Genomic DNA, 57,232 nt, shown 5'->3' on the forward strand with positions numbered 1-57,232 from the left:
GGTCGTCGCGGACCCCGCGGGTGTCCTTGAGCCGGGTCAGGATGTCCTCGAACAGCGCGCTGTCGACGCCCATGACGGTGCTGCCGAACATCTGGACGAGACGGCGGTAGGAGTCCCAGGCGAAGCGTTCGTTTCCGGAGGACTTCGCCAGGCCGAGGACGGAGTCGTCGTTGAGGCCGATGTCCAGGACCGTCTCCATCATGCCGGGCATCGAGAAGCGGGCCCCGGAGCGGACGGACAGCAGCAGCGGGTCGTCCGGCTGCCCCAGCCGCCGGCCCGCGGCCTGCTCCAGCAAGGCCAGGTGGCCGGAGATCTCGCGAGCCAGGCCGGCCGGCTCGGACCCGGTGGCGAGGAAGGCACGGCAGGCTTCGGTCGTGACGGTGAACCCGGGTGGGACCGGCAGGCCCATCCTGGTCATCTCGGCCAGGTTGGCGCCCTTGCCGCCGAGCAGGTCGGCCAGGTCACGGCCGCCCTCGGTGAACGCGTACACGTAACGGACCATGGATGTGCCCTTCCTTCCGACACTACCGACGATCGAACCGATTACCGGCTCCGTCGGTGCGGTGGGATACCAGGGTCGACCGCGGCCCGGCGCGGCGGCAGGTGCTGGACGTCCTCGCGGCCGGGGCCGATCGGCCCCGTACAGGCCGCCACCGGCACCGGCCACCCGGGCGATCAGGGCCGACCGGCCCTGGCCCTTCGGCCCGGGATCGCGCAAGACTTCGATAGGCGGGCACCGGTACCACCTCCCTGTGGGGGGAGTCCCGTGCGGGATTCAGACCATCCCGGAATCAGCGACGCAGGCTCAGCCGGCGCAGCACAAGGAGCATGCGATGGCGGACGGCCAGAAGCCCGGCCCCGACAACCCGATCCGCGTCTTCCTGCTCGACGACCACGAGGTGGTCCGGCGCGGTGTGCACGACCTCCTGAACGACGAACCGGACATCACCGTCGTCGGCGAGGCCGCCAATGCCGAGCAGGCCCTGGTGCGGGTGCCCGCACTGCGCCCGCAGGTCGCGGTGCTCGACGTCCGGCTGCCGGACGGCGACGGCGTGACCGTGTGCCGGGAACTGCGCTCGCGCATGCCGGAGCTGGCCTGTCTGATGCTGACCTCGTTCGACGACGAGGAGGCCCTGCTCGACTCGATCATGGCCGGCGCGTCCGGCTACGTGCTGAAGCAGATCCGGGGCTCGGACCTGGTCTCGGCCGTGCGCACGGTGGCCGCCGGCCAGTCCCTGCTCGACCCCAGCGCCACCGCCAGACTGATGGCCCGGCTGCGCCAGGGAGAGGAGCCGGAACCCGTGCCCGACGCCCTGCCGGGCCTGACCGACCGCGAGCGGGAGATCCTCGCCCTGATCGGCGAGGGCCTCACCAACCGCCAGATCGGCCAGCGGCTCTACCTCGCCGAGAAGACGGTGAAGAACCACATCTCACGGCTGCTGGCAAAGCTCGGCGTCGAGCGCCGCATCCAGGCCGCGGTCATCGCCACCCAGGCCCAGGACCGGCTCAGGCAGGAAGGCCGCTGAAGCCGCTCGGGCGAGCCGCCGGGCCGAACGTCCCCCGGCTCACCCCCGTAGGGCCCAAGCCCGGTCCCGTCCCCGGCCGGAAGGCTGGTGGCGACACCGGAGCACCGGCCGCGAGGGGGAGGAGGACGCCATGGCATCACCACTCGATGAGACGACGGTGACCAGGCTGGTGGCCGCGGCCACCGCGGCCCCGTCCATGCACAACGCGCAGCCGTGGCACTTCCGCTGTCTCACCGGCGAGCGGGTCCTCCAGCTCCATGCCGACCTGGAGCGGGCCATGCCCCGCTCGGATCCCGGCAACCGGGCCTTGCACATCGGCTGCGGCGCGGCGCTGTTCAACCTGCGCGTCGCGTCCGTGCACGCGGACCTCGTCCCGGAGACGCGACTGCTGCCCGAGCACGACGATCCGCAGTTGCTCGCCGCTGTGCATCTGGCCGACCTCGCCGGGCGCCCGCATGACGCGGACCTGGCGCGGCTGTATCCGGTGATCCGGCAGCGGCACACCAGCCGTCACCCCTTCGCCGAGAAGGACGTCCCCGAGGACGTCCGGGCCACGTTGCGGGACGCTGCCACCCGGGAGGGAGCCGAGCTGCTGTTCCCCGGCCCCTGGCACGCCGACACCGTGCTCGACCTGGTGCGCGACGCGGAAAGCCGCGACGTCATGGACCCCGGCGCCAACGAGGACCTGCTGCGCTGGACCAGGCTCGGGCCGGAGGCGGACACCGCCGTCGACGGCGTCCCCGAGTACGCCTTCGGGCCGCGCAAACGGGACGGCAAGGCTCCCGTACGGGATTTCACCGGGCGCCGACGGGTGGCCGACCGCGGCACCACCACCTTCGAGCACACCTCCCACCTGGCACTGCTCAGCACCCCCGGCGACGGTCCCGCCGACTGGCTGCGCGCCGGCCAGGCCCTGGAACGCGTCCTGCTGGAGGCCACCCTGGCCGACCTGGCCACCTCACTGACCTCCCACGCCCTGGAGGACCGCGAGCTGCGCCTGCTGGCCCGCGACCCGGGATCGGGCACCGGTCAGGTGCAGATGGTGCTGCGCCTCGGCTACGGCCCGCGCGGCCCGGCCACGCCCCGCCGCCCGGTGGCGGACGTTCTCGACGTCGTGTGAGCGCGAAGGTGCCGCGCGGGGTCACAGGCGGATGATGACGAGGGCGATGTCGTCAGGGGCGCCCCCGGCGACATGGAGACGGGTCAGCAGCGCGTCGGCCAGTTGGCTGGGCGCCAGGATGTGGTCCTCCGCCAGGGCTGTGGTCAGGCGTGCCAGGCCGGTGTCGATGTCTTCGCCACGGCGTTCGATGAGACCGTCGGTGTAGAGCACGAGGGTGTCTCCCGGGGTGTACGTGAGTCCGGCCTGAGGGCGGGGGACATGGTGCTCGCGGGCGCCGAGTGGCGGATCGGTGGCCTGGTCCAGCAGGTCGCAGGTCGCGTCCTGATGAAGCAGGACGGGCGGTGGGTGGCCGGCGTTGCTGTAGATGATCAGCCTGCTGCGGGTGTCGATGAGTACCTTGACCGCGGTCGCGGCCATCGCGCCGTCCACGGACCGGGCGTACAGGCCGAGGACCTCCAGCGCCTGGGCGGGACTGGGAGTGGCGCGGATGACGGCACTCAGGGCGCTGCGGAGCATGCCCATGATCGCCGCGGCGTGCAGGCCGTGGCCGACGACGTCTCCGACCGCCGCGGCGTAGCGGTCGGGCGGCAGGTCGACGACGTCGTACCAGTCGCCGCACACGTTCAGTGAGGTGGTCGCCGGCAGATAGCGCACGGCGATGTTGTCGTGCTGGTCCAGGTCGGGTGCGGAGAGCATGGCCTCCTGCAGCGTGACGGCGACCTGCCGTTCCCGGGCATGGGCCTGGAGCAGTTCCTGGTTCAGGCGGTGCAGCTCGCGGGTCCGCGCGTACAGCTCGGCGGCCATGCCCTTCTCCCGCTCGGTGAACTGCTCGCCGTGCTGGACCGCCCGGCGTGAGCGGACGAAGGCGGTGACGTCCTCGGCCCGCTGGACGATCCACTGCACCGCGCCGTCCGGCCCGGCGAGCGGGGTGTGGATCTTGGACCACCACCGCTCCTCGAAGCCGCCGGGCCGGCCGGGAGCCGGGATGTCATAGCGCTGCAGCACCAGGGTGTCCGGTTTCCCGGAGTCGAGGACCCGGCGCAACGACGCCTCGAGCGTCCGTTGCGCGTCGTCGGGCCCGGCGCGGTTCACCGGGAGGGCGTCGAAGAAGTACTCGCCGACCAGCTGGTTCCTGGTCCGGCCGGTGGTCTGCAGGTAGGCCGGGTTGACGTAGCGGATCACGAGATGCGTGTCCAGCACCAGGTACGGGCTTGGTGTGGCGTCGAAGAACGCCGTGAAATCGAGGTCCGTTGTCATCACGCGCTCTCCGTACTCCCCGAGCGCGACTGCCGAGACTTCCAATCTACGGGCCGTCCAGTGCCCGGGGCGACGGGACCCGCGCCGGGGGGCGTCACACGCCGGGTGGGCCGTGCCGCGTGTTCATCTGAGCTCGCGTCCGGTGACCATCTCCGACTCGATCCGCACGAACGCCGCGTCCCGCAGGGGCATCCAGGACGTGGGTCCGTTCTGCGAGAGCCGCTCGTGCTCCGCGGGATCCGTCACGACGGTGGCCCGACCGGTGACGACCACGCTCCAGCCGGACCGGGCCGTCGCGTCGAACTCGTCCGCCTCGAAGGCGACCACGACGCCGTCGATGGCCCGTACGAGATCCGAGCCCGGCGAGGTGCGCAGCAGGATCGAGGCGTCGGTGTCCAGAGAGAAGTTGACGGGGAGGACCGCGGGCAGCGCGTGCCGGGTGTAGACCACACGGCCGACCGGCACCTTGGCGAGCAGGCGCACGCACTCTTCCCGGTCGAGTGCGCGAAAGGCCTCGTTCTGCGACATCAGTCCATGGTCCCCGCGGTCCCGGCGAGCCGGTAGGGCCGACCGGCCCTACCCCGGTGCATCGCGGCACACATCCGCCCGGGGTATGCCAGAAGAAGCGCGCACAAGGTCTGCACCCGCGAGGTTCAGGCGGCCATCATGGCCAGCATCGCCGACATCGTGCTGCCCATGCCGATGTGGGCCAGCAGTGCGGCACCGGGTGAGGTGCCCGGCGCGCGTCGGCGGCGTCGGCCGCTCGCGGCCGCGGGGGAGCGGTGCTTTTCGCTCCTCGGTCGGGTCCTGTCCCACGCGGAGACGGCCAGCGACGCGATGAACACCACGATCGCGTCGGGCAGGGCCAGAAGGTGGTGCGTCCAGCGGGACCGGCCACTACGGCGGCTTGCTGTCCTGGCCGGCCGGTCGGCGCCGCGGAAGCCGGTCCACAGGGACGCGGCGATCGAGAGTACGAAGTACACGGCGAGTCCCGCCAGGACCAGACGCCAGACCGAGGCGGAACCGGAGGACGCCGCCTGGGCGCCGGCCGAGGCCATGTCGTGACCGGCCATTCCGTGCGCGCCCGTCGCCTCTGAAACGCCTCCAGTGCTCGCCGCTCCATGTCCGTGTCCGTGCCCGTGTCCGGACGTGCCCAGGGCGAGAACCGGACCGGAGGCGCTGCCGGGCATGGCAAGCGTCATGATCACCATGGCCGCGCTGCCGATGATGTGGTGTCCCCAATGGCGGCCGTGGCGCCAGCCGTGTCGCAGCGTGTGGTGTACGGACAGCACGATTCCACCGAGACCGACGGCGGCGAACGCCGTCACCCACACGACGCCGTGGTCCCCGAAGGACGCCGAGGTGGCGGGAAGGAACATGGCGGCCATGCCTCCGGCCATGACCAGGTCGCCTCCCGCGGCGAACCGGACTTCTCTGCTGTCGGCCGCCGCGAGCCGGGCCAGGCTCACCATGGCGACGAGCACGGAGACCGCCACGAGCGACCAGGTCAGAGCCGGACTTCCCATTGCTGCCCTCCGTATCGGGCCGACTTCTACTGATGCCCTTAGTACGCGACGGAGGCCGCAAGTGTTCAGCCTTACCCCCTCGGGGTATGCCGACCCGGCATCCCCGGGCGATCACCTGCGCCGTTCAGCCCCGCGCGGTCGTGGCCGCCCGCCACCACGGAGAACCTGGACGAAGCAAAGGTGCCCGCTGCCCACGGGCCGAAGCCGCTTCGGAACCGCACTCCCAGGGAGGATCCCGTGACCGACGCCATGCCCCACCTCGACGACGCCGGCGAGAACGACGACGTCGTGGCACTGCTGATGCAGCAGCACAACCACATCCGTGGTCTCTTCGCCGAGGTCGAGAATGCCGCCACCGCCGACGACCGGGCGGAGGCATTCCGCAGGCTCGTCCGCCTGCTGGCCGTCCACGAGACCGCCGAGGAGGAAGTGGTCCACCCCTCGGCCCGCCGTCTCCTGCGGGACGGTGAGCAGGTGGTCGACGACCGTCTGGAGGAGGAGAGGGCCGCGAAGGAGAAGCTGAGCCGACTCGATGACATGAACCCCGACGACCCCGGGTTCATGCCCGCTCTGCGGGAACTGCGCGCGGACGTGCTTCAGCACGCGGTTTCGGAGGAACAGTACGAGTTCCCCGGACTACGCGAGAAGGCCGGAGCGCGGCAGCTTGCCCTGATGGCCGCGGCTGTCCGTGCCGCCGAGGCCATGGCGCCCACCCGCCCGCATCCGGGAGTGGAGACGGTGGCGGAGAACGTCGCCGTCGGCCCCGTGGCAGCCGTGATCGACCGGACTCGTGACGCCGTCCGCAAGGCGATGGGCAACGGCAGCTGATCAGGTCGGAACGGAGTGGCCCACACCCCCCGCGCCGACCCAGCGGGCCCACCGGCTGGCGTGAGCCAATCCCACCGACCGGCGCCGATTGGGGTTTCCGCGCGGACGGCGCTCGACACCGGCCATCGTGCTGTCGGTCATCGGAGCACTGATCGTGCTTTCGTGCACGCGGTGACTGCCGAGGGCGGGCCCGCCCTCGAATACCGCATAGCGGCGGTCCTCGACCGGGTCCGCTCGTCCGTCGCCGGCTGAGCTGCCCGGCGCTGGCGCAATCGGTCGCGATCAGACCTCGTTCGGGTGAAGCGGCGCTGCGTGTTCTGCGGACAGCGGCTGGCTACGGTGGCCTGGCCAGTGGGCTTCAGGACGTCCTCGGTATCGCCGTTTTCATCCTTGTCCTGGTCTTCGCCTTCGGAGTGCTCGTCACCGGAGTGCGCGAGCGCGGTGGCCGGTCCTCGCCGACGCAATCCTGATGCTGAGGCGACCGAGGGCCGCCGGATCCAGTCCCCGGCGGCCCTGCTGGGGGGTGCGGCTGGTCAGCCGAGGGACTGAATGAGGTCGTTGCACGCCTGCTCGCAGGAGCGGCAGGCTTCGGCGCACAGGCGGCAGTGTTCGTGCATGTCGGCGTGCGCGGAGCATTCGTCGGCGCAGGCTTTGCAGGCTGTGGCGCACGCGGTGAGGATCGCGCGGGTGATGTTGGCGTCGTAGCCGGTGTGGCGGGACAGGACGGACGCGGTGGTGTTGCAGATGTCGGCGCAGTCCATGTCGGTGCGGATGCACTTGGTGAGCTCACCGACCATGCCCTCGGACAGGCAGGCGTCCGCGCATGCCGTACACGCCTGGGCGCAGGCGATGCATTCCTCGACGCAGCGGGTCAGTTTGTCGCGGTCGACCTGGCCCAGGTCGGCCGGGTAGGTGGCGAGCATGTCCTTGACCGTTGTCATCACCGGTCGCCTCCTTCGGATCGGTGCCGGAGGGCGGCGGGCCGGGACGGTCGCGCCTCTTCCACCTCCGGCCCTTGACGGGTTGGCCCTGGCCCGTGGGCGCAAACGCGGCCAGGGCACCCCTCTTCCGCCAGGGGTGCCCCGACCGCGTGGGCCTGCAGGTGCGTCAGTGGTAGGCGTGGACGACGGCGTGGCCCTTGCCGCGTCCGATCATCCACTTGTTGACCGGCGTGGTGATCAGGAAGGCGACCGCGAACCCGCCCAGCAGGGCCGACCAGAACAGCCCGTCGGACAGGTGGGCGTCCATCGCACCCGGAGTGAGGGCGATGATGGCGTTGTCGACGAACTCCATGACGGCGATCGAGACGGTGTCCGCGGCCAGCGCGACCTTGATCGCCGACTTGAGGGGCAGGCCGGCCCGGACCACCGCGAACAGGGTGAACGAGTAGCCGAACAGGAACGCCAGCGCGATCGCCAGGACCATGGTGGGCACGTTGCCCCACAGCAACGCGGTGCCGATCACCATGCCGAGGATCTCGCCGATGGCGCAGCCCGTCAGGCAGTGCAGCGTCGCCTTCACCGCCGTGGCCCAGGACGCCCCCGCATGGGCGGCACGGTCAGCCGTCCGACCGGTGTGACCGTGAGCTTCGTGCGCGGCGTGGTCGTGCGGGGTGCCGGTGTTGTGAGCGCTGTGGTCCATGACCTTCATCCCCATTCCCGTCCGACGAGGTGCCCGTTCCCGGGGCTGCCATCTCAACCATATACCCTGGGGGGGTATTTCTCCACCGTCGGACACCGCATCGGCGGCGTCCGGCGGTAGAGGGTCGACGGCAGAGGGGTGCTTCAGTCAGTGACTGTCGCAGCACCCGTCGTCGTGGCCGGAGCCGTGGGTGAGTGGCAGTGTCTTCAGCGGGCGGCTCTGGACCGGGGCGGGTGTGGCCAGGGCGCCGCGCTTGACGCGCACGGGCTGGTCGCCTGCGCAGCCGGGGCAGCAGCCACCGGCGGCATCCGCAGTTGCCGGTGTCTTCCGGCCGCCCTCGGCTGCTTGTCCGGTACGCGGGGTGATCGCCAGTAGCGGGCGTTCGGCCGGGCTGGTTGCGGTGGTGGCGGGCTCGGTCGCGCAGTCGTCGCAGCAGCGGTCGTCGGTCTGGCTGGTGTCGCCGCCCGGGGCGACCGCCGCTGTGGTCTGCTGCGGTGCGGGGCGGGCGGGGACGGGCTGGTGCGCGGTCGTGGCGAGGGCAGTGGCGCCCGGCAGTGGGGTGTCCTTGGCGGCGCGGACCGCGTTGGCGATGACCAGGACCTCTGCGAGTTCGTGGAGGAACACCACGGTGGCCAGGCCCACGACGCCGAGGGCGGCCAGCGGGATCAGGACGGTGATGATGGCCAGGGACATGCCGATGTTCTGCAGCATGATGGTGCGCGAGCGGCGGGCGTGGCGCAGTAGCTGAGGCAGGTGGCGCAGGTCCTCGCCCATCAGCGCGGCGTCGGCGGTCTCGATCGCGACGTCGGCGCCCATGGCGCCCATGGCTATGCCGACGTCCGCGGTGGCCAGGGCGGGGGCGTCGTTGATGCCGTCGCCGACCATGGCCACACCGCCCCGGCCGCCCTGGGCGCGCAGCTCGGTGACGATCTGGGCCTTGTCCTCGGGCCGCAGATCGGCGCGGACGTCGTCGATCCCGGCCGTGGTGGCGAGGGTTTGGGCGGTGCGGGCGTTGTCGCCGGTGAGCATGGCCACCTTGACGCCGAGGCGGTGGAGTTCGCGTATGGTCTCGACGGCTTCGGGGCGCAGTTCGTCGCGTACCGCGATGGCGCCGAGCAGGACGTCGTCGCGCTCGACGAGGACGACGGTCGCTCCCTCGTCCTGCAGGCGCTCCACCTCCGCCGCGAGGGAGGCGGGTTCGATGAAGCCGGGGCGGCCGAGCCGCACGGGCGTCCCGTCGGCGTCGCCGCGCAGCCCCTGCCCGACGACCGCCGTGACCTCGGCGGCCTCGGGCACCTGGTCGGCCGCGGCGATGATCGCGGCGGCGAGGGGGTGCTCGCTGCGTGCTTCCAGGGCGGCGGCCAGTCGCAGCACCTGCGCCTCGGTCGCGCCGTTGGCGGTGAGGGTGCCGATGACGCGCGGCTCGTTGCGGGTCAGGGTGCCGGTCTTGTCCAGCGCCACGGTGCGTACGGTGCCGAGCTGTTCGAGGGCGAGGCCGCCCTTGACCAGGGCGCCGGTGCGGCTGGCCGCGCCGACGGCGGCGACGACGGTGAGCGGCACGGCGATGGCCAGCGCGCAGGGCGAGGCCGCCACCAGCACGACCAGGGCCCGCTCCAGCCACAGCAGCGGATCGCCGAGGATCGTGCCGAGTCCGGCGATCAGGATGGACAGGATCATGATGCCCGGCACCAGGGGCCTGGCGAGCCGGTCGGCCAGGCGCTGGCCGGAACCCTTGCGTTCCTGGGCCTCTTCGACGATGTGCACGATGCGGGCCAGGGAGCTGTCCTTGGCCAGGGCGGTGACCTCGACCTCGATCGCGCCGCCGCCGTTGATAGCGCCCGCGTGCACCGGCTCGCCGACGCCTGCCTCGACGGGCATCGACTCGCCGGTGATGGCGGACAGGTCCAGACTGGTGCGTCCCGAGCGGATGACGCCGTCGGTGGCGGCCCGCTGCCCGGGCCGCAGCAGCATCACATCGCCCAGCACCAGCTCGTCCGGTGCGAGCTGCACCTCGCGGCCACCGCGGAGGACGGAGGCGGTGTCGGGGACCAGGTTTAGCAGCGCGCGCAGGCCCTGCCGGGTGCGGACGACCGCGTAGTGCTCGAGCCCCTCGGCGATGGAGAAGAGCACGCCGAGCATGGCGGCCTCGAAGAACTGACCGAGCGCCACCGCGCCGACCGCGGCGATGGTCATCAGCGTGCCGACGCCCACGTGCCGGTGGGTGAACAGGTTGCGGACGGCCGCCGGGACGAAGGTGGAGGCGCCGACCGCGACCGCGGCCGGCTCAAGGACCGTCTCCGGGGTCTCGGCGCCGGCGCGGCCGGTCAGCCATGCGGCCAACAGCAGCACGCCGGCCACTACGGCGAACTGCAGCTCACGTACGTGCCACAGCCGCCGGGGGCTCTGGTCGCGCTCCTCGGTTCCGGCAGTGGCGTTCGCCTCGGCCGGCGCGCAGCACTCCGCACCCATCGAGATCCCCTTCCCTCGTTCGTCCTAGATCTCTATGGCGGTATGGACGTCGTCGCCGAGAAGCACGGCCACCAGAGCCCGGCCCCGCTCGGTGAGTGCGTACATCACCAGCCGCCCGTCCCGGCGGGAGGTGGCAAGCCCCGCATTGCGCAGCTGCCGTACGTGGTGGGAGACGAGGTTCTGCGCCTGCCCGACGATCCACGCCAGGTCGCACACACACAGCTCGTCACCGGCCGCCAGTGCCGCGGCCACCTTCAACCGCGTCGGGTCAGCCATCCCCTTGGCCGCCGACGCGGCGGGTTCCACCACGGCGAGCGACGGCAACCGCCCGCGGATCTCCTCCGCGCGGGGAAGGTCAAGGCAGAGCAGGTCGCAGGCGTCGACACGTTCTTCGGTCATATCAATATCCTAATGCTCATTGATATGTCGGCGCAGCCGACCATCGCCAGTACGGCAAGGGGCACAGCCAGAAGAACGGTACGGCGCGGTGTCCGTGCCGTGCGGCCGGCAAGTCTCCTACGAGGGAAAGACACAGCTTGTCCACCATGTGGTGTTCAGGTTGCCGGTCGGTGAGATTCCGGAGGGCTTCCAGGTGCGTCATGCCGATCCTCGGGAACGGCACTTTACGCTTTGCTGCAACCCGGACCACCTGGAAGCCGCGCCGAAGAAGGAAGCTCTGAGGACGCACCGTCCCCACGTCCCACGCGTACCAGCCGGAGAACTCGTGTCTGGATCCCCGAGGGTTCCGGCAGTGCCGGACGTCCCGAACCGAGAGGGTCAAGAGCCGTCGGGTTCCCCCGGGCCGTGTGAGATTTCGTGATACGTGAGAGGGTCTGAGGCGTGAGTGAGACACCGTCGAACACCCTGCAATACCGCTTTGACGGGCCAGAAGAGGCTCCGGTCCTGATCCTGGGCCCCTCCCTCGGTACCACATGGCACATGTGGGACCGCCAGATCCCCGAGCTGACCAAGCAGTGGCGCGTGTTCCGGTTCGACCTGCCGGGGCACGGCGGCGCGCCCGCCTACCCGGCGGGGTCGGTCACCGACCTCGCCACCCGGCTGCTGACCACCCTCGAAGGGCTCGGCGTCCACCGCTTCGGCTACGCGGGCTGCGCGCTCGGCGGCGCCGTCGGTATCGAGCTGGCCCTGCGCCACCCCGAGCGGCTCGCCTCCCTCGCGCTGATCGCCGCCTCACCCCGGTTCGGCTCGGCCGACGAGTTCCGGCAACGAGGCGTGATCGTCCGCACCAACGGCCTCGACCCCATCGCCCGTACCGCGCCCGAGCGCTGGTTCACCGGCGGGTTCGCCGCCGCCCAGCCGGCGATCACCGAGTGGGCCGTGCAGATGGTGCGCACCACCGACCCCGGCTGCTACATCGCCGCCTGCGAGGCGCTCGCCTCGTTCGACGTCCGGGCCGAACTCGGCCGTGTCGGCGTGCCGACCCTGGTTCTCGTCGGCTCGGACGACCAGGTCACCGGCCCCGCCGAGGCCCGCACCCTGGTCGCCGGGATCCCGGACGCCCGCCTCGCCGTCGTACCCGGCGCCTCCCACCTGGTGCCCGTGGAGCAGCCCGCGGCGGTCACCGACCTCCTGGTGCGGCACTTCTCCACCGCCTGGCAGCCCGCCTTCGAGACCTCCACCGGCCAGACGGCCCTGCCCGCGGCCCATGTCAAGCCGGTCCTGTCGCCCGCCGCGCCGCAGCCCCCGCAGACCGGGCCCGTCGGCGAGATCGCCCCGGCGGCCGTGCCGCCCCAGGCTCAGGGGCGGCCCGACCCCTACGACGCCGGGCTCAAGGTGCGCCGCGAGGTGCTGGGCGACGCGCACGTCGACCAGGAGCTGGCGCGGGCCGACGACTTCTCCGGGGACTTCCAGGAGTTCCTCACCCGCTACACCTGGGGCGAGATCTGGGACCGTCCCGGTCTGGACCGGCGGACCCGCAGCTGTGTCACCCTCACCGCGCTGGTCGCCGGCGGTCACCTGGACGAGCTGGCCGGCCACACCAGAGCCGCCCTGCGCAACGGCCTCACCCCGGCCGAGATCAAGGAGGTGCTGCTCCAGGCGGCGGTCTACTGCGGCATGCCCGCGGCGAACAGCGCGTTCAAGGTCGCCCAGCAGGTCATCCGCGAGGAGACCACCCCCCAGGAGTGAGTCCGCGGGGGAGCGCGGGGAAGGATGGACGCATGAAGCTCACGAAGATGTCGCACGCCTGCGTCCGCCTCGAGAAGGACGGCCGGACCCTCGTCCTGGACCCCGGCGGGTTCAGCGAGGAGGACGCCGCGCTCGGCGCGGACGCGATCCTGGTCACCCACGAGCACCCCGACCACTTCGACGAGTTCCGGCTGCGCGCCGCCATGGAGAACAACCCGGCCGCCGAGATCTGGACCCTCACGTCCGTCGCGGAGAAGATCTCCTCGGCGTTCCCCGGCCGCGTGCACACCGTCGGCCACGGCGACGCCTTCACCGCCGCCGGTTTCGACGTCCAGGTCCACGGCGAGCTCCACGCGGTGATCCACCCGGACATCCCGCGCATCACCAACGTCGGATACCTCGTCGACGGCGGGAAGGTCTTCCACCCCGGCGACGCCCTCACCGTCCCGGATCACCCCGTGGAGACGCTGATGCTTCCCGTCATGGCCCCCTGGAGCAAGATCTCCGAGGTCATCGACTACGTCCGCGAAGTGAGGCCGCGGCGCGCCTACGACGTCCACGACGCCCTGCTCACCGACCTGGCCCGCCCGATCTACGACCGCCAGATCGGGCAGCTCGGCGGCTCGGAGCACCTGCGGCTCACCCCGGGGACGTCGGCGGACCTCTGACACCGGGACCGGCGTTGTCAGACCCGCCGGGTAGGTTGTGGGGCATGCGCATCGCGACCTGGAACGTGAACTCGATCACCGCCCGCCTGCCCAGGCTCCTCGCCTGGCTGGAGAGCAGCGGCACGGACGTGCTGTGCCTGCAGGAGGCCAAGGTCGCCGAGGAACAGTTCCCGTCCGAGCAGCTGCGCGAGCTGGGCTACGAGTCGGCGGTCCACGCGACCGGCCGGTGGAACGGTGTGGCGGTGCTGTCCCGCGTCGGCATCGAGGACGTGGTCAAGGGCCTGCCCGGCGACCCCGGGTTCGACGGCTCGGTCGAGCCCCGCGCCATCTCGGCGACCTGCGGCCCGCTCCGCGTCTGGTCGGTGTACGTGCCGAACGGCCGTGAGGTGGACCACCCGCACTACGCCTACAAGCTCCAGTGGTTCGAGGCGCTGAAGGCGGCCGTCGCCGGTGACGCGGCCGGCAGCCGCCCCTTCGCGGTGATGGGTGACTACAACGTGGCGCCGACGGACGAGGACGTCTTCGACCCCGCCTTCTTCGAGGGCTCCACCCACGTCACCCCGGCCGAGCGCGCCGCCCTGGCCTCCCTGCGCGAGGCGGGCCTGTCGGACGTGGTCCCGCGGCCCCTCAAGTACGAGCACCCGTTCACGTACTGGGACTACCGCCAGCTCTGTTTCCCGAAGAACCGCGGCATGCGCATCGACCTGGTGTACGCGAACGAGCCGTTCACGAAGGCGGTCGAGGACGCGTACGTGGACCGCGAGGAGCGCAAGGGCAAGGGGGCCTCGGACCACGCGCCGGTGGTCGTCGACCTGGACGTGTAGGCCGGTCCCCCCGGGGACGGCCCCGGGGTGCTACGGCACGAGCAGCGATAGATCGACCGACCCGGCCAGGGCGGCGAGCCCCGCGTCCCCCGGATGCAGATGGTCCCCGCTGTCGTACGCGGGGAGCATGCGCGAGGGACGGGCGGGATCCCGCACCACGGCGTCGAAGTCGAGCACGCCGTCGAAGACCTCGCCGTCACGGATCCACTCGTTCACCGTGACCCGCCGGGCGTCGACGGCGGCCGTGCACCGCGCCTCGCCCTCGCACGGCAGGATCGTCGCCGCGAGCATCCGCACGCCCCGGGCGTGCCCGCGCGCCGCCAGCTCCCGCAGCCCCGCGATCACCTGCTCCGCCGAGGTGTCCCACCGCAGGTCGTTGATGCCCTCGAAAACGACCGCGGTACGCGCCGACGTCTGGGCGAGAACGTCCCTGTCGAACCGGTGCAGGGCGCTCACCCCCGCCCCGTCCGTGGACACCCCGTCGCCGGGATAGCGGTCGGTGACCACACGGTTGCCCGAGATGCCCTGGTTCAGCACCCCGTAGCGCGGGACCGCGCTCTGCGACAGCAGCCGGCCGGCCAGTACGTCCGGCCACCGCCGGTTCGCGTCCGGCGTGGATTTGTCGCCGTCGGTGATCGAGTCGCCGAGCAGCACCACGGACCCGGGCCCGCCGGCCACGTCGACCCCGGCGAGCAGCGGCCAGCTCGTGATCACAGAGGTGTAGGGGGCCGCCGAGCCGTCCGCCGCGTGGTCGCCCGGTCCGCTGACGTACGACCGCTGCTGCGCGAGGCGGTGCACCGGCGCCGCCGGCACCGTGCCGGGCAGATGGAAGCTCACCAGCAGATCGGTGTCCGCCGGCACCGGGAAGTCCAGCGGATCGCTGTAGGCCTGGGCCCCGGCCGGAATCTCCACGCCGGCCGCACCGCGGAAGGCCAGCGGCACCGGTTCCCCGTGTGCCGCCGCGCCCGACGCCCGCACGGCGACCGTGGCGCTCCCGATCCGCACCGGCGCCGCCGCGAAGGTGTTGTCGAACCGCACCCGCACCCGGGGCCCGCCGGCCGACGTGTGCACGACCAGCCGCAGCGTCCGGTCCGTCCAGGGCCCGACGGGAGAGTAGCCGCCGGTCGACGTCGTCCAGCTGCCCGTCCAGCCTTGTGCCGAGGCCCGTACCGACGCGGCGAACACGTGCAGCCCGGCCGCGCGCGGCAACCGGACCGAGGCGACCGCGCGCCCCGGCACCAGGGGAACCGTCACCACGTAGAGGCGGGCCCGCTCCGCGAGTTGCCCGCCGGGCCTGTTGATGTGCGGCAGGGCCACGGCTTTCGTGGCGAGCGGCCCGGTGCGCCAGTCGGGCGCGGTCAGCCGGTACCCGGAGCTCGTGCCGTTCGCGTAGCGGACCGTGCCCGCGCCGCCCACCTCCGTGCCGGCGGTGCCCGCCACCAGGAAGGCGAGGGCGTCCCCGCGCCCCGTCACGCGTACGTCCTGCCCGGCCGCGCGGACGTTGTCCGGTTCCCCGGGCTGCCGTCGCGGCCAGGTCAACCGGGCTCCCTGGACGGTGAGGTTGCGGCCGGGCGTCCAGCCCGCGGCCGTGAGGTCCCGCGCCGACAGCGAGGCGCCGGCCCCGTCGAAGTCGGCCTCCGCGGGTCGGCTGTCGTCGCTGACGGCCACGTTGTCGAACAACCGCTCCAGCGGCGCCGGCGAGGCCCGCTGCTCCTCGGCGGCCCGCGCCGGGACCGCCGGCAGCAAGGACCCGCTCAGGGCCAGGACGAACAGAATCCCCCGGACACATCGGCGCACGGCCGACTCCTCCCGCTCACCGACACACGAAGCAACAGACGAAACGCAGGGCGGAACAGACGACTCAACGAAACCCGAGACGTGAGACGCACGGTGAAACTAGGGAGACGACAGGGACGCGTCAACGAGCCCCGCGCGAACTCGGCATGAACACGGCCGGAATCGGAGGCCCGCGCGCCTGTGGTGCGTACGGCGGTACGAATGACACGCTGGACGTATGAACATCCCCTTCCTGGGCAACCGGCGCCAGAAGCTCGGGGTCCCGGACCCGGCAGGTATCGCGGACCTCCTCGCCGAGTGCGAACTGCTCCGCTCCCAGGCGTCCCGTGCGGGTGTCCGGCTGGACGACTCGACGGCCTCGCTGGAGGCACTGGACCAGCTCGTGCCGGGCTGGCGGGACGACGAGGAGACCCTGGCCTGGCTCGGCAACGACGCCGGGCTCTACCTGGGCACCGTCATCGTGCGCTCCGTGCCGGGAGCCGCCTGGAAGATCCGGTCCGACGGGCAGCCCGTCGTGCGGCTCGCCTCCGGCCGGGAGTTCGACGTGGTGGAGTCCGGCCACGAGTGGGCCGCCCACGGGGTGCCCGAGCTGTCCCAGCTGTACGCGGAAGTCGCGGAGGCGTGAGTCTGATCCTCAGAACCCTGTCCCAGAACCTTTGGCCCAAAGTCCGCCGTAAATACGGCTAATGATCGAAAGGTGCGTGTCGCCCCGACACGTTCGATCTTGCCTGGATACGTTGCGGCAACCACCACCCAGCTGAGAGTGAGTAGGGCTGAGTATGGCCGTGGATCCGCTGATCGAGCTGCGTGAAGTCAACAAGCACTTCGGTGAGCTGCATGTCCTTCAGGACATCAACCTCACCGTCGGCAGGGGAGAGGTGGTCGTCGTCATCGGCCCGTCGGGGTCCGGAAAGTCGACCCTGTGCCGGGCGATCAACCGGCTGGAGACCATCGGGTCCGGCGAGATCGCCCTGGACGGGCAGCCCCTGCCGGAGGAGGGCAAGCCCCTGGCCAGGCTCCGCGCCGACGTCGGCATGGTCTTCCAGTCGTTCAACCTCTTCGCCCACAAGACGGTCCTGCAGAACGTCTCCCTCGGCCAGGTCAAGGTCCGCGGGCGCCGGAAGGAGGACGCCGACAAGCGCTCCCGTGAACTCCTCGACAGGGTCGGCGTCGCCGACCAGGCGGACAAGTACCCGGCCCAGCTCTCCGGCGGCCAGCAGCAGCGTGTGGCCATCGCCCGCGCTCTGGCCATGGAGCCCAAGGTGATGCTCTTCGACGAGCCGACCTCGGCCCTCGACCCGGAGATGATCAACGAGGTGCTGGAGGTCATGAAGCAACTGGCCCGCGAGGGCATGACCATGATCGTCGTCACGCACGAGATGGGCTTCGCCCGCTCGGCCGCCAACCGGGTCGTCTTCATGGCCGACGGCCGGATCGTCGAGGACCGGACCCCCGACGAGTTCTTCACCAACCCCAGCAGCGACCGCGCCAAGGACTTCCTCTCCAAGATCCTCAAACACTGAACGGGCAGGCGTCGAAAGCCCATCGTGTCGAACCTCGATTACGATGTGCCCTTCACCCTGTCGGAGAGGGGGACTTCACCGAATTCCGCCGAACCCGTCCGGGGTGAGGAGACCGCCCACCCGGGCCACGGGGCGGCGGTCCACATCGGCCAAGCCCGTCCGGCGGCAGCCGCAGATCACTGCTCGCGCAGCGGAACCGACACGTACGACGGGTCGTTCGCCGGCGAGGAGAAGGTCAGCTGCGCGCCGGACGGGTTGTGCTCGATGTAGAGCGGGTCGACCGTGTCGACGACCAGGGCGAGGCGGTGCCCGGCCGGGACGTCGTAGGCCGTGGAGTACAGCTCCAGGTCGACGCCGAACGGCTTTCCGGGGGTGCGACCGTGGAAGGTGTACGGCGCGTTGGTCACCAGCTTGCCGAGGCCGAGCGGCCCCACGTCGTAGAGGTAGGCGACGAGGGTGCCGCTCTCCTTGGTGGGGGTGACGGTCGTGTGCAACTTGGCCGTCCCGCGTACCCGCTGGGACGTGGCGTACTTCTCCGACTGCCACACGGCGGCCCAGCGGCGGGGGAGCAGGGGAATGGAAGCCATCGGGGGCAGCTGGGCCACCTGGTCGAGGATGCTGGACAGGAAGACGATCCCGCCGTCCGCGCCCGAGTTCACGTTCGCGCGGATCGTGGTCGTGCCCGCCAGGGCGATCTTCCGGTTCGTGGCGGCGACGGACTTCCAGTCCGGGTAACCCTCGTAGCCGCCGGAGGAACGGGACTTGAGCCGGACGGGCTGTTCCCGGTCGATGCCGTTGTCCTCGCCCCTGAGGTGGTGGTCGAACCAGCGCTGGGTGTCCTTCCACACGTCGTTGGGCAGCCCGAACAGGCCGGTCAGCTCCGGGGTGGCGTGGTCCCCGGGGCGCATCTCCAGCCGCTTGGGGCCGGTCAGCTTCTCGTAGAAGTCGGCGTACTGGTTGGGCGGGAAGACCGTGTCGCCCCAGGCGTTGGCGAGCATGACCGCCGTGCCGTTCTTGTTGATCCGGTCGACGTAGGTCACAGCGGAACGTTTCTTCCCCCAGGCGATCAGCTCAGGCTCCTTCGCCAGGTTGGAGGCGTAGAAGTCGTCGAAGATCTGCCGGAGTTCGGCGCCCTGGCGGCCCGTCACCACGCTCGCGCCGTCCAGCAGGGCGGCCGCCTGGACGTGCTGGGTGCGTCCGGCGTAGATCGAGTCGATCAGGTCGGCCCAGCCGCTGAGCGACGCGACCGCGCGGACCCGCTTGTCGTGCGCGGCGGTGAGCAGGCTGATGCCGGCGCCGTAGGAGACGCCCGCCATGCCGATGTGCCCGGAGTCCGAGGGGGTGTTGGCGAGCGCCCAGTCGATGACCTTCGAGGCGTCGGCCACGTCGGGCGGTCCGGCGACTTCTATCTCGCCGCCCGACTGCCAGAAGCCACGCACGTTGTAGGTGACGACGACGTACCCCGAGTCGGCGAGTTTCTGCGCCTGGGCCAGGTATTCGACCTGGGGCAGGCCCCAGCTCGTGGGCATGACGAGGAGCGGGTAGCGGCGCGTGCCGTCGGCGCCGGCCGGGGTGACGACGTTGGCCTTGAGGACGGTGCCGCCGTCGCCGGTGATGTCGACGAACCGGACGGGGTTCGGTGCCGCCTGTGCGGTGGGGGCGAGCCCGAGGGCGGTGCCGGCGACCAGGGCCGTCGAGACGGCGCCTACGGCGGTGGTGCGCAGGGCCTTGCGGTGACTTCCCACGGGTCACTCCTCACTCGTGTCAGTGCAAAGTGACCAGACGGTAACCTCGCTCCCTTACCACTGGTAACCCGTCGGTAAGTTACGTACCAGTAACGATTGTTGAGAGGTGGATGACTTCAGGAGGCCCGGTGGCCGGCGCGTGGAGCCGGGGCCGCGGGCGGCGGGGTCTGCGCCGCCCGGGTCACGTCCTCCACCAGCTCCACGACGTCCGGGCCGTACGCCTGCGAGTTGATCACCTTCAGCAGCAGCACGAAGGAGCCGGTGCCGTACTTGCGGGCCAGCCGTTCCTGGTTGCGGGCGAGGTAACGGGTGGCGGCCTGGTTGGTGATCGAGGTCTGGCCGCAGAAGAGGAAGACGGGACGGGTGTTCTGACTCCGCTCCGCGGTGAGCCGGGCGAGCAGCGCGTACTCCTCCTTGCCGTTCTCCACGCGGTAGCGCTCCGAGCCGACCTGGAACGAGCCCCGGTCCGGGCCCGGTTCGGCGTCGACGTTCACCCGCACCCCGGGGAGCAGGGAGGACAGATGGGCGGCCATGCGGCGGTTCGAGGCCGGTCCGCCCACACAGAACTCGGTGCGCTCCCCGAAGCCCTGACGTGCCGTGTCGTGCGGGAGGATCTGGGCGTGGGCGTTGCAGTCCTTGATCAGCGCGGCCAGCTCGAGGAGCGCGAAGACGTCGTAGCGCATCACCGCGAACTCGGGTCCGCCCGCACCCCGGTTCACCACCAGCAGCGACTCGGAGTTGTCGGGCAACCCGAAGAAGGCCTGCTTGCGGCGGAGCTTGCGCTTCCACAGGTAGGTGCGGGCCACCCAGCCGATCGCGGCGCTTATCCCCGCCGCGACCACGCCCAGGACGATGTTGCGCACGTCGTCATTCATGGGCGCGCATGGTAGCGGGCCCGACGCACCGGAGTTCGACGCGTCCCTGACGCTGCCGTGGCGATGAATTAAGCTGCGCCAACGGCCTTTGACTGGAGGTGCGGATGCGTCGCCCTGTGGCACGGAATCTGACGGTCCTGGCGGTTTCGGCCGCCGTGGTGATGTCGGTGGGGGCGTCGGCGCCACCCACCGTGCAGAGCACCGGCGTTGAGAAGAAACCCCTGGCCGTCGGCTACGGCGGCGCCGTCTCCAGCGTCGATCCGGACGCCTCCGCGGCCGGGATCGAGGTCCTGAAAAAGGGTGGCAACGCCGTCGACGCGGCCGTCGCCACCGCCGCCGCGCTCGGCGTCACCGAGCCCTACTCCGCCGGCATCGGCGGGGGCGGCTACTTCGTCTACTACGACGCCAAGTCCCGCACCGTCCGCACCATCGACGGCCGCGAGACCGCCCCGCTCACCGCCGACAAGAACCTGTTCACCGAGAACGGCAAGCCCATCCCCTTCGCCGAGGCCGTCAGCAGCGGCCTGAGCGTCGGCACCCCGGGCACGCCCGCCACCTGGCAGACGGCACTGGACAAGTGGGGCAGCAAGGAACTCGCCAGTCTCCTGAAGCCGGCCGAGCGGCTCGCCCGCGACGGCTTCACGGTCGACGCGACCTTCCGCTCGCAGACGGCGTCCAACGAGACCCGCTTCCGCTACTTCCCGGACACCGCCGAGCTGTTCCTGCCGGGCGGGCAACTCCCCGTCGTCGGATCCACCTTCAAGAACCCCGACCTCGCCCGCACCTACGCGGAGCTGGGCCGCAAGGGCGTCCGCGCGCTCTACCGCGGAGACATCGGCCGGGACATCGTCGACACGGTCAACAAGCCGCCGGTCGACCCGGGCTCCGGCTGGAACGCCCGCCCCGGCGACCTGTCCGCGAAGGACCTGGCCGCCTACCGCACCAAGCTCCAGGCGCCCACCAGGACTTCGTACCGGGGCCTCGGTGTGTACTCCATGGCGCCGTCGTCCTCCGGCGGCACGACGGTCGGTGAGGCGCTCAACATCCTGGAGCGGACCGACCTGTCGAAGGCGAGCCAGGCGAAGTACCTGCACCGCTTCATCGAGGCCAGCCGGATCGCGTTCGCGGACCGGGGGCGGTGGGTGGGCGACCCCGCCTTCGAGGACGTGCCGACGAAGGAGCTGCTGTCCCAGAGGTACGCCGACTCGCGGGCCTGCCTGATCAAGGACGACGCGGTGCTCACCAGTCCCGTGGCGCCCGGGGACCCGCGCAACCCGAAGCGTTGCGGGGCCGGCGGTACGGCCGCCCCCACGACGTACGAGGGTGACAGCACCACGCATCTGACGGTGGCCGACAAGTGGGGGAACGTCGTCTCCTACACGCTCACCATCGAGCAGACCGGTGGCAGTGCCATCACCGTGCCGGGGCGGGGGTTCATCCTCAACAACGAGCTGACGGACTTCTCCTTCACCCCGGCGAACCCCGCCGTGCACGACCCGAACCTGCCGGGACCGGGGAAGCGGCCCCGGTCGTCGATGTCGCCGACGATCGTTCTCGACCGGCATGACAAGCCCGTGGTGGCGCTGGGGTCGCCGGGTGGGGCGACCATCATCACGACGGTTCTGCAGACGCTCACCGGATTCCTCGACCGGGGGATGCCGCTGGTCGACGCGATCGCCGCACCCCGGGCCAGTCAGCGGAATGCCGCGCAGACCGAGCTGGAACCCGGCCTCTATGACAACGCCGAGTTGAGGAAGCAGCTCGAAGCGATCGGCCACTCCTTCAAGGCCAACCCGGAGATCGGGGCGGCTACGGGTGTGCAGCGGCTGTCCGGCGGGAAGTGGCTGGCCGCGGCTGAGACCGTGCGGCGGGGTGGGGGATCGGCGATGGTGGTGCGGCCTGTGCGTTGAGTGCCGGGTGCGGGGGCGTGGGGGTTTTCGCGCAGTTCCCCGCGCCCCTGTCGGGGCGCAGCGGACCCTACGTCTGAAAGGTCAGGTGGTTGTCCTCGGTGTCCACCGTCACTTGACCGCCTTCCTCGACCCTGCCGTCCAGCAGCAAGCGTGAGAGCTGGTTGTCCACCTCGCGCTGGATCGTGCGGCGCAGCGGGCGGGCGCCGTACTCCGGCTGGTAGCCGTGGTCGGCCAGCCATTCCACCGCTCGGTCGGTGAACGTCACCGTGATGCCCTTGTCCTGGACGAGGGACCGGGTCCGGTCCAGCAGGAGGTTGGTGATCCGGCGCAGCTGGTCCGTGGAGAGCTGGTGGAAGACGACGATCTCGTCGATGCGGTTGAGGAACTCGGGGCGGAAGTGCTCGCGCAGGGGGCGCAGGATCTGTTCGCGCCGGGCCGCCTCGTCCGCGTCGGCGCCGCCGGACGCGAAGCCCAGGGTGGCGCCGCGGCGGGTGATCGCCTCGGAGCCGAGGTTGCTGGTCATCACGATCACGGTGTTGGTGAAGTCCACCGTGCGGCCCTGGGAGTCGGTGAGGCGTCCGTCGTCGAGGACCTGGAGCAGGATGTTGAAGACGTCCGGGTGAGCCTTCTCGACCTCGTCGAGCAGCAGGAGCGAGTACGGGTGGCGGCGGACCACCTCGGTGAGCTGACCGGCCTCCTCGTGACCCACGTAGCCGGGCGGGGCGCCGATCAGCCGGCTGACGGTGTGCCGCTCCTGGTACTCGCTCATGTCCAGGCGGACCATGCGGTCCTCGCTGCCGAACAGCGCCTCGGCGAGCGCCCGCGCCAGCTCGGTCTTGCCGACGCCCGTCGGGCCGAGGAAGAGGAAGCTGCCGATCGGCCGGTCGGGGCTCGCCAGTCCGGCGCGGGAACGCAGGACCGCGTCCGACACGACGCGTACCGCCTCGTCCTGGCCGATGACCCGCTCGTGAAGGTGCTCCTCCAGACCCAGCAGGCGGTCCTTCTCCTCCTGGGTGAGGCTGCTGACCGGGATGCCGGTCTGCCGGGAGACGACTTCGGCGATCGCCTCGGAGCCGACGACCAGGTCCTGCCCCTCGTCGATCTCCCCGTCGCCGCCGGCCTGGGCGATCTGCCGCTTCACGTCCACGATCCGGTCGCGCAACTGGGTGGCCCGCTCGTACTGCTCGTCCGCGACCGCCTGGTCCTTGTCCCGGGTCAGCTGCTCCAGCTCCCGCTCCAGAGCCCGGAGGTCCGTGCCCTTGGTCCGGGCCCGCAGCCGCACCCGGGCACCGGCCTGGTCGATCAGGTCGATCGCCTTGTCCGGCAGGCGGCGGTCGGTGAGGTAGCGGTCCGACAGCTCCACGGCGGCGACCAGCGCCTCGTCGGTGTAGCGGACCTGGTGGTGGGCTTCGTAGCGGTCCTGGAGGCCGCGCAGGATCTCGATCGCGTCGGCCGCGGTCGGCTCCGGCACCATGATCGGCTGGAAGCGGCGGGCCAGCGCCGCGTCCTTCTCGATCCGGCGGTACTCCTCCAGCGTGGTGGCGCCCACGATGTGCAGTTCGCCCCGGGCGAGGGCCGGCTTGAGGATGTTGCCCGCGTCCATCGAGCTGCCGTCACCACCACCGGAACCGGCGCCCACCACCGTGTGCAGCTCGTCGATGAAGATGATCAACTGCTCGGAGTGGGCGCGGATCTCGCTGACGATGTTGTTCATCCGCTCCTCGAAGTCGCCCCGGTAGCGGGTGCCCGCGACCACGCCCGTCAGGTCCAGCGCGACCACGCGGCGCCCGATCAGCACATCGGGCACGTCCCCCTCGGAGATGCGGTGTGCCAGCCCCTCCACGATGGCGGTCTTGCCGACGCCCGCGTCACCGATCAGCACCGGATTGTTCTTGCCGCGCCGGGAGAGGACCTCGACGGTCTGCTCGATCTCCTGGTCCCGGCCGATGACCGGGTCGACACGGCCCTGCCGGGCCAGTTCGGTGAGGTCACGGCCGTACTTGTCCAGGGTCGGCGTGTTCGTCACGCGCGGCCGTTCGGCCTGGGGTGCCTCCGGTGCCTCGGGCGGGCTGGAAGGGGCGAAACGGGCCGCGTTCAGGATGTGCCCGGCGGCCGAGTCGGGGTTCGACGCCAGGGCGCTGAGCACGTGCTCCGGGCCGATGTAGCCGTAGCCGCGGGCCCGGGCCATGTCGTGCGCGTCCAGCAGGGCCCGCTTGGCCGCGGGGGTGAGGGAGAGAGCGGTCGGCGGCGGTGCGTCGTCCGGGCCGTGCTGGGCGGGGCCCGAACGCTCGTCGATCTGGGAGGCCATCGAGTCCGGATTCGCCCCGGCCTTGCTGAGCAGGGTCCGGGTGGGCTCGGTGGCGAGCGCCGCCCGCAGCAGGTGCTGGGTGTCGAGGTCCCGGCTGCCGTGCTCGGCGGCGTACTGGGCGGCGCCGCGGACGAGCTCCCGGGCCGGCTGGCTGAGCAACCGGCCCAGGTCGATCTGCCGGGGACCGGGACGCTGACCGCCGAAGAAACGTGCGAGGAATTCTCCGAAGGGGTCCGAGCCGTAGCCCTCCGGGCTGGTGAAGCCGCTGCTCATGGGCCTTCCGTTCCCGGCGTCCCCGGCGCCCGGGCGGGGGACGCCCTCGCTGGTCGACGTGCCGGGGTCGGGTAACCCGGGGGGCAGCCCGTTACACCTGGGGCGCACTCGTAGACACCTTCGCACGATCGCCGGGGGAGGGCACCTTCGGGATGTATACGACGTATGGGGAGGTTCAGCGCGCTGTCAGGATCCTCGGCCCCGCGTCCGTGATCGCCACGGTGTGCTCCGCGTGGGCGGCGCGGGAACCGTCGTCCGTCTTCAGGGTCCAGCCGTCGGGGGCCGCGTGGAAGCCGTCCGTGCCGCCGCCGATGACCATGGGCTCGATCGCCAGCACCATGCCGTGCCGCAGCCGCATCCCGCGCCCCGGCCGGCCCTCGTTCGGCACGGACGGGTCCTCGTGCATGCGGCGGCCGATGCCGTGGCCGCCGAAGCCGTCCGGGATGCCGTAGCCCGCGGCGCGGCACACCGTGCCGATCGCGTGGGCGATGTCGCCGATGCGGTTGCCGACGACGGCCGCCTCGATGCCCGCCGCGAGGGCCCGCTCGGCGGTCTCGATCAGGCGCAGGTCGGCCTCGCGCGGGGTGCCCACGGTGAAGCTGAGTGCCGAGTCGCCGACCCAGCCGCGCAGTTCGGCGCCGAAGTCGAGGGACACCAGGTCGCCGTCGCGCAGCCGGTAGTGGTCCGGGACGCCGTGCACGATCGCGTCGTTGACGGAGGCGCAGAGGACGGCGGGGAAGGGAGTCGGGGCGAACGAGGGCAGATAGCCCAGGAAGGGCGAGGTCGCGCCCGCCTCGCGCAGTACGCCGTGCGCCAGTTCGTCGAGCTCCTTCAGGGAGACGCCCACGTCGGCGGCTTGCCGTGCAGCCGTGAGGGCGCGGGCGACGACCTGGCCCGCTTCGCGCATGGCGTCGATCGATGTGTCGGTCTTCAGCTCAACCATGCCAATTACTATACCGGTATTAGAATGGGGGCATGGTGCGCACCCCTCTCACCCCCGAAGAGCGCGAACGCGGCGAGCGGCTCGGCCGGCTGCTGCGTGAGGCGCGTGGCGACCGCAGCATGACGGAGGTCGCGGCGCGCGCGGGCATCTCCGCGGAGACCCTCCGGAAGATCGAGACCGGGCGGGCCCCGACCCCGGCCTTCTTCACGGTGGCCGCGCTGGCGGGTGCGCTCGGGCTGTCCATGGACGAGTTGGCGCGGCTGTGCGTGCTGGTGCCGGTCTGATCTCATGACGCTGAGACTCCTGCGTCGCGTGTGAAAACTTTCCGTAGCACGCCTGTAACACGCCTGGTGTTGCCTTGCGGGACGGAGTTTCCGGTCCGGACGCGGGAGCTGAGCGATGACAGCGGATCGACTCCCGTCCGAGGTACGGGAGTTCGCGCACTACCTGGACGGTCTGCTGTCACGCCTTGACCCGTCCGGCGGCTGGTGCGCGGTGTTCTGGCAGCGCGACCCGGAGGGCATGCGGGCCTGTCTCGACGGGCGCGAGCTGCCGCCCTGGGACGTGGTCGAGGCGCTGCTCCAGGACCTCGCCGGGCAGTACGGCCCCGGCGGCGCCGGCCCGGAGTCGGAACGCGCCCGGTCCCTGCACGCGTCCGCGCTCGCAGCCTACGACGCCCTCCCGGGGGCCCGTGACGCGCTCGGCGACCGGCTCGACGTGATGCTCCGCGAACAGAAGTACGCCGCGGACCGCCGGGCCGACCTCACCCGTCTGCTCGCCTCGGCCACCACCCGCGAACAGGCCGAGGCCGTCCGCCTCGACCTGGCCTGGGCCCACGACGACCACGAACGCGCGACGGCGCGGTGCGCGGAACTCCGGGCCCGCTTGGCGGACCTGGACCGCCGCGAGCGGGACGCCGCCGGTCTGCGCCCCCGCGGCGAGGCCGGTTTCACGGTGCGGACCGGGAGGACCGGGCCGGGGGAGGCCCCGCGCATGCCGGACAGCGGGGTGCCGCTCGATGCGCCGGGGGGCTACGGCGGCGGCATCACGGCGGATGGCGGCCGCTGGGCGGGGGCCGTGGCAGGGGCAGGTGCCGACGCGGACGACGGTCGCGTGGGGAGCGGTGGCGCGGCAGCGGCACCTCGGAGTTCGTCCGACACCGACGTGCCGAGGGCCGGGTGGCGTCCCACGGAGCCGGGCTCGGCCCGGCAGCCGGGCGCGGGGTCGCGGCTGACGGAGCCGGGGTCGACCGGGGGGCCGGGAGTCGGGGCGTGGGCGGCGGGTGGGCGCTCCGCTGAGCCCGGGGCGGCCGGGGCGCCGGGGTCGCGGCTGACGGAGTCGGGGTCGTCTGGGGCGTCGGGAGTCGGGGCGTGGGCGGCGGGTGGGCGCTCCGCTGAGCCCGGGGCGGCCGGGACGCCGGGCGCGGGGGTGCGGCCCACCGAGCCGGGATCGGCCGGGAGGCCGGCAGCAGGGTGGCGGTCCGCCGAAGCGGCGGCGGCCGGGGCCGGATCGGTCGGGCCGCAGGGGGCCCGTTACACCGCCGTCGGTCCGGAGCCGGAGCCTCACGCCCATGGAAACCCCGCCGACTGGACCGGCCCCCGGGAAGCCACCGCCCCGCCCCAGACCTCGTCCGAACCCCCGGCCGCCGAAACTCCCGCCCCCAAGCAGCGCAAACGCCGCCGCGGCAGCGCTCGCTTCGCCGGGATGTCCGAGGAGGAGGCCGCGCCGGTCGTCGTACCACCCGCCGCTGTGCCGACGCTCCCCGCGCCCGCACCCGCCACCGGCCGCAGCCCGCGCGGCGCCCGGTTCGCCGGGGCCGCCGAAGAGGCCGTGGCCGAGCACACGGATCCACAGGTCGTGGAGCCCGTCGTTGCGACGGACCGGGCCGAGGTCGGGCGGACCGTCGAGACGCTGACCCGGCTGCGGCGGGAAGGACGCAGCGGGGAGGCGCACGCGGTGCTGATCGAGGCCGCCTCCTGGTCACCCGCCCGGTTCCCGCTGCTCGCGGACGCTCTGGAGCGCGCCGGACTCGGCGCGGACTGGCAGACCCTGCTGTGGGAGGCCGCCTCGCTGCCCGCCGGACGGCTGGTCGCCGCGGCGGACGCGCTGAGCGCGGCCGGGCGCGCGGGCGACGGGCAGCAGATCCTGCGCCAGGGCGTCGCCAGACCCCCGCGCGAGGTCGGGCGGGCCGTGCTCGGTCTCGTCGCCGAAGAACGTCGCCGCGAGGTACGCGCGCTGCTCGACGCGTACGTCAGAGTTCGCACCCCGGAGGAGGCGGCCCGCAGCGTCGAACCGGACCCGCAGCGCCTCGTACCGCTCCTGCTGGAGGCCGCCCGGGGGGTGTCGGACGAGCGTCGGTGGGACCTGCTGCACGCCCTCCGAGTCGCGGGATTCCCCGCCTGACCGGCGCCGTCGTGGTCCCGGCGACTCACCCACAGGAGTGCGAATCGCGCCCGGCCCAGCGGGTTGGGGACGATGGTCTTGGCAAGCCCGTGCCGGAGGCTTACGTTCGTGGCTCTACAGCCCGTTTCTACGGGCGTAGAGGCGCTGACGTCGCGTCGAAGGAGCAGCTCATGGCCAACGTCGTACGTGCCGCTCTGGTCCAGGCCGCCTGGACCGGCGACACCGAGTCCATGGTGGCGAAACACGAGGAGCACGCCCGTGAGGCGGCCCGCCGCGGCGCGCGGATCATCGGGTTCCAGGAAGTCTTCAACAGCCCCTACTTCTGCCAGGTCGAGGAGCCGGAGCACTACCGCTGGGCCGAGCAGGTGCCCGACGGGCCCACCGTCCGGCGGATGCGGGATCTCGCCCGCGAGACCGGCATGGTGATCGTCGCGCCGGTCTTCGAGGCCGAGCAGCCCGGCTTCTACTACAACACCGCGGCCGTCATCGACTCCGACGGCAGCTATCTCGGCAAGTACCGCAAGCACCACATCCCGCAGCTCAAGGGCTTCCGCGAGAAGTACTACTTCAAGCCCGGCAACCTCGGCTGGCCCGTCTTCGACACGGCGGTCGGCAAGGTCGGCGTCTACATCTGCTATGACCGCCACTTCCCGGAGGGCTGGCGGCAGCTCGGCCTGGCCGGGGCCCAGCTCGTCTACAACCCCTCCGCCACCCACCGGAGCCTGTCGTCCCACCTGTGGCGGCTGGAACAGCCCGCGGCCGCCGTGGCCAACGGGTACTACATCGCAGCGATCAACCGCGTCGGGCAGGAGGAGTACGGCGACAACGACTTCTACGGGACGAGCTACTTCGTCGACCCGCGCGGGCAGATCGTGGGAGACGTCGCCAGCGACAGCCAGGAGGAGCTCGTGATCCGGGACCTCGACATCGACCTCATCGAAGAAGTGCGGCAGACGTGGGCCTTCTACCGCGACCGCCGCCCCGACGCCTACGAAGGGCTGGTGCAGCCGTGACCAACGACCTGCTGGGCCGCCACCGGGCCGTGCTCCCCGACTGGCTCGCCCTCTACTACGAGGACCCCATCGAGATCACCCACGGTGAGGGCCGCCACGTCTGGGACGCCGAGGGCAACCGGTACCTCGACTTCTTCGGCGGCATCCTCACCACCATGACCGCGCACGCGCTGCCCGAGGTGACGAAGGCGGTGAGCGAACAGGCCGGGCGGATCATCCACTCCTCCACCCTCTACCTCAACCGGCCGATGGTCGAACTCGCCGAGCGCATCGCCCAGTTGAGCGGCATCCCGAACGCCCGGGTCTTCTTCACCACGTCCGGCACCGAGGCCAACGACACCGCCCTGCTGCTCGCCACGTCGTACCGGCGCAGCAACACGATCCTGGCGATGCGCAACAGCTACCACGGCCGCAGCTTCAGCTCCGTCGGCATCACCGGCAACCGCGGCTGGTCCCCGACCTCGCTGTCGCCGCTTCAGACGCTGTACGTGCACGGCGGTGTCCGCACACGCGGCCCGTACGCCTCGCTGAGCGACGCCGACTTCATCACGGCCTGCGTCGAGGACCTGATCGACCTGCTCGGGCACACCCGCGCCCCGGCCGCGCTGATCGCCGAACCCGTCCAGGGCGTCGGCGGCTTCACCTCACCGCCGGACGGGCTGTACGCCGCATTCCGCGAGGTGCTGCGCGAGCGCGGGATCCTGTGGATCGCCGACGAGGTGCAGACCGGCTGGGGCCGCACCGGCGAGCACTTCTGGGGCTGGCAGGCCCACGGGCAGAACGGGCCGCCGGACATCATGACCTTCGCCAAGGGCATCGGCAACGGCATGTCCATCGGCGGTGTCGTCGCCCGCTCCGAGATCATGAACTGCCTGGACTCCAACAGCATCTCCACGTTCGGCGGCACCCAGATCACCATGGCGGCGGGCCTCGCCAACCTCAACTACCTGCTGGAACACGACCTCCAGGGCAACTCACGGCGCGTCGGCGGCATGCTCATCGAGCGCATCCGGTCCGCGGCCGCGCAGGTCCCTGCCGTGCGCGAGGTACGCGGACGCGGACTGATGATCGGCATCGAGATCACCAGGCCGGGGACCGACGAGGCCGACCCGAAGGCCGCGGCGGCCGTGCTGGAGGCGGCCCGCGAGGGCGGCCTGCTGATCGGCAAGGGCGGCGGCCACAACACCAGTTCGCTGCGTGTCGCCCCGCCGCTGTCCCTCAGCGTCGCGGAGGCAGAGGAAGGCGCCGCGATCCTCGAGAACGCTCTGAGGAGCATCCAGTAGCAGTGCGCTGAGCGAGGGAACGTCACCATGACCATCACCTTGGGCTCCCTGGAACCCGCGCTGTCCGTCCGGCAGGTCCTCACCCTGGAGCGGGTGCTCGCCGGGGAGCCCGAGGTGGTGGCCGGGGCGAGCCACCTCGACCGGCCGGTGCGCTGGGTGCACGTCGCCGAGGCCGCCGACGTCGGCGTGATGCTCAGCGGCGGTGAGATGGTCCTCACCACCGGCGTGCTGCTCGCGGGTGACGAGGACAAGCAGGCCGAGTACGTCCGCTCGCTGCACCGCGCGGAGGCCGCCGCCGTCGTCCTCGGACTCGGCCGCGCCTTTCCGGCCGCGCCGGACGTGATGCGCCGGGCGGCCGAGCGGTGCGGACTGCCGATGGTCGTCCTGCACCGCCCCTTCCCCTTCGCCGAGCTGACCGAGGAGGTCCAGTCACGGCTCGTGCGGCGCAAGTTCGCCGCCGTCAGCCTCTCCGAGGCCGTCCGCACCGAACTCACCGCCCTCATCACCGCGGGGGCCCCGCTGCAACGGCTGCTCGACGAGGTGGCCCGGCACAGCGGCTGTCCGGTCGTCGTCACCAACCTCGCCCACCGCGTCCTCGGCACAGCGGGGGAGCGCTCGGCGGTGGACGACGTGCTGCGCGACTGGGAGCGCATCGCCCGCCAGGCCGGCGGCACCGAGGGCGACGGCTGGATCCGCGCCGAGCTGGGCGGACGCGGGGAGCGATGGGGCCGGATCGTGCTCTGCGGCTACCGCGGCGACACCGCCACCGGACGGCTGCTCGCCGACCGCGCCGCCGAGGCCCTCGTCCTGCACCGCATGCTCGGCGGCGGTGCCGTGTGCTCCTGGGAGGAGCAGTCCGCGCAGAGCCTGCTGACCGACCTGCTCAGCGGTGTCGTACCGGCACGGCAACTGCTGCCCCGGGCGCGCGCGGCCGGACTCCCCGTCAACCGGCGGACGTTCGTGCCGCTGGTCGTCCGCGACGGCGACACCCGCCGGCTGGAGCGCCTGCTGCGGCTGCTGGGCCTGCCCGGACTGGTCGCCGAACTCGCCGACGGTGCCACGGCGGTACTGCTCAGCCTCGCCCGCGACCAGGACGCGGGCGCCCTCGCCGCACACTTCGCGACCCGGCTGCGCACCGAGTCCGGCCCGGACCGCGCGGTCGTCGCCGCGGCCGACCCCCGGACCGTCTGGGACGACGTACCCGCCGGACTGCGGGAGGCCCGGCACGTGGCGGACGCCGTCGCCGACTCCGCCGCCGCCCTCGACCTGCCGCCGGTCGTCCGCCTGAGAGACGTCCACCTGCGGGGCCTGATCCGCCTGCTGCGCGACGACCCGCACGTGCAGTCCTTCGCCGAGCGGGAGCTGGACGGGCTGCTGTGCGAGACCGACGAGGACCTGCTGTCCGTCCTGCGCACCTACCTGGCCACCGGCCGCAACAAATCCCGTACCGCCCAGCTCCACCACGTCTCCCGGCCCGCCCTCTACCGACGCCTGGAGGCGATACAGGCCCGTCTCGGCGTGGACCTCGACGACTTCGAGCAGGCCGCCTCGGTGCACATCGCACTCCTCGCGCACGACGCGCAACAGCAGTGAAACACGTGACCACCTGGGAAAACGGCGGTGAAACATGGGCCCACACCAGAGTGACACGGTGACACGCCGCACGCCCTGGGACGTGACACGGTGCAACTCAACGACGGCTTACGCCCTCCCTAGGCTCACGGCACACCGAGCGACCGGAGGTCCCGATGAGCCGAGTGATCCGTGCCGCCGTCTTCCAGACCGCCTGGACCGGCGACAAGGAGTCGATGATCCAGGTCCACGAGCAGGCGGCCCGCGACGCCGCCGCGCAGGGTGCCCAAGTCCTGTGTTTCCAGGAGCTGTTCTACGGCCCGTACTTCTGCCAGGTCCAGGACCCGGCCTTCTACGAGTACGCCGAGCAGATCCCCGAAGGCCCGATCGTCCGCCGCTTCCAGGCCCTCGCGAAGGAACTGGGCATCGTCCTGGTGCTGCCGATGTACGAGGAGGAGCAGCCCGGGGTCCTCTACAACACCGCCGCCGTGATCGACGCGGACGGCTCCTACCTCGGCAAGTACCGCAAGACGCACATCCCGCAGGTCAGGGGCTTCTGGGAGAAGTTCTACTTCCGCCCGGGCAACTCGGGCTGGCCCGTCTTCGACACGGCGGTCGGCAGGATCGGCGTCTACATCTGCTACGACCGCCACTTCCCCGAGGGCTGGCGGGCTCTGGGCCTCGCGGGCGCCGAGGTCGTCTTCAACCCCTCGGCCACCTCCCGTGGCCTCTCCGGCTACCTGTGGCAGCTGGAGCAGCCGGCGGCGGCCGTGGCCAACGAGTACTTCGTCGGCGCGATCAACCGGGTGGGCGTCGAGGAGTACGGCGACAACGACTTCTACGGAACGTCCTACTTCGTGGACCCGGAGGCCCAGTTCGTCGGCGAGGTGGCGAGCGACAAGGAGACCGAGCTGGTCGTCCGCGACCTGGACATGGCGAAGCTGCGAGAGGTCCGCGACCGCTGGCAGTTCTACCGGGACCGGGCGCCGGGCGCGTACGGGCCACTGACAGCACCGTAGGACGTCCGCTGGGGGGACGTTCTCGGGGGCGCGGGGCCGAATTCGATAGGCGGCTACCGCCGCGCCGGCGCGAACAACCACCGACAGCCCGCACCGACCCACCGCGAGGAGCGACCACGACATGAGCAGCCGTACCGTCATCCGCGGCGGCCTCGTCATCACCGCATCCGACGAGATCCACGCCGACGTCCTGATCGAGGACGGCCGCATCGCCGCCCTCGCGGCCACCGGCACAGCCGCCGCCGGCACCTTCACCGCAGACCAGGTCATCGACGCCACCGGAAAGTACGTCCTCCCCGGCGGCGTCGACGCCCACACCCACATGGAGCTGCCGTTCGGCGGCACCTTCGCCTCCGACACCTTCGAGACCGGCACCCGCGCCGCCGCCTGGGGCGGCACGACGACGATCATCGACTTCGCCGTGCAGAGCGTCGGACACAGCCTGCGCGAGGGCCTCGACGCCTGGCACGCCAAGGCCGACGGCAACTGCGCCATCGACTACGGCTTCCACATGATCGTCTCCGACGTCAACGAGCACACGCTCAAGGAGATGGACCGCCTGGTCGAGGAGGGAGTCACCTCCTTCAAGCAGTTCATGGCCTACCCGGGCGTCTTCTACTCCGACGACGGCCAGATCCTGCGCGCCATGCAGCGCTCCGCCGACAACGGCGGCCTGATCATGATGCACGCCGAGAACGGCATCGCGATCGACGTCCTGGTCGAACAGGCGCTGGCCCGCGGTGAGACCGACCCGCGCTATCACGGCGAGGTCCGCAAGGCCCTGCTGGAGGCCGAGGCCACCCACCGCGCGATCCGGCTCGCGCAGGTCGCCGGCGCGCCCCTGTACGTCGTGCACGTCTCCGCGATGGAGGCGGTCGCCGAACTCGCGCGGGCCCGAGACGAGGGGCTCAACGTCTTCGGCGAGACGTGCCCGCAGTACCTGTTCCTGTCCACGGACAACCTCGCCGAGCCCGACTTCGAGGGCGCCAAGTACGTGTGCAGCACACCGCTCAGGCCCCGCGAACACCAGGCCAAGCTGTGGCAGGGCCTCCGGACGAACGACCTCCAGGTCGTCTCCACCGACCACTGCCCCTTCTGCTTCACCGGCCAGAAGGAACTCGGCCGCGGCGACTTCTCCAAGATCCCCAACGGCCTGCCGGGCGTCGAGAACCGTATGGACCTGCTGCACCAGGCGGTCCTGGACGGGCACATCTCGCGCCGCCGCTGGATCGAGATCGCCTGCGCCACCCCGGCCCGGATGTTCGGCCTGTACCCGAAGAAGGGCACCATCGCGCCGGGCGCCGACGCCGACGTCGTCATCTACGACCCGCACGCCGAGCAGATCATGTCGGCTGCGGAGCACCACATGAACGTCGACTACTCGGCGTACGAGGGCAAGCACGTCACCGGCCGGGTCGAGACGGTCCTCTCGCGCGGCGTGCCCGTCATCACCGAGCGGGAGTACACCGGGCACGCCGGACACGGCGTCTTCACCCCGCGTTCCACCTGTCAGTACCTCAACTAGGAGTGGCGCAGATGGACTTCGGACTCGTCCTGCAGACCGACCCGCCGGCTTCGCGGGTGATCAGCCTGATGCAACGCGCGGAACGGAACGGCTTCTCATACGGCTGGACCTTCGACTCGGCCGTCCTGTGGCAGGAGCCGTTCGTGATCTACAGCCAGATCCTGGCCAACACCACGAAGCTGAAGGTCGGGCCGATGGTGACCAACCCGGGGACCCGGACCTGGGAGGTCACCGCCTCCACCTTCGCCACCCTCAACGACATGTTCGGCAACCGCACCGTCTGCGGCATCGGCCGTGGCGACTCCGCCATGCGCGTGGCCGGACGCAAACCCAACACCCTGGCGCGGATCAGCGACGCCATGAAGGTCATCCGGGCTCTCGGCAGCGGCCAGGAGGCCGATCTGGGCGGCGGCACCGTCGTACGCTTCCCGTGGATCAAGCCGGGAGCCGAACTGCCCGTGTGGATGGCCGCGTACGGCCCCAAGGCCCTGAAGATGACCGGCGAGGAGGCCGACGGGTTCATCCTCCAGCTGTCCGACCTGTATCTGACCGAGTACATGGTCAAGGCCGTGAAGGACGCGGCCGTCGCGGCCGGCCGGGACCCGGGTGAGGTGACCATCTGCGTGGCCGCCCCGGCCTACGTCACCGAGGACGACTCGCCCGAGGCGCTCGCCCACGCGCGTGAGCAGTGCCGGTGGTTCGGCGGGATGGTCGGCAACCACGTGGCCGACCTGGTGTCCAAGTACGGGGAACACTCCGCCGCGGTACCCGACGAACTCACCGACTACATCAAGGCGCGCGAGGGCTACGACTACTCCCACCACGGCCGCGCCGGCAACCCGGACACCCAGTTCGTACCGGACGAGATCGTCGACCGGTTCTGCCTGATCGGCCCGGTCGACAAGCACGTCGAGAAACTGAACGCGCTGCGCGACCTCGGCGTGGACCAGTTCGCCGTCTACGACATGCACGACGCGCAGGAGGCCGTGATCGACGCGTACGGATCGCGGGTGATCCCGGCCGTCAACGGATGACCCCTCACCCTCGCAGCCCCCTTGAACTCCTCCTTCCCGGCGGCCCGGGAAGGGGGCCCAGGACGCTCCCGAGCGCACCCCCCATCGGCGTCACCCGCATGGCCTTTCCCGTTCCGCCTCCCCTGATTGGCCTGGCCCATGACCGACACCGCTCCCACGGCCACCCCGCCGACCTCACAAGTCACCCTCGCCGACGGCCGGGTGGAGATCGCCCCGGACGCCTCCGCACCGACCGGCCGCTACGCCAACGAGGACCTGCTGCCGGTCCCCGTCGAGGGACGCACCTGGACCACGTACAACTTCTCCGCGCTGTGGGTCGGCATGGCCCACAACACGGCCTCCTGGACCCTGGCCTCCGGTCTGATCGCCGTCGGCATGGACTGGAAGCAGGCGGTGTTCACCATCGCCCTGGCCAACGTGATCGTGCTGATACCGATGCTGCTCACCGGGCACGCCGGACCCAAGTACGGCATACCCTTCCCCGTCTTCGCGCGGGCCTCCTTCGGTATTCGCGGCGCCAACCTGCCCGCCGTCGTACGGGCGCTGGTGGCGTGCGGCTGGTTCGGCATCCAGACCTGGATCGGCGGCGAGGCCATCTACTTCCTGGCCGGCAAGCTCATCGGCGGCGGCTGGACCGACGCCGCGAAGGTCGGCGGCTACGCCTGGACCATGTGGCTGTCGTTCGCGATCTTCTGGGCGCTCCAGGTCGTCATCATCTACCGCGGTATGGAGACGATCCGCCGCTTCGAGAACTGGGCGGCGCCCTTCGTGCTCGTCGGCGCGTTCGTGATGCTGTGGTGGATGAGCAGCAAGGCGGGCGGCTTCGGCCCGCTGCTCGACCAGCCGTCCAAGCTCGGCTGGGGCGCCGACTTCTGGAAGCTGTTCGCACCCGCGCTCATGGGCATGATCGGCTTCTGGTCCACACTGTCGCTGAACATCCCGGACTTCACCCGCTACGGCAAGAGCCAGAAGGCGCAGACCTGGGGCCAGGCGCTCGGTCTGCCGACGACGATGACGCTCTTCGCGTTCCTGTCGGTGATGGTCACCTCGGGCTCCCAGGCCGTCTACGGCGAAGCCATCTGGGACCCGGTACAACTCGCGGCCAAGACCGACAACACGGTGGGCCTGCTCTTCGCCCTCGTCACCGTCCTGGTGGCGACGCTGTCCGTCAACGTCGCGGCCAACCTGGTCTCCCCGGCCTTCGACTTCTCCAACATCGCCCCGCGGAGGATCAGTTTCCGGGCGGGCGCCCTCGCCACCTGCGTCCTGGGCGTGCTGATCTTCCCGTGGAAGCTGTACTCCGACCCGCAGGGCTACATCTTCACCTGGCTCGGACTGGTCGGCGGCCTGCTGGGCACCGTCGCCGGCATCCTCATCGCCGACTACTGGATCCTGCGCCGCTCCCGGCTGGACCTCGCTGACCTGTACCGGACGGGCGGCCGCTACTGGTACGAGAGCGGCTGGAACTGGCGGGCCGTCGTCGCCTTCGCGGCCGGCGGTGTACTGGCCGTGGGCGGCGCGAGCTTCAAACCGCTGATCGACGGCCGTCCCGTCCCGGCTCTGGCGGACCTGGCCGACTACGGCTGGGCGGTGGGCCTGGGCACGTCGATGCTGCTGTACCTGGTGCTGATGACGGTGACGGGCCGGAACCGGACGACCGCCTGACGGAGACGACGCCGGTGCTGGAGGGCGAACGGCCGGTCAGCCCCTGCCGCCACCGTCCTCCAGCGCGGCGACCGCTTCCTTCGCGGCCTTGATGGCGCCCTTGTTGATGGTGTCCGTGCCCGGCGCCTTCTTCGACTCGAAGTCACTGCCGTTGTACGTGACGACGACCAGCACGTTGGACGTTCGGGTGACGACCATGCCCTCGCGGGTCTCCTGCTTGTCCTCGGTGGTGAGGTTCACGACGGAGTACCCGCTGTCACCCAGACCGGGGACGGGACCTCCGCCGCTCTTCTCCTCCGTACGCGCCGTGTACGACTTCTGTGCCGCTTCGTCCGACTTCATCACCTCGAACGACACGTCGAGCCAGCGGTAGTCGTACCCCTTGAGCGCGTTCCACGAGCAGGTGCGGCGCAGCTTCGAGTCCGTGGACGGGATCTCCTTGCCGGCCGCCTTCGCGCCCGGCACCAGAGACTTGAGCGTCTTCTCGGTGACGCTCTCGCAGGGCGCGGGAGCGGCCGCGTACGCCTGCGACACGGTCGACGTCGACGGGGCGGACGCGGACTGGGTCTCGGGCTTCTCCTCGGCCGGCTGGTGCTCGGCGGCCTGCGGCGCGGCGAGCGGGCCGGACGACAGGGCCCAGCCCGCCGCGGCGAGCACGACCACCGGCGACAGGCGTGCGGTCAGGGCCAAGGGCAGGGATAGGGAACGCACGGCGCCCTTCAGGTGGGGGACGGACGGTGCGGAACGGGTCCGCACGGCGGACGGGACGACAGTTTCACACGAGTCACCGTGACGCGGAAGTGCGGTCTGGCGCGCAAGCTGCGGGAATACCGTTCGCACCGGGGCGGTCGCACTGCGCAGCATTGAATTCATGCCATCTCCACCGTGCGGGGCACGTCAGGACATGCCTCAACTTCCCTCTTTGCGGGGGGATGTCCTTGCCCGCTGTGCCCTCGGCGAGGAGGACGCCCGCCCCAGGCAGGCTCGCCCGGACCGAGCCCTCGCTCGGTGAGCCGGTCCGGGCACGGCGTGGGCTAGCTCGTCCAGCTGTGGGCCACGTCTACCACGATCCGGTCGTCCAGCTGGGTGACGCGGAAGGGCAGTCGGGCGCGCACGCCGAGGCCGACCTGCGTCTGGCCCTCGAAGGTGCCGCCGAACCGGGTGTCCCGGAAGGTGCTGTACCCGCGGATGTCCACGCCGGGCAAGGACTCGCCCGCCTCCCCCGGGTAGGTCGGCACACCGGCCTCCAGGTCCCAGCTCCACGCGCCGATGCGGATGTCGAGGATCGCCCCGCCGGCAACCGGTATGTACTCGCCCGAGGGGTCCGCGTAGAACCGGTCCACGTACTGGACGTGGTAGCCGATCCGGTCGCCGCCGCCGGGTACGTCGAACACGATGCGGTCGTAGCAGTCGTGCTTCCCGGTCCTGATGTCCCTCAGGTGATCCGCCCCCATGGCGGCGCCCCCCTTGGCGCCGCTGCCCCAGCCCGTCGGGCAGGCCGCCGCCGCGCGCGGGCCCTCCGCCGGGGCCGCGCCCGCGGTGCCCGCCGCCGCCCCCAGCGTGCCGCCCACGAGCGCGAGCACCGCCACCGCCGCTCTGATACGTCGCATCATGTCCCCTTCGGCTGCGCTTGGTCGCGTACCTCTGACGCCGGATGAGACGGCCCGCAGAGCCGGAAAGTTGCACTCCCGACGGGGGCGGATGGGGAGTCTCGCCGTCCGCTGGTGGCGGCGCCTCGGTAGTCTGCTGCCTGACCGAGCCGACCGGAGCCGGGCTCGAACCGGGTACTCGTGGGGCCGGCTGACGCATGCGAACCCCGAGGTGAGGGATGCAGTTCACCACCCGCCCCACGCTTCAGGGAACCTTCGGCATGGTGTCCTCCACCCACTGGCTCGCCTCACAGGCGGCGATGGCCGTCCTGGAGGACGGCGGCAACGCCTACGACGCGGCGGTGGCGGGCGCGTTCGTGCTGCACGTCGTCGAGCCGCACCTCAACGGCCCGGCGGGCGAGGTCCCGATCCTGCTCGCCCCGTCCGGCGGCGAGGTACGCGTGCTGTGCGGGCAGGGCGTCGCGCCGGCGGGGGCCACGGTCGCCCACTACCGGAGCCTCGGCCTGGACCTCGTTCCCGGTACCGGGCCGCTCGCCGCCGCCGTGCCGGGCGCGTTCGACGCCTGGATGCTGTTGCTGCGCGACCACGGCACCAAGTCCCTCTCCGACGTCCTCACGTACGCCATCGGGTACGCCGAGCACGGGCACGCGCCCGTGGAGCGCGTCGGGGAGGCCGTCGAGACCGTCCGCGAGCTGTTCGAGACGGAGTGGACCTCCTCGGCGCACGTCTACCTGCCCGGCGGCAAGGCGCCGCGCCCCGGTCAGCTCTTCCGCAACCCCGTGCTCGCCGCCACCTGGAAGCGCCTGCTCGCCGAGACCGCCGGCGCCGGGGACCGGGAGGCCCGGATCGAGGCCGCGCGGGAGGTGTGGCGCACCGGGTTCATCGCCGAGGCCCTGGTACGCCAGGCCGGGCGCCCCACCATGGACACCAGCGGCGAACGCCACACCGGCACCCTCACGGCCGCCGACCTCGCCGCCTGGTCCGCCGGCTACGAGACGCCGGTGACGTACGACTGGAACGGCTGGACCCTGTGCAAGCCGGGCCCCTGGAGCCAGGGCCCGGTCCTCCTCCAGCAGCTCGCCCTGCTCCCGCCCGAACTGCCCCCGTACGGCTCGGCCGACTACGTCCACCTCCTGGTCGAGAACTGCAAGCTCGCCATGGCCGACCGCGAGGCCTGGTACGGCGACGCCACCGAAGTGCCGCTCGACGACCTGCTGTCCGACGCGTACAACGCCGCCCGTCGTGCCCTCGTCGGCGAGCGGGCCTCCCACGAGCTGCGGCCCGGCAGCCCCGGCGGACGCACTCCGCGTCTCAGCGCACACGCGCGCGTGGCGGGCGCCGCACAGGAGGGCTTCGACGCCCTGGGCATCGGCGAACCGACGGTCGCCGGGAGCCCGGCGAACCCCGTGCCGGGCGAACCCGGCATCGCCGCCGACGGGACCACCCGGGGCGACACCTGCCACCTCGACGTCGTCGACCGCTGGGGCAACATGGTCGCCGCCACCCCCAGCGGCGGCTGGCTCCAGTCCAACCCCGTCGTGCCCGAACTCGGCTTCCCGCTCGGCACCCGCCTGCAGATGGCCTGGCTGGAGGAGGGCCTGCCCAGCACCCTCACCCCGGGCCGCCGCCCCCGCAGCACCCTGTCCCCGTCGATCGCGCTGCGCGACGGCGTGCCCGTCATGGCGTTCGGGACGCCCGGCGGGGACCAGCAGGACCAGTGGCAGACCCACTTCTTCCTGGCGGTCGCGCTGCGCGCCCGGGTACGCGGCGGCCCCGACCTCCAAGGCGCGATCGACGGCCCGAACTGGCACAACGACAGCTTCCCCGGTTCCTTCTACCCGCGGGGCATGCGGCCCGGGAGCGTGACCGTGGAGTCCCGCACGGACCCCTCCGTCGTCCGGGAACTCCGGCGGCGCGGCCACGAGGTGACCATCGGCGGACCCTGGTCGGAGGGCCGTCTGTGCGTGGTCGCGCGGGACCCGGAGACGGGCGTCCTGTCGGCGGCGGCCAACTCGCGCGGCATGCAGGGGTACGCGGTCGGCCGCTGAAGAGGAGCGCCGCGGGCGGGCAGCCGCCCCACCTCGCGGGCCGTGTTCCTGTTCAGCGGGATTCCATCCGGAGTGCACCATGCGGGTGGGGAATGTCAGTGCCGCATGCTGTGATGGAGGGGTGATCGAAAGCACCGAAACCATCGAAGAGTTTCTCGTACAGCACACCTCCGACGTCGAGGAGGCGATCCGCACGGCGGCCGCCACCGAGATCATGCCCCGCTGGCGCCGGCTCGCCGCGCACGAGGTGGACCAGAAGAGCGGCCCGCACGACCTGGTGACGGACGCCGACCGCAAGGCCGAGCTGTACCTGACCGAGGCGCTGGCCGCCCTGCTGCCCGGCTCGGTCGTCGTCGGTGAGGAGGCGGTCCACGCCAACCCGGCGTCGTACGAGGCGATACGCGGCGACGCCCCGGTCTGGATCATCGACCCGGTCGACGGGACACGGCAGTTCGTGCGCGGCGACGCCGGGTTCTGCACCCTAGTCGCGCTGGCGCAGAGCGGCACCCTGCTCGCGTCCTGGACCTACGCCCCCGCCCGCGACCGGCTCGCCACCGCACAGCGGGGCAAGGGCGCCTACCTCGACGGAGAGCGGCTCTTCGCCGGCGTGCCCGAACCCGGCCGGGACCTCCGCGTGGCCACCTCCCACCCGGACTACACGACGGACGAGCAGAAGCACGCCCTGCTCGGCCTGCGCACCGACGGCGTGGCACCGCGCCCCTGCGGCTCGGCCGGGCTGGAATACCTCGCCATCGCACGGGGCGAGTCCGACGCGACCGCATTCTCCTGGGAAGCGGCCTGGGACCACGCGGCCGGTCTGCTCCTGGTCGAGGAGGCGGGCGGCGCCCATCTGACCCTCGCGGGCGAGCCGTTCCGCATCACCGGTGGCAACGCCCTGCCGTTCACCGCGGCCCGCGACGCGGCCACGGCCCGCCGGGTGGCGGGACTGCTGGCGGACGGAGTGTGACGGTCACGCACCGTACGCATTCCGTAGCTCACACCGCACTCCACGTGCGCCTTCCCGCCGGATTTCCCCCGCGGCCGGTGACGGTCCGTCCCCCGGCATATCCTGATCCTCAGTGGCCGTCGGCTGACGAAGGGGTCCGAAGGTGCCGTCGATGCTCGATGCCGTCGTGGTGGGTGCGGGGCCCAACGGACTGACCGCCGCCGTGGAACTGGCCCGTCGCGGCTTCTCGGTCGCCGTCTTCGAGGCCCAGGGCGCCGTGGGCGGCGGAGCCCGCACCGAGGAGCTCACGCTGCCCGGTTTCCGGCACGACCCGTGCTCCGCGGCCCACCCGCTCGCCATCAACTCACCCGCGTTCCGCGCCCTGCCGCTCGAACGCCACGGCCTGGAATGGCTGCACGCGGAGCTCCCGATGGCGCACCCCTTCCCGGACGGCACGGCGGCGGTGCTGGCCCGGTCGGTCGGCGAGACGGCCGCCTCCTTCGGGCCGCGCGACGCCGGGGCGTACCGCAGGCTCGTGGAGCCCTTCCTGCCCAAGTGGGACGTCCTCGCCCGCGACTTCATGTCCCTGCCGCTCACCGCGCTGCCCCGCGACCCGGTCACCCTCGCCCGCTTCGGCCTCGCCGGCCTGCCCCCGTCCACCCTGCTGATGCGCCGCTTCCGCGACGAACCGGCCAGGGCGCTGTTCGCCGGGCTCGTCGCCCATGTCATGGCACCCCTCAGCGGCTTCGCCACCGGCGCCATCGGCCTGGTCTTCGCCCTCGCGGCGCACGCCCGGGGCTGGCCCGTCGCCCGCGGCGGCTCCCAGGCCATCTCCGACGCCCTCGCCGCCCACCTGCTCGACCTCGGCGGCACCGTTCACACCGACTACGAGGTCAAGCGCCTCGACGACCTGCCGCCGGCCCGGGCGTACGTCTTCGACACCTCACCCACCGCCCTGGCCCGCATCGCCGGCTTCGGCGACCACTACGCCGGCTACCGTTACGGACCAGGCGTCTTCAAGATCGACTACGCGTTGGACGGCCCCGTGCCGTGGACCGCGAAGGAGGCCCGCGCCGCCGGCACGGTGCAGGTCGGCGCCAGCCGCGCGGAGATCGGGGCGGCCCTGCGCGCGGCGTCCCGGGAGGGCCGGGCCCCCGACAAACCGTTCCTGATCACGGTCCAGCCGAGCATCGTCGACCCCACCCGGGCGCCGGCGGGCAAGCACGTCTTCTGGGCCTACGGGCATGTCCCGCACGGCTGGACCGGTGACCTCACGGACGCCATAGAGCGCCAACTGGAGCGCTTCGCCCCGGGGTTCCGCGACCGTGTCCTGGCCCGCGCCACCGCGGGACCGGCCGAACTGTTCGCCCGCAACGCCAACTACGTCGGCGGTGACATCGCCTCCGGCGCGGTCTCCGGCCTCCAGCTCCTGCTGCGTCCGAAGCTCACCCTGTCCCCGTACACGACCCCTCACCCGGCCGTCTTCATCTGCTCGTCGGCGACCCCGCCGGGCCCCGGTGTGCACGGAATGTCGGGGCACAACGCGGCGAAGGCCGTCTGGAAGCGGCTGAGGCAGACGTGACCACCCTCGAACTGGTCCAGGGCGACATCACCCGGCAGCGCGTCGACGCGATCGTCAACGCGGCCAACTCCTCCCTGCTGGGCGGCGGAGGGGTCGACGGAGCGATCCACCGGCGCGGCGGCCCGGCCATCCTCGAGGAGTGCCGCAGACTGCGCGCCTCCTGCCTCGGCAAGGGTCTCGCCACCGGCAAGGCCGTCGCCACCACCGCCGGCGACCTGGACGCCCGCTGGGTGATCCACACCGTGGGTCCCGTCTTCAGCGCGACCGAGGACCACTCCGGCCTCCTCGCCTCCTGCTACCGCGAGTCGCTGCGGATCGCCGACGAACTCGGCGCCCGTACCGTCGCCTTCCCGGCGATCTCCACCGGCGTGTACCGCTATCCGATCGAGGACGCCGCGCGGATCGCGGTGGACGCGGTGCGGGCGGCGAAGACCGACGTCGAGGAGGTCCGGTTCGTGCTCTTCGACGAGCGCGCCTACGAGGCGTTCGCCGCGCGACTGCGCTGACGCGATCCCGGCCGCGGCCCGGGCGCCGGGCGGTGCGGGGCCTGAGCAGGCGACACATGTTCGTGCCCCTGTGCCGGGCCGCCTCGGAGGTGCCGTGCGGCTCCCTCGGTGGTGCCTGCGGATCCGGCGCCCGCGCGCGGGGCGGAGGGGCGGAGGGGCGGCGGGTGCTCGACTTCCACCGAACCGTGGCGCCCCGGGCCGCCGCATCGCCCGTCGCGGGTGGTCACGTCCCCGGCCGCCCGCTGTCCCTCCCCGCGGACCGCGCGGGGCCGCCCGGCCCGGGCCTGCACGGGCGTGCGCGTGCACGGGGGAGGGAACGCTGAGATGCTGAGCGAAACGAGTACTGCTCGTGCTCCGACGGACGGCAGGCGGTGGTGAACCCCATGGCCGCGACCGACGCGACTGGTACGGAGCCTGCGCTCGCGGGAGTCGACCCCACGGGTGACCCGCTGTTGCGCACCCGTTTCGCCCTGCCGGAGCGGCCCGTGACGTTCCTGCGCCGGTCCCGTCTGGTACGGCACCTCGACCGGGCTCTCGTGACGCCCCTGACGATGGTCAACGGGTCGGCCGGCGCGGGCAAGACCCTCCTGGTCGCCGACTGGGCCGCCGGACTGCGCGAACCCGTCGCCTGGCTCACCACCGACACCGCGGACCAGGCCCCCGGTGTCTTCTGGGCGTATCTGCTGGAGGCGCTGCGGGCCGCCGGCGTCCCCGTGGCGGGCGACGTCGGCTGCCCGGCGGAGGCCGGCCGTGTGGACCAGCGGACGCTGACCTGCCTCGCCGCCGACCTCGAGAGCCGGGACCACCCCACCGTCGTCGTCCTCGACGAGTTCGACCGGGTGACCTCGCCCGAGATCGCGGAGCAGTTGCAGTTCGTGCTGCGCCATGCCGGAGGCGGCATGCGCCTGGTCCTCGTCACCCGCACGGAACCCTTGCTGCCCCTGCACCGCTACCGTGCGGCGGGCGAGCTCACGGAGATCCGGGACGCCGAGCTGGCCTTCACCTCCGAGGAAGCCCAGGAGCTGCTGTCGCGCCACGGCCTGCACCTGCCGGCGAGCGCCGTGACGGCACTGGTGGGGCGGACCCAGGGATGGGCAGCGGGCCTCAGCCTGTGCGCACTGGCCGCCCGGCAGGGACCGGACCCCCAGGCCTACCTGAAGCAGTTCGAAGCCGACCACAGCACGGTGGCCGACTTCCTGCTGGCCGAGGTGCTGGACCGGCAGGCCCCCGCCGCCCAGGACCTGCTGCTGCGCATCAGCGTCCTGGAACGCTTCTGCCCCGACCTGGTGAACGCGCTGACGCTGCGGACCGACGCGGAACCGGTCCTGGCCGCGCTGCACCGCGAGAACGCCTTCGTCCACTACCTCGGCCACTCGTGGTACAGCCTGCATCCCCTCTTCGCGGAGATCCTCCGCGCTCACCTGCGCGAGCGTTTCCCCGGCCTCGAGCCGGAACTGCGCGGCCGGGCCGCTCGGTGGCTGCGCCGGTCCGGAGCCCTGCACGAGGCACTCGTCCAGGGCGCGGCGGCCGACGACTGGGACTTCGCCACCAGCGCCGTCGTCGACGACCTCGCGATCGGGCAGCTCTTCACCGGTCTGCGCTCGGAGGACCTGTCCGCCCTGTTCGCACGGATGAGCCCCGAGGCCACGGGCCCGGCGCCGGACCTCGTCCGCGCGGCACGCGAACTGGCCCGGCACGATCTCGATCACGGCCTGGCCCACCTGCGCCGGGCCGAGGAGCAACTGGCCGGGGACGGGACCGACCCCGCGCCGAGCCGGCTCAGCTGCGCCCTGCTGGAAGCCCTGGCGGGACGGCTGACGGGATCTCCGGGCAGAGCGGAACGCGCCGCCGAGCAAGCGAGAGTCCTCGAGCCGGACCTCTCCGGGCAACTCCTCGACGAACACCCGGAAATCAGCGCCCTGATGCTCGCCCACCTCGGTTCCGCCCGCCTGTGGGCAGGGCGTTTCGGCGCCGCCCGGACCGCGCTGGCGGCGGTCGCCGGACACCCGGGCGGAGCGGCGATGGCGCTGCCCCGGTGGGAGGCCCTCGGCCACCTGGCCCTGATCGACTACCTCGACGGCTGGCCCGGCCGGGCGGAACACAAGGCCCGGGCGGCGGCAGGCCAGGCGGAGCACTACAGCCTGCCCCAGCGGTCCGGGTCCGGCACCGGCCCCTTGGTCCTGGCCGCCGTGCACATCGACCGCGACGAACTCGACGAGGCCCAGGCGCTCCTCGACGCGGCGGCCGGTTCCACGCCGCTCGTCGAGGATCCGGTGCTTCAGGCGGGCCGAAGCCTCGTCCGGGGACTCCTTCTCCTGGCCAGGGGGGATACCCGGGCCGCGCTGGCAGCGGCGGAAGCGACCGTCCCGGCAGCCGTGAGTTCGCCCTGGGTGCGGGACCGGAGCGCCCTGCTCGCCTCCGCCGCCCACCTGGCCGAGGGGCATCCCGAGCTGGCCGAGAAGGTCGTGGAGCCGGTGGCACACCACCGGACGGCCTGTGCGGTCGCGGCGGCGCGGGCCCGGCTCGCGGCGGGGCGTCCCGAAGAGGCGCTCCACCTCATCGACGGCCTGCCCGAGGACGACCGGCCCGGTCCGGCGGTGACCGTGCGCGCCACACTGGTGCGCGCCCAGGCCGCCCTGGAGACCGGGGACCCCGCCGCCTGCCGCCGCCTCGTCGCCCGCGCGCTCCTGGACGGCCGGCGCGAGCGGCTGCGCCGCCCGTTCCGGGAAGCCGGCCCCTGGATCCGCCCACTGCTGAGCACCGGCCGGCCACGCGAGCTGGCCGAGGGCTGGCTCGTACCCGGCAGCGGCCGTCACCGCGTCCCCGGGCACATCCCGCCGCACGCCCCCGCGGCCCCTGCCCCGGATCTGGCCGCGGAGGAACTGAGCGAGCGCGAGCGGGACGTGCTGCGCAGGCTCTCCCAGATGATGTCGACGCAGGAGATCGCCGCCGACCTCCACGTCTCCGCGAACACCGTGAAGACCCACCTCAAGAGCATCTACCGCAAACTCGCGGTGAGCCGACGCGGCGACGCCGTGCGCCGCGCCCGTGATCTGCGTCTTCTTTGAACCCTGCGAGGACTCCTCGGACGTATTCACCTGCGCCGGGTGAGGGCGGGCGGCGCGCCGGGGCGGAACATCGCAGGGGAGGGGCGTGTTCCGCCCTTCCCAGGCCGCCGCCCCCGGAGGGCCGCTCATGCGCTACGAGTTCCGTGTCGACGGACAGATGTCGGAGACGCTGGTCAAGGTCTTCCCAGAGCTGGAGCACGTGATGATGGCCGGGCAGACCGTCCTCTACGGGCCCATAGTCGACACGGCACACCTGTACGGGCTGCTGACCCGCTTGCAGTCGCTGGGGCTCAGGGTCGTGGAACTGCGCCAGCTGCCGGAGTGACGCGAACGAGGTGAGCGCACGCTCGAAGCGACCGCTGCCGCCAGGGCAGGCCGCGATGGCCACGGGATCGCCCTTCGCCGTCAGGGGAGGTCCTCGGGCGGCTCGCGCCCCTGCCTCCGCATCCCGGCCCGCACCGCCCTGGCGAGAACCCGCGCGGCCACGCCCACCAGGAGCAGTCCGCCCACCATCTGAAGCATCGTCAGCACACGCCCCGTCTGGGACACGGCGACGATGTCGCCGTATCCGACGGTGGTGAACGTGGTGAGGGTGAAGTACAGGGAGTCCGTCTTCGTCATCGGCTCGCTGAACGAGCCCGGGGTGGTGTGCTCCACCGTGAAGTAGGTGCCCGCGAAGACCAGCAGGAACAGTGCCAGCGTCGTGGCCAGGGCCTCGACGGCCTTCAGGCGGGGATAGGGCGAGGACACGATGGCCCGCACCTCCCGCCAGAAGATCACGAAGACCAGCAGCAGGCCGCAGGCCAGCAGCGTCGAGGTGCGGACCGTGCTGTGCCCGTCCAGTGGCAGCTCGTAGTAGACGGTGACGAGCCCGACCGCGATGAGCGCGGCACGGACGAGAGCGGCGAGCTGCGCGCGCCGCCCGGAACGCGGCTCCTGCTGCTCCCGCGCTCGCCGAGGCCGGGTGGGCCCGGTCCGGGGAATCCCTGGATGGTCCATCTCGTGTCTCTCGGTCCTGTGGGACTGGGCTCTCCACTCCACCGCGGTGGCACCGGGTGCGGATCACCCACGAGGGGTGATCCGGGGAACGACCGGCGCGGATCTCAGACCGGAGAGGCCCGGTCCGGTCGCCGCCCGGAGCACGTCGCCGCCGGATGGTCACCCGCTCCGGGTGAGGCGGCCCGGACCGGGCCGTGAGCACGCTGGGAGCGGTTGGCCTGAGCCCTGGCCCACGACACCTCCACCTCCGGTCGCCGAACGAGCCGGACGCAGCAGAAACGAGGCAGCAGGATGACCACCACTCACCCCACACACGAGCCCACGGCGAAGCGCGAATGGGCCGTCGGCGTGATGATCCTCGGGGCCGTCATGCTCATGATCGCCGGGATTCTCGGCGTCCTGCGCGGTATCGCGGCGATCGCCGAGGACGACGTGTTCCTCACGACCTCCGACTATGTCTTCGAGTTCGACCTCACGGGCTGGGGCTGGGTCCATCTGATCCTGGGCGCGGTCGCCGTGCTCGTCAGCATCGGGCTGTTCCAGGCGTCGACATGGGCGCGCGTGGCCGGCGTCATCATCGCCGGACTCGTCATCATCGCCAACTTCCTCTCCCTCCCGTACTACCCGGTCTGGTCCGTCGTGATGATCGCGATCTCGGGGTTCGTCATCTGGGCCCTGTGCACCGTGCGCAAGGACGACGCCCGGCAGTCGTTCGAACAGCCGCCGGGCAATCCGTGAGCCGCACCTCCCGGCCCGTCCGGGGCCGGGCCGGGAGGCGCCGTGTCAGCGTGCGGCCGAGGCCTTCGTGCCCACCGGGAACCGGGTGTCGTCCGGCGAGCGCGAGGTGCGGCCGGCCGGCAGGTCGAGACGCCTCTGCTGACCCATCGACAGGTCGGCCACCGGCTTGGAGAACGCAACTCGCGCTGACGTCCTACCAGTTGCGGCCGTCGCTCAGGCGTGGGTGCGGACCAGCAGGAGCGCGACGTCGTCGTCGGGCTCCGGGCTCAGCACGCTGAGCAGGCTGTCGCTGGTGCGCTGGAGGCTGGGTCCCGCGTTCCGCAGGAGGCGGGTCAGCGTGGTGAGCCCGGTGTCGATGGGCTCCCCGCGGTTCTCGACCAGCCCGTCGGTGTACAGGGCGAGCAGGGAGCCCGGGGCGAACTCCACCTCCACGGTCTTGAACTCCACGCCGCCGACCCCGAGCGGGACCCCGCCGGGCACGTCGACGAGCTCGGCGCCGCCGTCCGCCCCGGCGAGCACCGGCGGCAGGTGACCGGCGCTGGACAGCGCGCAGGTGCCGGTCCGCAGATCGCACACGGCGTACACGCACGTGGCGATCGCGTCGCCGAGCGAGCCGGCGATGTCGTCGAGGTGCCGCAGCAGATCGGCGGGCGGCAGATCCAGCCGGGCCAGGGCCCGCGTCGCCGTGCTCAGCTGCCCCATGATCGCCGCTGCCTGGACGCCCTTGCCCATCACATCGCCCACGATGAACCCGGTGCGTCCCGGCCCCAGCGGCAGCACGTCGTACCAGTCGCCGCCGACCTCGCTGAGGGCCGGGCGGTAGCGGGCGGCGATCTCCAGCCCCTCCCGTTCGGCGGGCGTGGCCGGGAGCAGACTGCGCTGCAGCGTCAGGGCGGTGCCGCGTTCCCGTCCGTAGAGGCGGGCGTTGTCGATGCAGATCGCGGCGCGCGAGGCGAGTTCCGAGGCGAGCACCTGGTCCCGGTCGTCAAAGGGACGTTCGTCGATCGTGCGGTACAACGTGAGGGTGCCCAGCACCTTGCCCCGGGCCATCAGCGGCAGGGCCAGGTAGGAGTGGGCGCCGGCCTCGCGCAGTGTCTGGGCGGCGCGCGCGTCCCGGGCGATGCGCCGCATCATCTTGGCATCCACGCGCTCCACCAGGACCGCGCGGGCGCTGCGGACGCACTGCGTGATGATCCGTGACGGCCCGTAGGTGGCCAGCTCGCCCACCGGGTCGGCGGCGTGGATCGCGCCGGTGGGGTAGCCGGCCGCGACGGCCAGCGCCCTGAACTCGGCGGGTGCGCTGTCGAACACCGGGGGGATGGCGCCGTGGGCGACGACGGACTCCAGGACGTCCACGGCGGCCAGGTCCGCCACGTGTGACACCACCACGTCGGCCAGCTCCCGGGCGGTCTGCCGCAGATCGAGCGTGGTGCCGATGCGCACGCCGGCGTCGGCGATCACCGACAGGTGCTGGCGCGCCTGAGCGACCTCGGCCGCGGCCTGCTGGCGCTCGGTGACGTCGAGTACGGCCATCGCGAGGCCGAGCACACGGCCGTCGGTGTCCTCGATGCGGTGGTACGACTCCGAGTAGGCGCGGTTCTGCTCGTCCGCCACCGTACGGCCGAGGGTCTGCTGGTCGAGCAGGGGTCTGCCGGTCTTGAGGACGTGCCGCATCCGGCCCTCGATGGCCTCGACGTCCAGGTCCGGCAGCACCTCCCCGACCCGGCGTCCCAGCACCGCCTCCTCCGGCACGCCGTTGATCCGCTCCAGGGCCGGATTGACCCCGACCCAGCGCAGGTCGTTGTCGAAGACGGCGATACCGAGGGGTGTCTGGTTGACGAGGCTGTGCGAGAGGGCGAGGTCCCGCTCCACGTTCCGGACCGTCGTCGCGTCCGCGGCGAGTCCGAGCAGGTGAGGCTGCCCATCGGAGTCGAGCAGCCGCATCGTGCGGAACTCCACGGCGCGGTCCGTGCCGTCCTTGTGCCGCAGCGGGAAGACACCCGCCCAGCGGTCGCCCGATCTGACCTGCGCGAAGAGCTCCCTGCCGCGGGGGCGGTTCTCCGGGGCGATCAGGAGCGTGTCGGCGCGCTGCCGCAGGGCCTCGGCCGCGGTGTAGCCGAGCAGCTGCTCGATCTCGGGACTCCACAGCGCGATGTGCCCGCCCGCGTCCAGGACCACGGCCGCGACCTTCAGCAGGTCCAGCAGCCCGCCGGGCGCGGCCGTGACGTCATCGCGATCCGAGGTCGCATACCCGTTCATGCGGGCCGCTCCTTCCGGCGCGGCAAGAGGTACCGCCAAGATCCGTTGCGCGGGTTGTCCGATGAGGTCACAGTACGGTCGGAAGAGTGGCACTGTCGCGCTGAAACGACAAAAAGCCAGAGGGGTCCGTGCAGACCGCGAAGGAGAGCCGTCTTGGGTGACTGGTCGTTGCGAGAGAGTCTGTCCACGGCGTCGGGGACCGTCCGCTGGGACCGGCTCGGGGACCCCGGTGGCGAGCCGGTCGTGCTGCTGCACGGAACGCCCTTCTCGTCGTACGTGTGGCACGAGATCGCTCCCGCCCTCGCAGCCGCCGGATACCGCGTCCATGTGTGGGACATGCCGGGCTACGGCGGCTCCGCCATGTACCCGGACCAGGACGTCTCGTTGGGCGCGCAGGGCGAGGTGTTCGCCGGGCTGCTGGCGCACTGGGGCCTTCGGGAGCCGTCCGTCGTCGCGCACGACTTCGGCGGATGCGTGGCGCTGCGCGCCCACCTGCTGCACGGGGCCCGCTACCGGCGGCTCGCCCTGGTCGACCCGGTGGCCCTGGAGCCCTGGGGTTCGCCCTTCTTCCGGCTGGTCGGGGAACACAGCCAGGTCTTCGAGCAACTGCCGGCGGCGCTGCACGAGGCCCTGGTGCGCGAGTACGTCACGTCCGCAAGCCACGTCGGCCTGCGTCCCGCCGCGCTCGACGCGCTGGTCCGGCCGTGGACGGGGGAGCGGGGCCAGGCCGCCTTCTACCGCCAGATCGCGCAGGCCGACCAGCGCTACACCGACGACATCCAGCCGCTGTATCCCACGCTCGACCTGCCCGTCACCGTGTGCTGGGGCACCGAGGACACCTGGATCCCCTTCGCCAAGGGGCAGGAACTGGCCGCCCTGATCCCGGGCGCCCGGCTCCGGCCGGTCCCGGACGCCGGGCACCTCGTACCGCTGGACGCGCCCGGCCGGCTGGCGAGCGAGGTGCTCGCCTTCCTCACGAGCTGAGAGCCGACCGACGGAACCATCAGGACCGAACAAAGTCTCACGCGGTCATTGCTTCGATTGTGTTCGAGTCCTAGGGTGTGCCTGCTCAGCAGTTGCTCCGTCACCGTCAGTTGCACGCGCCCCAACAGAAACTCCCATCCCGCGAAGGGGGTTGAGGGCCGCGACTGACGTGCCCTCAGTCCGTGCAGCACCCTGTCGAACCGAGGAAGGCCACGGTCATGCCGCACCCGCACCCGTCCCCCGCCGACCGGCCCGTCCACTCCGAGCGTCCGGTGGTCAGCCGTCGCCGTCTGCTGGAGGGAGGAGCCGCCGTGCTCGGCGCGCTCGCCCTGTCGGCGTCGCCCGCCGTGGCGCACGCGGCCGGCAGGCGTCCGGCCGCGGAGGGCCCGCCGGAGTGGAACGACGGCCTGGCCGTGTACCGGGTGGGCACCGAGCCGCCGCACACCACGCTCATGCCGTACGCGGACCTCGGGCAGGCACTGGCCGGTGACCGCGAGCGCTCGCCGTACCGGCTGAGTCTGGACGGCACATGGAAGTTCGCCTACGCAGACCGCCCCGACGACCGTGACACCGACTTCTACCGCACGGACGTGGACGACTCCGGATGGGACGCCATCCCGGTGCCCTCGGCCTGGCAGTTGCAGGGCTACGACTTCCCGATCTACGTCAACATCACGTACCCCTGGTGGGGTCCCAACGGCGGTGGCGAGAACGCCCAGCCGCCGGCCGCCCCCACCCGCTACAACCCCGTGGGCCAGTACCGCCGCACGTTCACCGTCCCGCGCAACTGGTCGGGCCGGCGCACCTTCCTGCACTTCGAGGGAGTCAAGTCCGCCCACTACGTGTGGATCAACGGCGAGCTGGCGGGCTACCACGAGGACTCCTACACCTCCGCCGAGTACGACATCACCCGCCACCTCAAGCCGGGCACCAACCAGATCGCCGTCGAGGTCTACCGCTACTCCGACGCGGAGTGGCTGGAGGACCAGGACATGATCCGGCTGAGCGGCATCTTCCGCTCGGTCCACCTCTTTTCGACGCCGAACGTGCACCTGCGCGACTTCAGACTGGGCACCCCGCTCGGTGACGACTACACCTCCGCCGAGCTCGAGGTCACCGCGCACGTCCGCGACTACGGCGGCGAGGGCGCGGGCCGCTACACCGTCGAGACCCAGCTGTACGACGCGCGCCGCCACGCCGTCTGGTCCCGACCCCTGAACCTGCCCGTCGACGTCCCGGACGGTGACGAGGCCACCGCGAAGGCCTCCAGAGTCGTCCCGTCGCCGAAGCTCTGGTCTGCCGAGCACCCGAACCTGTACACCGCCGTACTGCGCCTGCGCGACCCGGCCGGAAAGGTGATCGAGACCCTCTCGCACCGGGTCGGCTTCCGCGAGTTCGCGCTCAAGGACGGCCTGATGCGCATCAACGGCAAGCCGGTCTCCTTCCGCGGCACCAACCGGCACGAGATCCACCCCGCCACCGGCTCGGCCCTCACCCGCGCGCAGATGATCGAGGACATCGGGATCATCAAGCGCCTCAACATCAACAGCGTCCGCACCTCGCACTACCCCAACAGCCCGCTGTGGCTGGAACTCGCCGACGAGTACGGCCTGTACCTCGTGGACGAGACCAACCTCGAGACCCACGGCATCCGCGACGAGTACCCCGGCAGTGGCCACCCCGAGTGGACCGAGGCGTGCGTGGTGCGCGCCCAGAACATGGTCCACCGCGACAAGAACCACGCCTCGGTGGTCATCTGGTCGCTCGGCAACGAGGCGGGCGGCGGCACCACCTTCAACGCCATGTACGACTGGATCCGCTCCTACGACCCGACCCGCGTCATCCAGTACGAGGGCGATGACCGCCCGGGCATCAGCGACATCCGCTCCGAGATGTACGACAGCCCGCAGCGGGTCGAGCAGCGCGCCAAGGACACCAGCGACACCCGCCCGTACGTCATGATCGAGTACTCCCACGGGATGGGGAACTCCAACGGCAACTTCAAGAAGTACTGGGACATCGTCCGCCGCTACGACGTGCTCCAGGGCGGCTGGATCTGGGACTTCGTCGACCAGGCCCTGCTCTGGCCCACCCCGACGCGCAAGCTGCTGACCGAGTCCGGCCCCGGCTCGCTGCGCGGCGAGATCATCGCGCCCAGCGGCACCTTCGACCGCGCCAAGGGCGTCTCCGGCGGCGCCGTCTTCCCCCGCGACCCCGGCCTCGACCTCACCGGCTCGCTCACCCTGGAGGCCTGGGTCACCCCGCACGTGACCGGCTACCACCAGCCCATCATCGCCAAGGGCGACACCCAGTACGCCCTCAAACAGTCCGACCGGACGCTGGAGTTCTTCATCCACGGCGGCGGCCAGTGGGTCACCGCGAGCTGGCCGCTGCCCGACGGCTGGACCGGCAGGGAGCACCATGTCGCCGGCGTCTTCGACGCGGAGGCGGGCACGCTCACCCTGTACGTCGACGGCCAGGTGCGCGGCACCCGGACCACCACCCGGCGCCCCAGCGACAACACGGCGTCCCTGTCCCTCGCCACGGATGTCGACAACCCGACCCGGGAGTTCAGCGGCACCATCCGCCGGGCCCGCGTCTACGCCCGTGCGCTCAGCGCCACGGAACTGGCCTCGGACACCCGCGGCCCGGACGACGAGGGCGTGCGGTTCTGGTTCGACGCCGCCACGGCCGGCCTCACCGAGAAGCGCCCGCGTGACAAGACGTTCTACGCGTACGGCGGCGACTGGGGCGACAACCCCAACGACGGAGCCTTCGCCGGCGACGGCATCATCACCGCCGACCGCGGCCTCACGGGCAAGTCCGCCGAGGTCAAACAGATCTACCAGGCCATCAACGCCACCCGGGCCTCGGGCGGTCCCGGCGCCGTCAAGCTCACCAACGAGTACCTCTTCACCAACCTCCGTGAATTCGACGGCCGTTGGTCCCTCGTCGCCGACGGCAAGGTGATCCAGCGCGGCCGGCTGGACCGGGACCAGCTGAACCTCGCGCCGCTGAGCAGCAAGGACATCAAGGTGCCCGTGCGGCTGCCGGCGAAGCCCGAGCCGGGCACCGAGTACTTCCTGGAGCTCTCCTTCACCACCAAGGAGTCCACGCCGTGGGCCAAGGCGGGCTTCGAGGTGGCCAAGCAGCAACTCGCCCTGGAAACGGGCGGCCCCGCCGTGAAACCGGTGCCGCTGCGCAGCGTGCCCGCCCTGCGCCACACCGACCGGGACGACGACGTCACGGTCACGGGCAAGGGCTTCTCGGTCACCGTCGACAAGAGCGCCGGAACCATCACGTCGTACGAGGCGGCAGGCACGCGTCTGATCACCTCCGGCCCCGTCCCGAACTTCTGGCGGGCGCCCACCGACAACGACCGGGGCAACGGCCACCACACCCGCAACCAGGTGTGGCGGGACGCCGGAGCCAGGCGGGAGGTGGCGGACGTACGGGTGCGGACCCTGGACGACCGGGCCGTCGAGATCACGGTCACCGGCACCCTCCCCACCACCCCGCAGTCCACGTACAGCACGACGTACACGGTCTTCGGCAACGGCGAGATCAAGGTCGACAACACCCTGCACCCGGGCGCGTCGAACCTGCCGTACATCCCCGAGGTCGGCAACCTGCTGTTCCTGCCACGCCGTCTCGACCGGCTGCACTACTACGGCCGGGGCCCCGAGGAGAACATGTGGGACCGCAACAACGCCACCGACGTGGGCCTGTACTCCGGCACCGTCTCCGGACAGTGGACCTCCTACCTGCGCCCCCAGGAGAACGGCAACAAGACCGACGTCCGCTGGGCCGCGCTGACCGACCGCGGCGGGCGCGGACTGCTCGTCTCAGGTGAGCCGCTGCTGGAGGTCAACGCCTCGCACTTCACCCCCGAGGACCTCTCGGTCGGCGCCCGCCACGACTACCAGCTCACTCCCCGGGACGCCGTGGTCCTCCGGGTCAACCACCGCCAGATGGGCGTGGGCGGCGACAACAGCTGGGGCGCCCACACCCACGACGAGTTCAAGCTCCTCGCGGGCCGGGACTACGCGTACACCTACCGGCTGCGTCCGCTCACGCGCGTGAGCGAGGCGATGGAGGCCTCACGACGGCCCACGGCGACCGAATAGGGCGGACGGTGCGACAGCGGCGCCGCCTCAGTCGGCGGCGTCGCTGAGGCCCAGGCGCAGATGCTCCACGTGGTACACGGCCTGGTCGAGCAGCTCGGCGACATGGTGGTCGTGCAGCGCGTACACCACCGAACGGCCCCGGCGCTCACCCACCACCAGGCCGAGGTTGCGCAGCAGCCGCAGCTGGTGCGAGCAGGCGGACTGCTCCATGCCCACCTCGGCGGCCAACTCCGTGGCCGGAAGCGGGCCTTCCCTGAGGCGCGCCAGGATCAGCAGCCGGGACGGCGTGGACAGGGCCTGGAGCGTGGTGGCGACCTTCGCGACGTTGTCCGCGTCCAGGCGTACGCGCTCGGTGGCGTCCTGCGCGGGAATGACGGCTCCATGACCCATGACGCCATCGTACCGGCCTCGCACGAACACATGAATGAATCTTCATCTGTGCCCGTGGTGGCCCCCGCGTGCGAGGTCGATGTCGGATTCTCGCCAGACTCGTCCCGCCGGCTGCCCGATGCTGGAGCCATGCAGATGGGGATGCACACCGACACCGAGCGCTGCGTGCGCGCCGTCCGGTCCAAGGACGCGCGGTTCGACGGATGGTTCTTCACGGCCGTCCTGACGACCGGCATCTACTGCCGTCCCAGTTGCCCGGTGGTGCCGCCGAAACCGGAGAACATGGTCTTCCACCCGAGCGCGGCGGCCTGTCAGCAGGCCGGTTTCCGGGCCTGCAAGCGCTGCCGGCCCGACACCAGCCCCGGCTCCCCGGAGTGGAACCAGCGCGCCGACCTCGTGGCCCGGGCCATGCGGCTGATCGCCGACGGCGTCGTGGACCGCGAGGGCGTGCCCGGCCTCGCCACCCGCCTCGGGTACAGCACGCGGCAGGTCGAGCGCCAACTCCTCGCCGAACTGGGAGCCGGCCCGCTCGCGCTGGCCCGCGCCCAGCGCGCCCAGACGGCCCGGCTGCTCATCGAGACGACAACCCTGCCGATGGCGCAGATCGCCTTCGCCGCCGGCTTCGCCTCGATCCGCACCTTCAACGACACGGTCCGCGAGGTCTTCGCCCTCGCCCCGGGCGAGCTGCGCGCCCGTGCGCCCCAGCGGCAGGGCGCGAGCACGCCCGGCGCCCTGTCCCTGCGGCTGCCGTTCCGCGCCCCGCTCAACCCCGACAACCTCTTCGGCCACCTCGCCGCGACGGCCGTGCCCGGGGTGGAGGAGTGGCGGGACGGCTCCTACCGGCGCACACTCCGCCTGCCCTACGGCCACGGCATCGTGTCGCTGACTCCCAACCCCGACCACATCGCCTGCCGCCTCACCCTCAGCGACCTGCGCGATCTGACCGTCGCCATCAGCCGCTGCCGCCGCCTGCTCGACCTGGACGCCGACCCGGTCGCGATCGACGAGCAGCTGCGCACGGACCCCGTCCTGGCACCGCTGGTCGACAAGGCGCCGGGCCGCCGTGTCCCGCGCACGGTG

The 57,232-nt window shown here is 71.8% G+C and carries 47 protein-coding genes (2 of these 47 only partly in view); 29 read left to right on the forward strand and 18 right to left on the reverse strand.

Features of this window, described 5'->3' with window-relative positions; translation table 11 throughout:
- On the reverse strand, positions 1 to 502 hold the 5' end (the start) of the coding sequence (gene ppdK / locus IE97_RS0120080) for a pyruvate, phosphate dikinase (RefSeq protein WP_030242272.1). Its footprint begins 2,183 nt before the window's first position; 502 of the gene's 2,685 nt are visible here — the first part of the coding sequence; its start codon is at positions 500 to 502; the stop codon falls past the left edge of the window.
- Between the two features lie 331 nt (positions 503 to 833).
- Here ppdK and IE97_RS0120085 point away from each other — a divergent pair, with 331 nt between their 5' ends.
- Both IE97_RS0120085 and IE97_RS0120090 read left to right on the forward strand, forming a co-directional pair.
- Positions 834 to 1,526 (forward strand): response regulator, encoded by a 693-nt coding sequence (locus tag IE97_RS0120085; protein WP_030242275.1) that lies wholly within the window; start codon positions 834 to 836, stop codon positions 1,524 to 1,526.
- Between the two features lie 130 nt (positions 1,527 to 1,656).
- Positions 1,657 to 2,646, forward strand: coding sequence for an Acg family FMN-binding oxidoreductase (locus IE97_RS0120090; protein ID WP_030242278.1), 990 nt, complete (start codon positions 1,657 to 1,659; stop codon positions 2,644 to 2,646).
- Between the two features lie 21 nt (positions 2,647 to 2,667).
- On the opposite strand, the gene IE97_RS0120095 is transcribed toward IE97_RS0120090, so the two are convergent.
- The 3 genes from IE97_RS0120095 to IE97_RS0120105 all read right to left on the reverse strand — a co-directional run bounded on the left by IE97_RS0120095 (position 2,668) and on the right by IE97_RS0120105 (position 5,429).
- Positions 2,668 to 3,903, reverse strand: a complete 1,236-nt coding sequence (locus IE97_RS0120095) for a PP2C family protein-serine/threonine phosphatase (protein ID WP_030242280.1) — start codon at positions 3,901 to 3,903, stop codon at positions 2,668 to 2,670.
- Between the two features lie 123 nt (positions 3,904 to 4,026).
- Positions 4,027 to 4,431: a pyridoxamine 5'-phosphate oxidase family protein gene (locus IE97_RS0120100; protein WP_030242282.1), complete on the reverse strand. Its 405-nt coding sequence runs from the start codon at positions 4,429 to 4,431 to the stop codon at positions 4,027 to 4,029.
- A gap of 125 nt (positions 4,432 to 4,556) precedes the next feature.
- Positions 4,557 to 5,429 (reverse strand): DUF5134 domain-containing protein, encoded by an 873-nt coding sequence (locus IE97_RS0120105; RefSeq protein WP_234331837.1) that lies wholly within the window; start codon positions 5,427 to 5,429, stop codon positions 4,557 to 4,559.
- A 249-nt stretch (positions 5,430 to 5,678) separates the two neighbouring features.
- Here IE97_RS0120105 and IE97_RS0120110 point away from each other — a divergent pair, with 249 nt between their 5' ends.
- Positions 5,679 to 6,257 carry a hemerythrin domain-containing protein gene (locus IE97_RS0120110; RefSeq protein ID WP_030242285.1) on the forward strand — a complete coding sequence of 193 codons (579 nt, stop codon included), beginning with the start codon at positions 5,679 to 5,681 and terminating at the stop codon, positions 6,255 to 6,257.
- Positions 6,258 to 6,790: 533 nt separating this feature from the next.
- Here the strand turns inward: IE97_RS0120110 and IE97_RS0120115 are convergent.
- From IE97_RS0120115 to IE97_RS0120130, 4 genes are all read right to left on the reverse strand, one after another.
- Positions 6,791 to 7,198 (reverse strand): four-helix bundle copper-binding protein, encoded by a 408-nt coding sequence (locus IE97_RS0120115; protein ID WP_030242288.1) that lies wholly within the window; start codon positions 7,196 to 7,198, stop codon positions 6,791 to 6,793.
- A 166-nt stretch (positions 7,199 to 7,364) separates the two neighbouring features.
- On the reverse strand, positions 7,365 to 7,898 hold the full coding sequence (locus tag IE97_RS0120120; protein ID WP_030242290.1) for a DUF4396 domain-containing protein: 534 nt from the start codon (positions 7,896 to 7,898) through the stop codon (positions 7,365 to 7,367).
- A gap of 147 nt (positions 7,899 to 8,045) precedes the next feature.
- Complete coding sequence (locus IE97_RS0120125; RefSeq protein WP_030242295.1) at positions 8,046 to 10,367, reverse strand: heavy metal translocating P-type ATPase; 2,322 nt, start codon at positions 10,365 to 10,367, stop codon at positions 8,046 to 8,048.
- Between the two features lie 24 nt (positions 10,368 to 10,391).
- Positions 10,392 to 10,766 (reverse strand): ArsR/SmtB family transcription factor, encoded by a 375-nt coding sequence (locus IE97_RS0120130; RefSeq protein WP_030242297.1) that lies wholly within the window; start codon positions 10,764 to 10,766, stop codon positions 10,392 to 10,394.
- 148 nt (positions 10,767 to 10,914) lie between these two features.
- Between IE97_RS0120130 and IE97_RS43810 the strand changes: the two genes are divergently transcribed.
- The 4 genes from IE97_RS43810 to IE97_RS0120145 are packed head-to-tail and all read left to right on the forward strand — an operon-like array spanning position 10,915 to position 14,007.
- Positions 10,915 to 11,187 (forward strand): HNH endonuclease, encoded by a 273-nt coding sequence (locus IE97_RS43810; RefSeq protein WP_420706117.1) that lies wholly within the window; start codon positions 10,915 to 10,917, stop codon positions 11,185 to 11,187.
- Positions 11,188 to 11,207: 20 nt separating this feature from the next.
- Entirely contained in the window at positions 11,208 to 12,515 is a 1,308-nt protein-coding gene (locus IE97_RS0120135) for an alpha/beta fold hydrolase (protein ID WP_030242298.1), read from the forward strand.
- A 32-nt stretch (positions 12,516 to 12,547) separates the two neighbouring features.
- Positions 12,548 to 13,183, forward strand: coding sequence for an MBL fold metallo-hydrolase (locus IE97_RS0120140; protein ID WP_030242301.1), 636 nt, complete (start codon positions 12,548 to 12,550; stop codon positions 13,181 to 13,183).
- A gap of 44 nt (positions 13,184 to 13,227) precedes the next feature.
- The gene (locus IE97_RS0120145; RefSeq protein WP_030242306.1) at positions 13,228 to 14,007 is read left to right on the forward strand and encodes an exodeoxyribonuclease III; all 780 of its coding nucleotides are present in this window, start codon (positions 13,228 to 13,230) and stop codon (positions 14,005 to 14,007) included.
- A gap of 30 nt (positions 14,008 to 14,037) precedes the next feature.
- Here the strand turns inward: IE97_RS0120145 and IE97_RS0120150 are convergent, their stop codons facing one another.
- Complete coding sequence (locus tag IE97_RS0120150) at positions 14,038 to 15,804, reverse strand: SGNH/GDSL hydrolase family protein (RefSeq protein ID WP_030242308.1); 1,767 nt, start codon at positions 15,802 to 15,804, stop codon at positions 14,038 to 14,040.
- A 217-nt stretch (positions 15,805 to 16,021) separates the two neighbouring features.
- Between IE97_RS0120150 and IE97_RS0120155 the strand changes: the two genes are divergently transcribed.
- Positions 16,022 to 16,429, forward strand: coding sequence for a DUF6278 family protein (locus IE97_RS0120155; RefSeq protein WP_030242311.1), 408 nt, complete (start codon positions 16,022 to 16,024; stop codon positions 16,427 to 16,429).
- A gap of 154 nt (positions 16,430 to 16,583) precedes the next feature.
- Positions 16,584 to 17,327, forward strand: coding sequence for an amino acid ABC transporter ATP-binding protein (locus tag IE97_RS0120160; protein WP_030242314.1), 744 nt, complete (start codon positions 16,584 to 16,586; stop codon positions 17,325 to 17,327).
- A gap of 176 nt (positions 17,328 to 17,503) precedes the next feature.
- Here IE97_RS0120160 and IE97_RS0120165 read toward each other — a convergent pair whose 3' ends face one another.
- Together IE97_RS0120165 and IE97_RS0120170 are read right to left on the reverse strand one after the other, a co-directional pair.
- Positions 17,504 to 19,072 (reverse strand): CocE/NonD family hydrolase, encoded by a 1,569-nt coding sequence (locus tag IE97_RS0120165; protein WP_030242318.1) that lies wholly within the window; start codon positions 19,070 to 19,072, stop codon positions 17,504 to 17,506.
- 116 nt (positions 19,073 to 19,188) lie between these two features.
- The gene (locus IE97_RS0120170) at positions 19,189 to 19,947 is read right to left on the reverse strand and encodes a hypothetical protein (protein WP_030242321.1); all 759 of its coding nucleotides are present in this window, start codon (positions 19,945 to 19,947) and stop codon (positions 19,189 to 19,191) included.
- A gap of 104 nt (positions 19,948 to 20,051) precedes the next feature.
- Between IE97_RS0120170 and ggt the strand changes: the two genes are divergently transcribed.
- Positions 20,052 to 21,857, forward strand: coding sequence for a gamma-glutamyltransferase (gene ggt / locus IE97_RS0120175; RefSeq protein WP_030242322.1), 1,806 nt, complete (start codon positions 20,052 to 20,054; stop codon positions 21,855 to 21,857).
- 67 nt (positions 21,858 to 21,924) lie between these two features.
- On the opposite strand, the gene IE97_RS0120180 is transcribed toward ggt, so the two are convergent.
- Positions 21,925 to 24,438, reverse strand: a complete 2,514-nt coding sequence (locus tag IE97_RS0120180; RefSeq protein ID WP_030242326.1) for an ATP-dependent Clp protease ATP-binding subunit — start codon at positions 24,436 to 24,438, stop codon at positions 21,925 to 21,927.
- 175 nt (positions 24,439 to 24,613) lie between these two features.
- Positions 24,614 to 25,381, reverse strand: a complete 768-nt coding sequence (map, locus tag IE97_RS0120185) for a type I methionyl aminopeptidase (protein ID WP_030242329.1) — start codon at positions 25,379 to 25,381, stop codon at positions 24,614 to 24,616.
- A gap of 32 nt (positions 25,382 to 25,413) precedes the next feature.
- Between map and IE97_RS0120190 the strand changes: the two genes are divergently transcribed.
- The 9 genes from IE97_RS0120190 (at position 25,414) to IE97_RS0120230 (ending at position 36,895) form a co-directional block, all read left to right on the forward strand.
- Complete coding sequence (locus IE97_RS0120190) at positions 25,414 to 25,665, forward strand: helix-turn-helix domain-containing protein (protein WP_030242331.1); 252 nt, start codon at positions 25,414 to 25,416, stop codon at positions 25,663 to 25,665.
- Between the two features lie 115 nt (positions 25,666 to 25,780).
- Positions 25,781 to 27,784: a hypothetical protein gene (locus tag IE97_RS0120195; protein WP_030242333.1), complete on the forward strand. Its 2,004-nt coding sequence runs from the start codon at positions 25,781 to 25,783 to the stop codon at positions 27,782 to 27,784.
- Between the two features lie 170 nt (positions 27,785 to 27,954).
- A complete protein-coding gene (locus tag IE97_RS0120200) occupies positions 27,955 to 28,797 on the forward strand; it encodes a nitrilase-related carbon-nitrogen hydrolase (RefSeq protein WP_030242335.1) in 843 nt (280 codons plus the stop codon).
- Positions 28,794 to 30,080, forward strand: coding sequence for an aspartate aminotransferase family protein (locus tag IE97_RS0120205; RefSeq protein ID WP_030242339.1), 1,287 nt, complete (start codon positions 28,794 to 28,796; stop codon positions 30,078 to 30,080). Before IE97_RS0120200 ends, IE97_RS0120205 begins: the two co-directional genes overlap by 4 nt.
- Positions 30,081 to 30,107: 27 nt before the next feature.
- Positions 30,108 to 31,673 (forward strand): PucR family transcriptional regulator, encoded by a 1,566-nt coding sequence (locus IE97_RS0120210; protein WP_030242342.1) that lies wholly within the window; start codon positions 30,108 to 30,110, stop codon positions 31,671 to 31,673.
- A 155-nt stretch (positions 31,674 to 31,828) separates the two neighbouring features.
- Complete coding sequence (locus tag IE97_RS0120215; RefSeq protein ID WP_030242346.1) at positions 31,829 to 32,671, forward strand: nitrilase-related carbon-nitrogen hydrolase; 843 nt, start codon at positions 31,829 to 31,831, stop codon at positions 32,669 to 32,671.
- A gap of 121 nt (positions 32,672 to 32,792) precedes the next feature.
- Positions 32,793 to 34,196, forward strand: a complete 1,404-nt coding sequence (hydA, locus tag IE97_RS0120220) for a dihydropyrimidinase (protein WP_030242348.1) — start codon at positions 32,793 to 32,795, stop codon at positions 34,194 to 34,196.
- 11 nt (positions 34,197 to 34,207) lie between these two features.
- Entirely contained in the window at positions 34,208 to 35,230 is a 1,023-nt protein-coding gene (locus IE97_RS0120225; RefSeq protein WP_030242351.1) for a TIGR03842 family LLM class F420-dependent oxidoreductase, read from the forward strand.
- A 138-nt stretch (positions 35,231 to 35,368) separates the two neighbouring features.
- Positions 35,369 to 36,895, forward strand: coding sequence for an NCS1 family nucleobase:cation symporter-1 (locus IE97_RS0120230; RefSeq protein ID WP_030242354.1), 1,527 nt, complete (start codon positions 35,369 to 35,371; stop codon positions 36,893 to 36,895).
- Between the two features lie 36 nt (positions 36,896 to 36,931).
- On the opposite strand, the gene IE97_RS0120235 is transcribed toward IE97_RS0120230, so the two are convergent.
- Together IE97_RS0120235 and IE97_RS0120240 are read right to left on the reverse strand one after the other, a co-directional pair.
- A complete protein-coding gene (locus tag IE97_RS0120235; RefSeq protein WP_030242356.1) occupies positions 36,932 to 37,606 on the reverse strand; it encodes a hypothetical protein in 675 nt (224 codons plus the stop codon).
- Between the two features lie 323 nt (positions 37,607 to 37,929).
- The gene (locus tag IE97_RS0120240; protein ID WP_030242359.1) at positions 37,930 to 38,505 is read right to left on the reverse strand and encodes an AMIN-like domain-containing (lipo)protein; all 576 of its coding nucleotides are present in this window, start codon (positions 38,503 to 38,505) and stop codon (positions 37,930 to 37,932) included.
- A 218-nt stretch (positions 38,506 to 38,723) separates the two neighbouring features.
- On the opposite strand from IE97_RS0120240, the gene IE97_RS0120245 reads away from it, so the two are divergent.
- The 6 genes from IE97_RS0120245 to IE97_RS0120270 all read left to right on the forward strand — a co-directional run bounded on the left by IE97_RS0120245 (position 38,724) and on the right by IE97_RS0120270 (position 46,980).
- A complete protein-coding gene (locus IE97_RS0120245; protein ID WP_030242363.1) occupies positions 38,724 to 40,553 on the forward strand; it encodes a gamma-glutamyltransferase family protein in 1,830 nt (609 codons plus the stop codon).
- Positions 40,554 to 40,674: 121 nt separating this feature from the next.
- Complete coding sequence (locus IE97_RS0120250) at positions 40,675 to 41,520, forward strand: inositol monophosphatase family protein (protein WP_030242367.1); 846 nt, start codon at positions 40,675 to 40,677, stop codon at positions 41,518 to 41,520.
- 151 nt (positions 41,521 to 41,671) lie between these two features.
- Positions 41,672 to 43,081, forward strand: a complete 1,410-nt coding sequence (locus IE97_RS0120255) for a phytoene desaturase family protein (protein WP_030242370.1) — start codon at positions 41,672 to 41,674, stop codon at positions 43,079 to 43,081.
- Entirely contained in the window at positions 43,078 to 43,587 is a 510-nt protein-coding gene (locus IE97_RS0120260) for an O-acetyl-ADP-ribose deacetylase (RefSeq protein ID WP_030242373.1), read from the forward strand. The genes IE97_RS0120255 and IE97_RS0120260 overlap by 4 nt, the downstream gene beginning before the upstream one ends.
- Positions 43,588 to 43,970: 383 nt before the next feature.
- Positions 43,971 to 46,655 (forward strand): LuxR C-terminal-related transcriptional regulator, encoded by a 2,685-nt coding sequence (locus IE97_RS0120265; protein ID WP_030242376.1) that lies wholly within the window; start codon positions 43,971 to 43,973, stop codon positions 46,653 to 46,655.
- 127 nt (positions 46,656 to 46,782) lie between these two features.
- Positions 46,783 to 46,980 (forward strand): hypothetical protein, encoded by a 198-nt coding sequence (locus IE97_RS0120270; RefSeq protein WP_030242378.1) that lies wholly within the window; start codon positions 46,783 to 46,785, stop codon positions 46,978 to 46,980.
- A gap of 80 nt (positions 46,981 to 47,060) precedes the next feature.
- Here the strand turns inward: IE97_RS0120270 and IE97_RS0120275 are convergent, their stop codons facing one another.
- On the reverse strand, positions 47,061 to 47,654 hold the full coding sequence (locus IE97_RS0120275) for a potassium channel family protein (RefSeq protein ID WP_078603315.1): 594 nt from the start codon (positions 47,652 to 47,654) through the stop codon (positions 47,061 to 47,063).
- 291 nt (positions 47,655 to 47,945) lie between these two features.
- On the opposite strand from IE97_RS0120275, the gene IE97_RS0120280 reads away from it, so the two are divergent.
- Positions 47,946 to 48,392: a DUF7144 family membrane protein gene (locus IE97_RS0120280; protein WP_030896731.1), complete on the forward strand. Its 447-nt coding sequence runs from the start codon at positions 47,946 to 47,948 to the stop codon at positions 48,390 to 48,392.
- Between the two features lie 213 nt (positions 48,393 to 48,605).
- Here the strand turns inward: IE97_RS0120280 and IE97_RS0120290 are convergent, their stop codons facing one another.
- Positions 48,606 to 50,651, reverse strand: coding sequence for a SpoIIE family protein phosphatase (locus IE97_RS0120290; protein ID WP_030242386.1), 2,046 nt, complete (start codon positions 50,649 to 50,651; stop codon positions 48,606 to 48,608).
- 153 nt (positions 50,652 to 50,804) lie between these two features.
- Here IE97_RS0120290 and IE97_RS0120295 point away from each other — a divergent pair, with 153 nt between their 5' ends.
- Together IE97_RS0120295 and IE97_RS0120300 are read left to right on the forward strand one after the other, a co-directional pair.
- Positions 50,805 to 51,635, forward strand: coding sequence for an alpha/beta fold hydrolase (locus tag IE97_RS0120295; protein WP_030242387.1), 831 nt, complete (start codon positions 50,805 to 50,807; stop codon positions 51,633 to 51,635).
- Positions 51,636 to 51,853: 218 nt separating this feature from the next.
- A complete protein-coding gene (locus IE97_RS0120300; RefSeq protein ID WP_030242391.1) occupies positions 51,854 to 55,762 on the forward strand; it encodes a glycoside hydrolase family 2 TIM barrel-domain containing protein in 3,909 nt (1,302 codons plus the stop codon).
- 27 nt (positions 55,763 to 55,789) lie between these two features.
- Here IE97_RS0120300 and IE97_RS0120305 read toward each other — a convergent pair whose 3' ends face one another.
- Positions 55,790 to 56,152, reverse strand: a complete 363-nt coding sequence (locus tag IE97_RS0120305) for an ArsR/SmtB family transcription factor (RefSeq protein WP_030242394.1) — start codon at positions 56,150 to 56,152, stop codon at positions 55,790 to 55,792.
- 141 nt (positions 56,153 to 56,293) lie between these two features.
- On the opposite strand from IE97_RS0120305, the gene IE97_RS0120310 reads away from it, so the two are divergent.
- On the forward strand, positions 56,294 to 57,232 hold the 5' portion of the coding sequence (locus IE97_RS0120310) for an AlkA N-terminal domain-containing protein (protein ID WP_030242397.1). 531 nt of this gene lie beyond the right edge of the window; only the first 939 of its 1,470 coding nucleotides appear in the window; its start codon is at positions 56,294 to 56,296; the stop codon falls past the right edge of the window.

Origin of the sequence: Streptomyces sp. NRRL S-455 (assembly GCF_000717875.1) — a bacterium.
Classification (GTDB): Bacteria; Actinomycetota; Actinomycetes; order Streptomycetales; family Streptomycetaceae; genus Streptomyces.

Bases quoted from the DNA above. Each gene is read 5' to 3' on its own strand.
- IE97_RS0120085 (WP_030242275.1), top strand. From the start codon at position 834: ATGGCGGACGGCCAGAAGCCCGGCCCCGACAACCCGATCCGCGTCTTC.
- IE97_RS0120090 (WP_030242278.1), top strand. From the start codon at position 1,657: ATGGCATCACCACTCGATGAGACGACGGTGACCAGGCTGGTGGCCGCG.
- IE97_RS0120095 (WP_030242280.1), bottom strand. From the start codon at position 3,903: ATGACAACGGACCTCGATTTCACGGCGTTCTTCGACGCCACACCAAGC.
- IE97_RS0120100 (WP_030242282.1), bottom strand. From the start codon at position 4,431: ATGTCGCAGAACGAGGCCTTTCGCGCACTCGACCGGGAAGAGTGCGTG.
- IE97_RS0120105 (WP_234331837.1), bottom strand. From the start codon at position 5,429: ATGGGAAGTCCGGCTCTGACCTGGTCGCTCGTGGCGGTCTCCGTGCTC.
- IE97_RS0120110 (WP_030242285.1), top strand. From the start codon at position 5,679: ATGCCCCACCTCGACGACGCCGGCGAGAACGACGACGTCGTGGCACTG.
- IE97_RS0120115 (WP_030242288.1), bottom strand. From the start codon at position 7,198: ATGACAACGGTCAAGGACATGCTCGCCACCTACCCGGCCGACCTGGGC.
- IE97_RS0120120 (WP_030242290.1), bottom strand. From the start codon at position 7,898: ATGGACCACAGCGCTCACAACACCGGCACCCCGCACGACCACGCCGCG.
- IE97_RS0120125 (WP_030242295.1), bottom strand. From the start codon at position 10,367: ATGGGTGCGGAGTGCTGCGCGCCGGCCGAGGCGAACGCCACTGCCGGA.
- IE97_RS0120130 (WP_030242297.1), bottom strand. From the start codon at position 10,766: ATGACCGAAGAACGTGTCGACGCCTGCGACCTGCTCTGCCTTGACCTT.
- IE97_RS0120140 (WP_030242301.1), top strand. From the start codon at position 12,548: ATGAAGCTCACGAAGATGTCGCACGCCTGCGTCCGCCTCGAGAAGGAC.
- IE97_RS0120145 (WP_030242306.1), top strand. From the start codon at position 13,228: ATGCGCATCGCGACCTGGAACGTGAACTCGATCACCGCCCGCCTGCCC.
- IE97_RS0120155 (WP_030242311.1), top strand. From the start codon at position 16,022: ATGAACATCCCCTTCCTGGGCAACCGGCGCCAGAAGCTCGGGGTCCCG.
- IE97_RS0120160 (WP_030242314.1), top strand. From the start codon at position 16,584: ATGGCCGTGGATCCGCTGATCGAGCTGCGTGAAGTCAACAAGCACTTC.
- IE97_RS0120170 (WP_030242321.1), bottom strand. From the start codon at position 19,947: ATGAATGACGACGTGCGCAACATCGTCCTGGGCGTGGTCGCGGCGGGG.
- ggt (WP_030242322.1), top strand. From the start codon at position 20,052: ATGCGTCGCCCTGTGGCACGGAATCTGACGGTCCTGGCGGTTTCGGCC.
- IE97_RS0120180 (WP_030242326.1), bottom strand. From the start codon at position 24,438: ATGAGCAGCGGCTTCACCAGCCCGGAGGGCTACGGCTCGGACCCCTTC.
- map (WP_030242329.1), bottom strand. From the start codon at position 25,381: ATGGTTGAGCTGAAGACCGACACATCGATCGACGCCATGCGCGAAGCG.
- IE97_RS0120190 (WP_030242331.1), top strand. From the start codon at position 25,414: ATGGTGCGCACCCCTCTCACCCCCGAAGAGCGCGAACGCGGCGAGCGG.
- IE97_RS0120195 (WP_030242333.1), top strand. From the start codon at position 25,781: ATGACAGCGGATCGACTCCCGTCCGAGGTACGGGAGTTCGCGCACTAC.
- IE97_RS0120200 (WP_030242335.1), top strand. From the start codon at position 27,955: ATGGCCAACGTCGTACGTGCCGCTCTGGTCCAGGCCGCCTGGACCGGC.
- IE97_RS0120210 (WP_030242342.1), top strand. From the start codon at position 30,108: ATGACCATCACCTTGGGCTCCCTGGAACCCGCGCTGTCCGTCCGGCAG.
- IE97_RS0120215 (WP_030242346.1), top strand. From the start codon at position 31,829: ATGAGCCGAGTGATCCGTGCCGCCGTCTTCCAGACCGCCTGGACCGGC.
- hydA (WP_030242348.1), top strand. From the start codon at position 32,793: ATGAGCAGCCGTACCGTCATCCGCGGCGGCCTCGTCATCACCGCATCC.
- IE97_RS0120225 (WP_030242351.1), top strand. From the start codon at position 34,208: ATGGACTTCGGACTCGTCCTGCAGACCGACCCGCCGGCTTCGCGGGTG.
- IE97_RS0120230 (WP_030242354.1), top strand. From the start codon at position 35,369: ATGACCGACACCGCTCCCACGGCCACCCCGCCGACCTCACAAGTCACC.
- IE97_RS0120240 (WP_030242359.1), bottom strand. From the start codon at position 38,505: ATGCGACGTATCAGAGCGGCGGTGGCGGTGCTCGCGCTCGTGGGCGGC.
- IE97_RS0120245 (WP_030242363.1), top strand. From the start codon at position 38,724: ATGCAGTTCACCACCCGCCCCACGCTTCAGGGAACCTTCGGCATGGTG.
- IE97_RS0120255 (WP_030242370.1), top strand. From the start codon at position 41,672: ATGCTCGATGCCGTCGTGGTGGGTGCGGGGCCCAACGGACTGACCGCC.
- IE97_RS0120265 (WP_030242376.1), top strand. From the start codon at position 43,971: ATGGCCGCGACCGACGCGACTGGTACGGAGCCTGCGCTCGCGGGAGTC.
- IE97_RS0120270 (WP_030242378.1), top strand. From the start codon at position 46,783: ATGCGCTACGAGTTCCGTGTCGACGGACAGATGTCGGAGACGCTGGTC.
- IE97_RS0120275 (WP_078603315.1), bottom strand. From the start codon at position 47,654: ATGGACCATCCAGGGATTCCCCGGACCGGGCCCACCCGGCCTCGGCGA.
- IE97_RS0120280 (WP_030896731.1), top strand. From the start codon at position 47,946: ATGACCACCACTCACCCCACACACGAGCCCACGGCGAAGCGCGAATGG.
- IE97_RS0120290 (WP_030242386.1), bottom strand. From the start codon at position 50,651: ATGAACGGGTATGCGACCTCGGATCGCGATGACGTCACGGCCGCGCCC.
- IE97_RS0120300 (WP_030242391.1), top strand. From the start codon at position 51,854: ATGCCGCACCCGCACCCGTCCCCCGCCGACCGGCCCGTCCACTCCGAG.
- IE97_RS0120305 (WP_030242394.1), bottom strand. From the start codon at position 56,152: ATGGGTCATGGAGCCGTCATTCCCGCGCAGGACGCCACCGAGCGCGTA.